Genomic DNA, 45,355 nt, shown 5'->3' with positions numbered 1-45,355 from the left:
GAGGCGGTACTCGTCGGCGCAGAACGCGGCGAGCATCTCGAACTCGGCGGGGGTGACGAGGGAACGGCCGGTGCGGGTGGGGAGTGCGGTGGTGGGCATACGGCGCCTCTCACGGTCGGGGCGAAGGCTCTGGGCTTCGGCCACGAACGGGACGTTAGGCGGCGTGATTGCTTCTCGGTGGGCGGATTGCGCGCGATTGCTCGCCCTGAAAGAGAGCTTGTTTCCGATTGCTCAGGAGGGGTCCAGTGCTGCCCTCGCCCGGCCGATGAGGCGGCGGGCCGACGAGCCGTACACGGCGGATTCGGCGAGCCAGTCCCAGGCCCGCTCGTACAGCCGGAGATCCTCGTCCCCCTTGAGCCACAGCTCCTCGCTGATGGTCTCGACGATGACCAGGCGGCGGTCGAAGATCCAGAACCCGTGGGACGGCAGGGGCCGCATCTGCACGCCGAAAGGGAGGATGCCGAGTTCGACGCGGCGCTGTCCGACCAGGTTGTAGAGCCGGTCGAGTTGCTCGGCCATGACGTCCGCAGGGCAGTGACGGTGGTAGAGGGCGGCTTCGGAGAGGAGGAAGCGAAAGGTTTTCCCCGGGTCGTACAGCGTCTCCTGGCGCCGCATCCGGGCCTCGACCGCGCCCTCGGAGGCCGGGGGAATGCCCTGGAACTCCGCCAAGGTGTCGAACATCCAGCGGGCGTACTCAGGTGTCTGGAACAGGCCTGGGACACAGGTCACTTCAAGGCCGCGGATCATTTTCGTCGTCTCGGACTGGCGCACCGCGACTTCCTGACGGCCACGGAGTCCGCCGGCCAGCTGACGCCGCCAGGAGCGGTGCCGTTGCTTCGACTCCAACCCGGCGAGCAGGCCCTGGAGTTCGGCGTCCACGTCCGGTCGGCCACAGGCATGCGCCCATGCGGTCAGGTCCGCCGGGGACGGCGTCTGCTTGCCGTTCTGCAACCGGGAGACCTTGGAGGGCTGGCACCCGAGCCGGGCGGCCAGCCCTTTGCCGTCGAGACCGGCCTCGGTGCGCAGCTCGCGAAGCCGCACGCCGAGGGATTCTCTGGCGGTCTGGTAATCCGTACTCACATGGCCGAACGTACCTGCCTGGCGAACTCTTCGGTACGGATGGCGTGGTGCCAGGCGGCGTCCCTGGCCTGGCAGGCGACGAGGACTTCGGCCGGGTCCTCGGACACGTACACGCCGAGGGTGACGTCTTCGTCGTCGATCACGAAGCGGACGACGACCTTGGAGTCGAAGAGCCAGAAGTCGTAGTCGGGGAGCCTCAGTTGCTGGGCTTCGGCTCGGGTGAGGTTGCGGATGTCCTCGCCGGAGGCGACGTTCGCGGGTGCGCAGGCAAGGAGGAACTCCTGCCCCTGGGTGGGCGGTTCGTCGACCAGGCGGACTCGTTCGAAGCGCTTGCCTCGGGCCGTCTGGGCACGGACGTTGTCGTGCCAGGGGTTGTCCGTGTCGCGCGAGATGTCCTCACCGGCGAGGAACTCGCTCCACTTGGAGCTCGCGCGGTCGGACGCGTAACCCCGCTGCGTCTCCAGGCGCCAGGCGGTGTGCTCGAAGTCGCTGAACAGGTGGGTGATGGCCTCGAACGGCTGGAGTTCGGGGGCCTCGTGCCGGGGCGCGTACTGCGTCAGCAGTGTGCGCGGGACGCGGACGAACGCCTCGGACTCCTTGACGTCCTTGAGCTGAGCCAAGTGCCCGGGGTCGGTCTCCCGCTCCCCCTGTACGAGGATCTCGTCCGTGCCCTCGATCTCGTACAGGGTGGGGCAGTTACCGAGTCCGCTGGTCGTCCCGATGAACCTGAGCGTCATGTCTTCCTCCTGCCGAAGTCTGCCGGAGATCAGAATGCTCCCTGGGACCAAGGCGAGATGAGGAATTGCGGCAAAGTGCGCGGGCACACAGAGATTCGGCACCGGATTGCGCGCAATCCCCCACGCCCCCTCTCACCCCAACAACCCCACAGCCGGCGCCAACCCCCGCTCCCCCACCGGCATATCGTCCCGAATCAGGTTCTCCGGGATGAACACCCCGGCGATCACGCCGCCGGTCTCGGAGGCGCGGACCTCCACCCGCAACCCCTGCCGTTCGCGCAGCCGGTTCACCACGAACAAGCCGATCTGCTTGGCGTCGAGAAGGTCGACCTTGTCGGACTGGATCTTGCGGTTGGCGTCGGTGAGGGCGTCCTCGTTCATGCCGAAGCCGCTGTCCTCGATCTCGATGAGGATGCCGTCGCGCAGGTGGGCCGCGCGGATGTGGACCTGTGTCGAGGGCGGGGAGAAGGACGTGGCGTTCTCGACGAGTTCCGCCAGGAGGTGGACGACGTCCGCGACGCAGCCGCCGACGAGGGAGACGCGGGGGGTCGCCCAGATCTGGACCCGGTCGGCGTTCTCGATCTCGGAGACGGCCGCACGCAGGACGTCCGTGAGGGCGATGGGGTCGCGCCAGCCCCGGCCGGGGGCGATGCCGGAGAGGATGAGGAGGCTCTCGGAGTGGCGGCGCATACGGGTCGCGAGGTAGTCGACGCGGTACAGGTCGTGCAGGTCGGCCGGGTGCTGCTCGCGGTGTTCCAGCGCCGAGAGGAGGTCGAGCTGGCGGTGGAGGAGGACCTGGCTGCGGCGGGCGAGGCTGACGTAGACGCCGGAGATGCCGCTGAGGAGTTCGGCGCGCTCGGAGGCGGCCTTGAGGGCGGCGCGCTGGACGGCCGTCAACGCCGTACCGACCTGGGCGAGTTCGTCCCCGGCGAGGCGCCGCATGGGGGCCTCGGCGTCGATGTCCACCCCTTGCCCGGCGTGCAGGCGCCGCATCGCCTGCGGCAGCCGCCGCCCGGCCACTTCGAGGGCGGAGTTGCGCAGGTCCAGCAGCTCGACGATCAGCCCCCGCCCGACCAGCACGGACACCAGCAGCGACAGCAGCACGCCGACGAGTCCGAGCACCACGGCGACGCCGGACGCGCCCAGCGTGTCCCACCCGAAGGGGTTCGCCTTGGCGGTCGCGGCGACCCCGGCGTCCGCCTCGGCGCCCGCCAGCCCGCCGAGCACCTGCCCGACCGCCGTGTCCCACCCGGTGAGCGAGGGGACGGCGCCGGTCTTGCGCACCTGGTCCTCGACGGCGCGCACGGTCGCGTACCGGTCCCCGTCGAGCACCCGCCGGTACGCCGCCCGGTGCTCGGCCTTCAGATCGGCGACGGCCGGTTCGAGCAGCTCCCGCTGGTTCGCGACGGCGCCGACGAACGGGGCGTACTCGGCCCGCGTCAGCCGCCCGTCCGCGAGCAGCGCCTGCTCCTGCGCGACGGCCTCCCGCGCCCGCCCCAGCTCCAGCAGGACCCGCGCGTCGGAGGCGTCCGCGCTGTGTACGGCGCCGGCGAGCGCGCCGGTGACGGCGAACCCGTGCCGGACGACCGCCGAGTAGCCGTCGAACGTGGGACGCGTACGCAGGGCGGTGAGCGCCCTGGTGTCCCCCTTGAGCGCGTCGAGCCGCGCGGGGAGCGCCGCGTCGAGGAGCCCGGCGTCGGAGCCGGCGGAGTTGATGCCCTCCAGGACGACGGCGGCGGCCCGGTCGGTGGCGGTCTGCGCCTTCCGGTAGCCGTCGGGGTCCCCGCGCAGCGCGGCCGTCCGTTCGCCCTGCACGGCGGTGACGAACTCCCCGACGGGCGCGAGGAGTTCGGCGTTGACGTCCTTGCCGCGTTCGGCGTCGCCGATGCTGGAGGCGGTCGTCACGGCGGCGAAGCCCCACAGGGCCATCAGCGAGACGACGGGCAGCATCAGGAGGGCGACGATCTTCGCGCGGACGGATCTGGGCCGCAGGCGGTCGGTCGCTCGGGGGATACGCATGGAGACCTCTCAGAGAAGCTCAGGGAAAAGGGGTGCGGCGCCGACCCCCGATACGGCACCGCACCCTGTCTAGGCAGTCGTCAGCTCGACCTCGCGCAGCAGCTCCGCCGCCACCGCCGAATCGTTTCGCCCGGCCCCTGTCGGGGAGAGGGCGACGTACGCGGACGCCAGGAACAGGAACGACCCCAGCACCACGGCCAGCGGGAAGATGAACTGTGTCGCCGTCACCCCCGCCAGCGCCGCGCTGCTCGGCGCGAGCGAGATGTCGACCGCGAACATCGCCGTGTAGTGCATGGAACTCACCGCGAGCCCCATGACGAGCGCGGCGAGAGCCGCCAGCACCGGCCCGCGCACGACCAGCGTCAGCGTGAGCGCGGCGGTCGCGGCGACGACCGCGATGGCGACGGACGCGATGACCAGCGCCGGGTTGTAGCTCACCTCGCCGTGCAGGTTGAGCGCGGCCATGCCGGTGTAGTGCATCGCCGCGACCCCGAGCCCCGTACCGAGGCCGCCGAGGACCACCGAGGTGACGCGGGAGCGCCCGTACCCGGCGGTGAAGACGCCCGCCGCGACCACGCCGACCGACATGAGCAGGCTGAGGACGGTCAGCGGGACGTCGTACCGGATCGGCGTGCCGGAGACCGTGAAGCCCAGCATCGCGACGAAGTGCATCGTCCAGATCCCCGAGCCGATCGCGACGGACGCGAGGACGAGCCAGTTGCGCTTCGACGCGCCCTCGGACTCCAGCGCGCGGACCGTGCAGCGCAGTCCGAGCGCCGAGCCGACGCAGGCCATCACATACGACAGGACGGGCGTGACCCATCCCGCGCTGAAGTGGTCCATGTGCCCCATCGGGACTTCCTCTCGGCCGGGGTGGCCGATCTTGCCATCCGGTTCCGGCCGGTCAGACTGGCGCGAAATGGACCATGAACCACATTGCTGAACATTAAATTACTGGGCTGCGGGCAATATTCCAGGAGACGTTCACACTGGTCAGCGCCTTATGTGCGGGATCTCCCCGAGCCCTTCACGAGCCCATGACTAACAGGTCAGTTCAAGCCACCACGGTCGCGCCGGGCGCGGGTGCGACGGCCGTCCGCACACTGCGGCACGTGCCCGACGCCGCGAGCCGCTCCGCGATACGTGCCGCCCCGGCCGCGTCCCGGGCGAGGTACGCGGTCGTCGGGCCAGACCCCGAGACCAGCGCCGCGAGCGCGCCCGCCGCACGGCCCGCGTCCAGCGTCGCGCTCAGCTCCGGGAAGAGGGAGAGGGCGGCGGGCTGGAGGTCGTTGGACACCGAGGCGGCGAGGGCGTCGGGGTCGCCCTTCGCGAGGGCGTCGAGCAGGGGTTTCGACGCGACCGGCTCGGGTACGACGACGTCCGCCGTCAACCGGTCGAACTCCCGGTACACCGCCGGGGTCGACAGCCCCCGTACGGCCGTCGCGAACACCCAGTGGAAATCGCCGCCGACCTCCAGCGGGGTGAGCCGCTCCCCCCGCCCGACGCCGAGCGCCGCGCCACCGACGAGACCGAAGGGGACGTCGCTCCCCAACTCGGCGCAGATCTCCAGGAGTTCCTCCCGGGACGCCCCCGTACCCCACAGCGCGTCACACGCGACCAGCGCGCCGGCGCCGTCCGCGCTCCCGCCCGCCATCCCGCCGGCCACCGGGATGTCCTTGGCGATGTGGATGTGTACGTCGGGACCGCGCCCGTACCGCTCCCCCAGCGCGATCGCCGCGCGGGCGGCCAGGTTCGTACGGTCCAGGGGGACCTGGCCGGCGTCGGGGCCCTCGCAGGTGATCCGGAGTTCCTCGGCGGGGGTGACGGTGACCTCGTCGTAGAGGCCGACGGCGAGGAAGACGTTGGCGAGGTCGTGGAAGCCGTCGGGGCGGGGCGAGGCCACGGCGAGCTGGACGTTCACCTTGGCGGGGACGCGGACGGTGACACTCACGACGGCTCCTCGGCGACCTTGTTCTCCGCGATCCTCGCGAACTCCTCCACCGTCAGCGACTCCCCCCGCGCCTGCGGCGAGACCCCCGCCGCCACGATCGCCGCCTCCGCGGCAGCCGCCGACCCCGCCCACCCGGCGAGCGCCGCCCGCAGCGTCTTGCGGCGCTGCGCGAACGCCGCGTCCACCACGGCGAACACCTCCTGCCGGGACGCCGAGGTCTTGACGGGTTCGGCCCGGCGGACCAGGGACACCAGCCCGCTGTCCACGTTCGGCGCCGGCCAGAACACGTTGCGGCCGATCGCGCCGGCCCGCTTGACCTCGGCGTACCAGTTCGCCTTCACGGAGGGAACGCCGTACACCTTCGAACCCGGCGCGGCGGCGAGCCGGTCGGCGACCTCCGACTGGACCATCACCAGCGTGCGCTCGATGCCCGGGAACGTCTCCAGCATGTGCAGCAGGACCGGTACGGCGACGTTGTACGGCAGGTTCGCGACCAGCGCGGTCGGGGCGGGGCCCGGCAGCTCGGTCACCTTCATCGCGTCGGAGTGCACCAGCGCGAACCGCTCCGCGCGCGCCGGCATCCGCGCGGCGATCGTCGCGGGCAGCGCGCTCGCGAGGACGTCGTCGATCTCCACGGCCGTCACCCGGTCGGCGGCCTCCAGCAGCGCAAGCGTCAGCGACCCGAGCCCCGGTCCCACCTCCACGACCACATCGTCCGCCCGGACATCTGCGGTCCGGACGATCCGGCGGACGGTGTTCGCGTCGATGACGAAGTTCTGGCCACGCTGCTTGGTGGGCCGCACGCCGAGAACGGCGGCGAGCTCACGGATGTCGGCGGGTCCGAGAAGGGCATCGGGGGTGGGGCTGGTCACGGGACAAGGTTACGGGGGTGGTGGAGTGGTCGGTCACCCGTGCAGCCGTGCCCCGCAGTGTGGCCACGGGCTCGCCCCCCGGCGTACGTACAGCTTCTTCGCCCGGTACGTCTGTTCCGAGGCCGGTGCGTCCTGGGGGCGGCCGGTGCCGCCGAGGCTCTGCCAGGTGCGGGTGTCGAACTGGTAGAGGCCGCCGTACGTGCCCGAGGGGTCGACCGCGTTCGGGCGGCCACCCGACTCGCAGGCCGCGAGGCCGCCCCAGTCGAGGCCGTCCGCGCCCGCCACCGACATCGGCAGGGGCTTCGTACCCACCCGGACGAGCTGGTCGCGGGGCTCCCGGACGACCTCCACGCGGACCCTCTTCGGCTTCTGGCGGACGCCGTTCACCGTCCTCAGCGCGTACGTCACCCGCCGCAGCCCCGGTACGCCCGCCTGTTCCACCACCTCCGTGCCCTTGAACAGCGAGGGGTCCTCGGAGCGGCGCACCTCGAAGTCGACCGGCTCCTCGCGGACCTCGCGGGTGCCGGTGATCCGCAGGACGGTGATCGTCTGACCGTCGCGGGGGAAGCTGCCGGGCGGTACGGAGGTCGTGTCCTGCCCGGACAGCGTGATCCCGGCGGCCTCGACGGCCTCGCGGACGGTCCCGGCGTTCGTGCGGATCGTGCGGGCCCGCCCGTCGGCCATGACGGTGACGGACCGCTCCGTACGGACGTCCAGCGCGAGCCCGGCGCGGCCGATCCGCTGCGAGCGGGACGTGGAGACGTACGCGCCCTCGGCCCGGACACCGAGCTGCCTGAGCGCGCCCGCGACGGTCCGCGCGGTCGTCCACACCTCGCGCCGGGTGCCGTCGAGGGTGAGCCGTACGGGGCGGCCGTAGTGGACGGTGACCTCGTCGCCGCTGGCGAGTTCCTCGCCGGGTGCCGGGACGACGAGGTCGTGCTCCCCGATCCGTACCCCCTCCTCCGCGAGCAGTTCGGTGACGTCGTCGGCGAAGGTGTGCAGCGTGCGGGGCGTGCCGTCCACGGTCAGCTCGACGGCCTTGTCCTGGGCGACGAACGCGCTGGTGCCGCCGGCGAGGAACGCGACGACCAGGGCCTGCGGCAACAGCCTGCGCACCCCCGACTCGCCGGCCCCCTTGCCCCCCTTCCCCCTCCGCCGCTTCGCGGCCCGCCGCCGGGCGCCGCCCTGGCGGGGCACCACCGCTTGCGGAACGCCCGGCTGCGGAGCCGTTGCCTGCGGAGCCGGCGAAAAAGGCCGCTCACCCGGATATTCCCCCTCCACGACAGGCGGCTCGTACTGCGGTGCGTACGTGTACTGCGGACTGCTCACGCCGACACGCTCCAGAAGACGGGGGTCAATCGGGCCCACAGAACCTAGCGGGTCCTACGTGACTCTCCAAAGCGACTCGACTACTCAGGGTGCCGTTCGAATGAGGGGGTACCGCTCCAGCACCGCCCTCGTCAGCCGTACTCGCGCAGAACAGCGACCAGTTGACGCCCCTCGGCGGCCTTGCGGCGCAGCAGTACGGCGGCTGTGGTGTGGAGTTCGTTCCAGGAGTGGGGGCGTCCGACGGCCGACGCGTCGGGGACGGATGCCGTCGCGACGGCCAAGGACTGGGACGACTCTCCGGCTGCGGCGAGGGCATGGGCGAGGCAGGTCCGGTACCAGGTTCTGTCACGCCGGTAGGTGTCGGGCAGGGCGGCGAGGCCGTTGGTGAGGCGATCGACGGCTGTCCGCCAGTCCCGTACGTGCATGGCGGCCATACCGCGTTGCAGGGTGAACCAGGTCTCGCCGTAGAAGTACATCCACGGCGGCTCGTCCTCCGGGCGTTCGGCGGCCCGGCCGATCAGGGCTTGCGCGTCGTCCAGGAGCCGCATGGCGTCGTCCGCGTCGCCGTTGAGGGCGTGGCCGCGGGCGGCCATCTGTGCGGCCATGCCCTGGACGCCGAGGGACGCGCCGGAGACCGACCACTGTGCGGCTTCGGCGAGCCGTACGCACCGCGTTCCCCGTCCGCCGGACCACGCCATGTGAGCCTTCATGCTCAGCGTCGTCGCGGCCATGTCGGCGTCCCCGGCCTCCAACGCCCATTCGTGGCTGCGGTCGTACCAGGCCAGCGCGGCGGCCGACCGGCCCTGGTCTTGTGCCATCCAGGCCAGGAACTGAGCGTGTTCGGCGGCGAGCCGGACCACTCGGTCGGCCAGGGGGCCGCGCGCTCCCGTATAGAGACCGACGACCGTACGAAGCTGCTGGCGCATCACGCCGGCCAGCGGGCGGGAGCCGATCTCGTCCTCGGCCCGGCGGTGCCCGGCCAGCAGCCGGTCGAGCCAGTCGAGGGTGGGCGTGTCCACCCGGTGTCCGTCGTCGACAACGCTGGTGACGCGGGTGAGCAGGTCTTCGTCGGGTGCCATGTCGTCCAGCACCAGCGCGGGAACCGGTGCTGCTGACGGGGGCACCGTGCTCGCGGGTATTCCCAGTCCCACGACAATGCGCCGCCGTACCTCGGTCGAGGTGACATGCCGTCGCCCTCGCTCGATGTCCGACACGTCGGGCTGGGCGAGACCGACCCGTTCCCCGAGCTTCGTCTGACTCAGGCCGGTAAGCCTGCGGTAGTTGCGGAAGACCGCGCCCCAGTCCTCTTCAGCGGCTGCGGTGACGAGTGCCGGATGAGACCACAGATCGGGTTGGGGGTTCCCCATAACTCCCAATATAGGACGGGGCTATAGGACAGTGGGATGGGAATACGCGGTGGCGGGCGCGAAGGTCTTGTTCCGAAGACCCCGGCGGCCTCGCAGGGCCCCGGGGCGTGGCCAACGCTGCTGAGGAGCGTCACCATGCCCGACGGTACAGCCCCGTTCGGGGAGACACAGCGTCCTCCCGGACCCCGGATGACGATGCACGTGTTCACCGTCGACCGGTACGGCCGGGTCACTCGCGACCACGGCATCCGTACGGTGTCCGTCGGGCCGAACCCGGTGCGGGAAACGCTGCCACTGCGGTTCCCCGCGTGTGCCTGTCCGTCTCCTCGGCCTCGCCGGACGCCACGACGTGGGACATGTCCGGGAGTCGGCTCGGTGCCTGGTGGCTCTGGGAGAGCGCTACGACATGCTCGCGACGAGGACGCGGACATGAACCGGCACGCGCTGGCCATCGCCTACCTCAGCGTCCACGCCGTGCCCCGAACGCTCGACAGGAATGACACCACCGGCATGTCGCACATCCGCCGCTCCTAGACTGGCTCGTCCCCACCCGACCGGAAGAAGGAACCCATGCGACCCGCGCGCTTCCAGGACTGGCTGATCGACATCGTCAAGAACACGCCGGGAGTCGGTCGCGTCCAGTCCCTCGCCGACAGCGGTGACAGCAAGCACCCCTTCGGTATCGCGCTGACGCGGGACGGCAAGGAAGAGCTCTGGCAGATCACCGGCCAACTGGCCGACGGCGAGAAGCACGACCACGAGGAACGCCCGGTCGAGGACACCCCGTTCTCCGCGCCGGTTCCGGAGGCCGGCGCTGCGGCGGACGTCTGGCTCATCGGTGTGATCGGCGCGTCCGAGTCCCCGGAGATCGCCCGTGTCGAGCGCTGGCAGGACCGCCCCGAAGGGGCGTCGCAGTTCGGCTTCACGGTGTTCTTCCACGCGGGCTCCCGCGCCTTCGTCCGCCCCCTGTAGACCCTCTGCGACACGCTGAACGACGGCATGTCGGGGAGTGCACAGCACCGTCCACTCGACACAAGGAGTTCGACATGGAATCTGTGCCCTGCACCCGCACCCGCGCAGGTGCGCGTTTCGACCCCGGCCTTGTGGAAGGCAACTGCCCCGTCTGCGGAGCCGGGGTGGGCGCCGAGAAGGGTCAGCCGGTAGCCATGCACCAGAGGGCCGGCACGCGGGAAACGTGCCCCGGCTCGGGCTCCCCTGCACTGTGACGTGCTGACACCGGCCCGCTCCTCTGTCTCACCGGGGCAGAGGAGCGGGCCCTGTCTGTTCAGCGGCTGCCAGCACTTCGCCGCCAGGATCCGCGAGAGCTCACCGCAGGTTCTGACCGGCTCCGCCTGCTCAGGGCGGGCGGAACCGGCTTCACACCCACGTGTCCAGCCACATCCGCGTCCGCCAGTCATCCAGCGGCATCGCCGTCCCCGTGTAGATCGGCCAGAAGTAGATGAAGTTCCAGGCGATGAGCAGCACGAGGACCCCCGCGCCGGTCGCCCCGATGACCCGCCGGTTGTCGGAGGAGCCCGGTGGGCCGGCGAGGGCGCCGATCATCATGGCGACCGCGAGGCACAGGAAGGGGAGGAAGACGTCGGCGTAGAAGAAGAAGATCGTGCGCTCCTGGTACATGAACCAGGGGAGGTAGCCGGCGGCGATGGCGCCCGCGATGGCGCCCGCGCGCCAGTCGCGGCGGAAGAACCAGCGCCACAGGACGTAGAGGACGGCGAAGCAGGCGGCCCACCACAGGAGGGGCGTGCCGAGGGCGAGGACCTCGCGGGGGCACTTCTCGGCGACGCCGGTGGGGCAGCCGGAGACGCCCGGGGACGGGGTCTCGTAGAAGAAGGAGACGGGCCGGCCGAGGACGAGCCAGCTCCACGGGTTGGACTGGTAGGAGTGCGGCGAGGTGAGGTGCGTGTGGAACTTGTACACCTCGTGCTCGTAGTGCCACAGGCTCCGCAGCCAGTCGGGGAAGAGCCAGGTCCAGGAGCCGCCCTTGCCGTCGACGGCGGCCCAGTTGCGGTAGTAGCCGCCGGTACCGTCGGAGGGGGAGAGGATCCAGCCGGTCCAGGAGACGAGGTAGGTCAGGAGGGCTACGGGTACGGTCGCGAGGACGGCGTAACCCGTGTCGTACCTGAGGACTGCCTGGTACGGGGTACGGGCGCCCGCGACCTTGCGCGTCCCCGCGTCCCACAGCAGCGCCATGACGATGAACGCGGCCATGAAGTACAGGCCGTTCCACTTGGTGCCGATGGCGAGGCCGAGCATGAGACCGGCGGCCCAGCGCCAGGGGCGCAGGCCGAAGCGGAAGTGGTCGCCGACGGCGGCGTCGGGGCGGTAGCGGCCGTCCGCGTCCGGCGTCAGGGACGCCGCGAGCTTCTCGCGCGCCTTGTCCCGGTCGATCACCAGGCACCCGAACGCCGCGAGGACGAAGAACATCAGCACGCCGTCGAGCAGCGCCGTACGGCTCATGACGAAGTGCAGGCCGTCCACGGCCATCAGCGCGCCCGCGAGGCAGCCGAGGAACGTCGAGCGCAGCAGCCGTCGGCCGATGCGGCACAGCAGCAGGACGGACAGCGTCCCGAGCAGCGCCGTCATGAAGCGCCAGCCGAAGGGGTTGAAGCCGAACATCAGCTCGCCGAGGCCGATGACGTACTTGCCGACCGGCGGGTGGACGACGTACGCGGCGCCCGTGGGCACCGGCACGTCGCCGTTCGAGTTGAGGATGAGCTGGTTGACGTTCTTGTCCCAGCCGACCTCGAAGCCGCGGTGGACGAGGGCCCACGCGTCCTTCGCGTAGTACGTCTCGTCGAATATCACCGCTTTCGGAGCGCCCAGGTTCCAGAACCGCAGCAGCCCCGCGAGCAGCGTCACCAGCAGCGGCCCGAGCCACGCCGACCAGCGCGTCAGCCAGGCGGAGAGCCGGTGGGAGACGCCGAGCGACTGCCACAGCCGGGGGCTGGGCTCGGCGTACGCGGGGACCAGCCGCTCCCGTACGTCCGCGACCGGCCGCCCCTGGTACCCGAACCGGCGCAGCCGCTGCGGCCACGACATACGGTCGGCCCGCCCGGACTCGTCGGGGGCGGGCCGGTGTTCCGTGGAGTCCGTGGAGGACGCGGTACTGGTCACCGCGCCATCGTAGGGAACAGGTCTGTGTGAGTCCCGTGCATCGGGAACTGCGAGGATGGAAACGTGACACCGACTCCCGCCACCCTCGTCCTTGCCGGAACTCCCATTGGGGACATCACGGACGCGCCTCCCCGGCTCGCGCGGGAGCTCGCCGAGGCCGATGTGATCGCCGCCGAGGACACCCGGCGGCTGCGGCGGCTGACTCAGGCGCTCGGGGTGACGCCCAGGGGGCGGGTCGTCTCGTACTTCGAGGGGAACGAGTCCGCGCGGACGCCGGAGCTGGTGGAGGCGCTGGTGGGGGGCGCGCGGGTGCTGCTCGTCACCGACGCGGGGATGCCGTCCGTGTCCGACCCCGGGTACCGGCTCGTCGCCGCCGCCGTGGAGCGGGACATCCGCGTCACCGCCGTACCGGGGCCGTCCGCCGTGCTGACCGCGCTCGCGCTGTCCGGGCTGCCCGTCGACCGGTTCTGCTTCGAGGGGTTCCTGCCGCGCAAGGCCGGCGAGCGGCTGTCGCGGCTGCGGGACGTGGCCGAGGAACGCCGCACCCTCGTCTACTTCGAGGCCCCGCACCGGCTCGACGACACCCTCGCCGCGATGGCCGAGGTGTTCGGCGCGGAGCGCCGGGCTGCCGTCTGCCGGGAGCTGACCAAGACGTACGAGGAGGTACGGCGCGGAGGGCTCGGGGAGCTGGCGGAGTGGGCCGCGGAGGGGGTGCGCGGGGAGATCACCGTCGTCGTCTCGGGGGCGCCGGAGCGCGGGCCCGAGGAGCTGGACGCCGGGGAGCTCGTGCGGCGCGTGCAGGTGCGGGAGGCCGCCGGGGAACGGCGCAAGGAGGCCATCGCGGCGGTCGCCGTGGAGGCCGGGATCGCCAAGCGGATCGTGTTCGACGCGGTCGTCGCCGCCAAGCACAACTCCTGACGGCCGGCGTCCGTTTTATGCCGCCCTGGGCTTCATGCCTTGGCAAAGCGGTGTCTCCGAAGGCAAAGCCCGTACGCCCCTGCCGACTCCCTTGGTAAGGAAACGCCAAATCGCGCCCAACAAAGAACAGGGCGGCTACCGGGCGGGGGCTCCCGGGCGTCCACTGAGGTGGAGGGACACGACAGGACGTCCCCCGGTCAGCGGACCTGAGGAGCTGGCATGAGCGAGATTTCAGGGCGTACCGGCCTGCGCGACGGAGCGACGGCCGTGGTCAACGAGTCCTACTCCTTCGCCTGCATGCGCTGCGGGCACGGCTGGGAGCAGTCGTACGAGATCGAGCACCACACCGACGCGGACGGCCACGAGTTCGTGATGTACGTCGCGGAGGGCAAGGTCGTACCGTCGCCGCTCTCCCGCCCCACCTGCCAGAACTGCGACGCGCACGTCGTGCGGATCATGCGGGCGGGGCAGGTGTCGTCGGTACGGGAGGCCGCGCGGCGGCCGTACAAGGTGCCGGCGGTACGGGGCGAGGCGGTCGCGGACGGCGCGGTCGCGGACGGGGCGGCGACGGAGCCGCGCGAGCCGCACCACTGGCACCTGTCCGACCTGCTGCACCCGTTCCGCAAGGCGAGCTGACGCGGGGCGACCGGCATCGGCGAGGGGGGCTCGCCGATGCCGGGGTCCCGGAGCGCCGGGGTGCCGGGGTGCCGGAGAAATCGCCGTGATCCGGTGGCGCCCCCTTCCGTAGGATCGGCACATGCCTGCGAACGCCTCCGGCAAGAACGCCGCCCCGCCCCTCCCGGAACCCCTGCGCGTGCCGGTCGCCGACTCCCACACGCACCTCGACATGCAGTCGGGGACGGTGGAGGAGGCGTTGGCCAAGGCGGCGTCCGTCGGGGTGACGACGGTCGTGCAGGTCGGGTGTGACGTACGCGGCTCCCGGTGGGCGGCCGAGACGGCGCAGGCGTACGACGCGGTCCACGCGGCCGTCGCCCTGCACCCCAACGAGGCGCCCCGCATCGTGCACGGCGACCCCGACGGCTGGTCCCGGCAGGGCGCGCGCAAGCCGGGCGGCCGGGCGGCGCTGGACGAGGCCCTCGCCGAGATCGACCGGCTCGCGGCGCTGCCCCACGTGAAGGGCGTCGGCGAGACCGGCCTCGACTACTTCCGTACGGGCCCCGAGGGCAAGGAGTCCCAGGAGGCGTCGTTCCGCGCGCACATCGAGATCGCCAAGCGGCACGGCAAGACCCTGGTGATCCACGACCGCGACGCCCACGAGGACGTCCTGCGCGTCCTGAAGGAGGAGGGCGCCCCCGAGCGCACGGTCTTCCACTGCTACTCCGGCGACGCGGACATGGCCCGCATCTGCGCCCGCGCCGGCTACTTCATGTCCTTCGCGGGCAACGTCACCTTCAAGAACGCCCAGCCCCTCCGGGACGCCGTCGCCGTGTCCCCCCTCGACCTCCTCCTGGTCGAGACGGACGCCCCCTTCCTGACCCCGGCCCCCTACCGTGGCCGCCCCAACGCCCCGTACCTCATCCCCGTCACCGTCCGGGCGATGGCGGAGGTCAGGGGGGTTGACGAGGACACCCTCGCGGAGGCACTGGGGGCGAACACGGCCCGGGCGTTCGGGTACTGAGGGGGCGCGGGAGGAACCGTCGGAGGGCGTTGACGCATGCCGCCGTCGGCGGCATCATGGCCGACTGCGTGGCCTACGCCGAACCTCCCCCGACCGTCCCCAGCGCGGTCTTCCAGCGGAGGCAAAGGGACCAGCGTCTCAGGCCGTTGTCGCAGCCCGATCGTCGTGGGCGAGGTTGCTGGGGAGCTGTCGCTCAGGGCGTGGAAGGCCGTGATGACAGCCCGTAGGAACTTCAAGCGCCGGGTGCGTGCCCGTGCCGCCAGGACCGGTGAGTCCTACACGTCCGCTCTGCGGCACTTCCGTCCGACTCCATCAGGAGACGTCATGTCGGAAGCGGGGAATCCGAGGCGCGTGCGGCTCGCCGTGGCGCAGACCGTCGTACGTGAAGACCCCCGGGACGCCGAGGCACTGCGCGAAAGCGGGCGCGAGGTCCGGGAGTTGATGCGCGAGGCCAGGGCTCGGGGGGCCAGGGTCGTGCACTTCCCGGAGGGCGCGATCTGTTTTCCGGGGAAGTTCGTGATGTCCGAGGCCGGCCCGGACGCGGTCGGCCCGGCGGACTGGGAGCGGTGCCGATGGCCCGTACTCCAGGAGGAGTTGGCCTCGATCGCCGGGCTGGCCCGTGAGCTGCGGCTGTGGACGGTGATCCCATCGGTGCACCGCCTGACCGGCCCGAACCGTCCCCACAGCAGTCTGTACGTCGTCTCCGACGCCGGCGAGGTCGTCACGCGGTACGACGAGCGGCTGCTGTCGAGGACGAAGGTCTCGTACATGTACTCGCCGGGCGTCTCGCCGGTGACCTTCGAGGTGGACGGGGTCCGTTTCGGCTGCCTGCTCGGCATGGAGATCCACTACCCGGAGCTGTTCGCGGAGTACGAGGAACTGGACGTCGACTGCGTGCTGTTCTCGACGAGCGGTACGCCGGGGAACACCGCCGCCCAGGCCCAGGGGCATGCCGCGGCCAACAGCTACTGGGTCGGCTTCGCAGGGCCCGCGCGGTACAGGGCGCCGTCCGGGATCGCCGCTCCCGACGGGGAGTGGCTCGCCCGGTGCCGGATGGACGGTTCGCCGTCGGTGGCGGTCGCGGACCTCGACGACAGCTCCGAGGCCGCCGCGGGCGCGGTGACGTACGGGCGTCCGTGGCGCCGTGAGGCGCGGTCGGGCATCTATGCGGAGCACCGGGTGAGCGACCCGCGCAGCACGGACCGGACGGCGGCGTTCTAACCGGGGACGCGGCCCGGGACGGCATCGGGGCGGTCCGCGCCACCGCGTCTCCATTCGGACAACTTTCCGTATACGCCGGTCACAGGAGCCCCTCCGGCCGCATACAGTGCGAGGCAGAGGGGCTCTTTTGAACGTGTTCAGAAGGGGCCATGGGGGACACGGGGAGGAAGTAGGCATGGCCAAGGGGGTCAAGGTCGCCGTCGTCGGGACGGTGTTCGCCGTGATGGTGGGCGGCGCCGGGTACGGCGCGTACAACCTGCTGTCGGCGGTGGAGGGCGGATCGACGGCGAAGGGGCCGGCGCCGGTGAAGACCGGGCCGCCGAGTTCCGACGAGGTCAAGGACACCGCGAAGGCGTTCTTCGCCGCGTGGGAGAAGGGGGAGGCGAGCGTCGCCGCGGGTCTGACCAACAACGCGGGCGTCGCCGGGCCGCTCTTCACCGCGTACGGGACCGAGGCGCACATCGGCGGTGTGAAGATCACGCCGGGGGCGATCACGGGGGCCACCGTGCCGTACCGGGTCGACGCGACGGTGTCGTACGGCAGCGTGTCCAAGCCGCTCTCGTACCGCAGCAGCCTCACCGTCGTACGCGGTCTCACGACCGGGAAGGCGCTGGTGGACTGGAAGCCGGCGGTGGTGCATCCGGCGTTGACGAGCGGTACGGACACGCTGGTGACGGGGGATTCGGGGGCGCCGGCGATCGAGGCGGTGGACCGGGACGGGAAGGTGCTGACGGCGGAGAAGTACCCGTCGCTGGGGGCGACGCTGGACGCGCTGCGCAAGAAGTACGGGGCGCAGGCGGGCGGCACGCCGGGGGTCGAGCTGGTCGTCAGGCACGCGCAGGCGGAGCTGCCCGACACGACGCTCGTGACGCTCGCCGAGGGCAAGGCTGGCCGGGTGCGGACGACGCTGAGCGCGAGCGTGCAGGCGGCGGCGGAGACGGCGGTGAAGAGGTACCCGGAGTCGTCGGTGGTCGCGGTCCAGCCGAGCACGGGGGACATCCTGGCCATCGCCAACAACACGGCGAACGGGTTCAACTCGGCCGTGTCCGGGGCGCGTCCGCCGGGGTCCACGATGAAGATCGTCACGGCGGCCACGCTCATCGACAACGGGCTGACCACGGCGAACGGTCCCGCGCCCTGTACGGACACGGCGATGTGGGAGGGGCAGACCTTCCACAACATCACGGGCATGAAGCCGGACGAGAGCGCGACCCTGGCGAACAGCTTCGCGCGGTCCTGCAACACCGCCTTCATCAAGTACACCGACGACCTCGCGGACGACGCGCTCACGAAGGAGGCGCAGGAGAAGTTCGGGGTCGGGCGGGGCGACTGGAAGATCGGCATCGCGTCCGTCGACGGCGAGGTCCCGGCGGTCTCCGGCCCCGACAAGGCCGCGAACCTCATCGGCCAGGGCCAGGTGCAGCTCAACCCGCTGAACATGGCGTCCATCACGGCCACCGCGAAGACAGGCACCTTCCGCCAGCCGGTCCTGGTCCCGCTCTCCTTCGACCGGCGCACGCTGGCCACCGCGCAGGGCCTGTCCTCCTCCACCTCGCGGCAACTGCGCACGATGATGCGCCGGACGGCCGTCAGCGGGACCGCCGCCGACGTCATGTCCCCGCTCGCCGGCGGCGACATCGGCGCGAAGACCGGCTCGGCTGAGACCGACGGCAACGCCACGTCGGACAGCTGGTTCACGGCGTACCGGGGCGACGTCGCGGCGGCAGCGATGGTGCAGAGCGGGGGGCACGGGGTGGACGCGGCCGGGCCGATCGTGGTGAGCGTGCTGGAGGCGGGGTGAGGGCGGCGGACGTGACGGGATGCCGCACCGGGGTTCCGGTACGGCATCCCAGGGGGGGCGGTGACTACGTGGCGTTCATGCAGATCGCCCAGACGTCCAGCCCGTTGATCGCGACGGTGTCGGCGTTGCGGAAGTAGACCCGCCAGCCCGTGCCGTCCGTGGTCGGGGCCGACTGGGTCAAGTAGAACCTTGAGGGGTCGCTGGCAGCGGCCCCCCTGATGTCGTAGCCGCCGCCGACCACGCGCTTGCCCGCGGGGCACGAGACGGTCGGGCCCACCGTGGCGCCGGCCGCGACGGCGAATGTCTGAGGGACGATCTGGTAGCCGCTGGTGGCCGGGGTGCCGGGGGCGCCCTGGGGGCCTTGGGCGCCGGTCGCGCCCGTGGCTCCGGCGGGACCCGTGGCACCGGTGTCACCCTTCGGACCCGCGGGCCCAACTGCGCCGGTGTCACCCTTCGGACCCGCGGGGCCGACAGCGCCAGTGTCACCCTTCGGACCCGCAGGACCAGCCGCGCCAGTGTCACCCTTCGGACCCGCAGGACCAGCCGCGCCAGTGTCACCCTTCGGACCCGCGGGGCCGACAGCGCCAGTGTCACCCTTCGGACCCGCAGGACCCGCAGGACCAGCAGGCCCAGTGGCCCCCGTCGCCCCCGTCGCCCCCTTCGGACCCGCAGGCCCGGTCGCCCCCGTAGCTCCCTTCGGACCCGCAGGACCCGTAGCCCCCGTAGCCCCCTTCGGCCCCTGCGCCCCGGTCGCCCCCTTCGGCCCCTGCGGCCCCCGCGGACCAGCCGGCCCCGCCGGGCCCTGCGGGCCCTGCGGGCCCCGGCAGCCCGGCTTGCAGTCGTCGTCCCCGCCACCGCCCCCCGCGACGCGGGAGATCCCGCTCCCCTGCGCGCTCGCGGCGGCCACCGCCGTACCGCACGTACCCAGCACGAGCCCCAACGCGAGGCTCCCGGAGACCACGAGCGTCATCGACCTGCGACGTTCCTGGAACATCGATCACTTTCCTTCCCGAGAGATGACAAAGCAGTGGGAACATCACGTATCCACACGAAAGCCGATGATCGACATGCCGGACGTTGCACCACACGGCCCCGCCCCGCACCCCGGACGCAGTATCAGAAACCCGCCCCCTCAGGACGCGTTCCCGGAAACGCTCACCCCCTCCGCACTCCGCCGCCTACCGTGAACACCTGCCGTACCCCGCAACACCCGCCTCGCCCACCCCTGTTGTCACAACCCCGCTACGGACGGGTGGCTGAGGTCACAAGCGCGTCACCCGGGCAGAAGGGGACCCTAGGCTGGTCGCCGTCGTTGGGGTGAGTGAGGGCTGTGGGGTCCCCGGGGAGCGCGGAGGTCACGTACGTGGGCAAGAGAAGGCGCGTCGAGGAGACGCGCGCAAGCAAGCGGCGGCCGGCCGTGGTCGGCGGCATGGCGGCCGTGGTGCTCGGCGGCGCCGCCTTCGGCGTGTACGCGCTGTACGGCGGCGGCGCGGCGGCCGAGAGCGGTACGGCGGCGTCCTCGGCCGACAGCAAGCCCAGGATCAAGACGGGCCCCCTGACGCCCGCCGAGGTGACCTCCGCGTCGACGGCGTTCCTGACCTCGTGGCAGCAGGGCAAGGTCCCGCAGGCGGCAGCGGCGACGGACGACGCGAAGGCGGCGGCGGCGCTGCTCACGTCGTACGCGAAGGACGCGCGGATCTCGGCCGTCACCCTCACCCCGGGCACGCCGGTCGGCGCGAAGGTGCCGTTCTCCGTGACGGGCATGGTCTCGTTCGACCACGTGAGCAAGCCGCTGGCGTACACGAGCGCGCTGACCGTCGTGCGCAGTACGACGACGGGCGAGCCGGAGGTCGACTGGCACGCGTCGGTCGTCCACCCGGACCTCGCGGACGGCGACTCGCTGGTGACCGGCGAGTCCGGGACACCGCCGGTGAAGGCGCTGGACCGGGACGGCGAGGAGCTGACGGCGAAGGCGTACCCGTCGCTGGCGTCGGTCCTGGACGGGCTGCGCGAGAAGTACGGCAAGAAGGCGGGCGGCAAGGCGGGCGTGGAGCTGCGGGTCGTGCGGGGCGCGGCGTCGAAGAAGCTCGACCTGTCGGACCGGACGGTGCTGGAGCTGAGCAAGGGCACGCCGGGCGAGGTGAAGACGACGATCAGCCCGGCGATGCAGGCCGCCGCCGAGAAGCAGGTCGCCGCGAAGCCGCGCGCGTCCGTCGTCGTCATGAAGGCGTCGACCGGGGAGATCCTCGCCGTCGCGAACAACGGCAAGGGCTTCAACGTCGGCTTCCTCGGCTCGCTCGCGCCGGGTTCGACGATGAAGGTGATCACGTCGTCGCTGCTGATCGAGAAGGGGCTCGCGTCGGCCGACAAGGAGCACCCCTGCCCGAAGTACTTCACGTACGGCGGCTGGAAGTTCCAGAACGACGACGAGTTCGAGATCAAGAAGGGCACGTTCAAGGCGAGCTTCGCGCGGTCCTGCAACACGGCGTTCATCAGCCAGGCGCCCGAGCTGGACAACGACAGCCTCACCAAGCAGGCGCAGCAGGTGTTCGGGCTGTCCATGGACAACTGGTCGGTGGGCGTGCCGACCTTCGACGGCTCGGTGCCGGTGCAGAAGGCCGCGCAGATGGGGGCCTCGCTGATCGGGCAGGGCGGGGTGCGGATGAACCCGCTGAACATGGCGTCGGTGTCCGCGACGGTCAAGTCGGGCAGCTTCCACCAGCCGTACCTGGTCGCGCCGTCCTTCGACGGCCGGAAGCTCGCGACGGCGTCGCGCACGATGTCCGCGTCCACGCTCGGCCAGCTGCGCGAGCTGATGAAGTACACGGCTCAGTACGGGACGGCCGCCGAGGCGATGTCCGGGATGAGCGGGGACTTCGGGGCGAAGACGGGGTCGGCGGAGGTGGACAGCCAGGAGAAGGCGAACGGGTGGTTCACCGCGTACGCCGGGGATCTGGCGGCGGCGGGGGTCGTGCAGGCGGGCGGGCACGGCGGGGACACGGCGGGGCCGATCGTGGCGGCGCTGCTGAAGATGGGGTAGCTGAAGCCGGGGTAGTTGAAGCTGGGGTAGCTCTCTAGGCGTACGTCTTCCGCAGGAACCTCGCCAGCGTCTTCGACTCGAACTGGACGACCGCGACGCCCTGCGCGGAGTGGAACTCGACCACCGCCTGGACCCGGCCGCAGGGCCATACCCGTACCTCTCCGGTACCAGCGGGGGCACGGAGTCCCTGTTCCAGGAGGGTGCGGGCGACGGTCATCCGGTGGGCGCCGGGGAGGTCGACGCGTACGGCGCGGGGATCGTCGTCGGGGTCGTACCTGAGGACTACGGGTACGGCCTCGCGCTCTGCCTCGACCAGGTCCTCGTCGGTGACGATGTGAGCGCGTGCGTACTGTTCGACTACCGACATCGGACGGCCCCTTACCGTGCGTGACCTTCGCGGAAGCTGTGCGACCGCTTCTTTAACCAATGTCGCATATTTTACGTTTTACGGAGTCGGACAGGGTGTGTTCATTGTTGTATTTCGCTCACTGACCGCTCTTGCAAGACGTTCGCAACAGGCCACATCATCGGACGGTGCATGTACCTGACGGATTCATCGACGCCCCGACCTCCGCCGTGACCGGCGCCGTCGCGGCAGGCGCGGTCGCCGTGTCCCTGCGCGGCGCACGCCGGGAGCTGGACGAGAGGACGGCTCCCCTGGCGGGGCTGGTCGCGGCGTTCATCTTCGCGGTGCAGATGCTGAACTTCCCGGTCGCGGCGGGGACGAGCGGCCACCTCCTGGGCGGCGCCCTCGCGGCGATACTCGTCGGCCCCTATACCGGGGTGCTGTGCGTCTCCGTGGTCCTCCTGATGCAGGGCATCCTCTTCGCGGACGGCGGCCTCACCGCGCTCGGCGTCAACATCACGGACATGGCGGTCGTGACGACGGTCGTCGCGTACGCCGTCTTCCGGGGCCTGGTGAGGGTGCTCCCCCGGGGGCGCCGGATGATCACCGCCGCCTCCTTCGTCGCCGCGCTCCTGTCCGTCCCGGCCGCTGCCACCGCCTTCACCCTGCTGTACGCGGTCGGCGGGACGACGGACGTCTCGATCGGCAAGGTCGCGGGCGCGATGATCGGCGTGCACGTGCTGATCGGGATCGGGGAGGCGGCGATCACCGCGCTCACCGTCGGCGCGGTCGTCGCCGTGCGGCCGGACCTCGTGCACGGGGCGCGGGGGCTCCAGGCGCCGTTGAAGCTGCGGGTGGGCGGGGAGCTGGTGGACGCGGTCGCTCCGGCGCCGTCGCCGGTCGGGGCCGTGTCCCGGAAGAAGCTGTGGCTCGGCGGACTGGCGGCCTCCTTGCTGCTGGCGGGGGTGGTGAGCTTCTACGCCTCCGCGAACCCCGACGGGCTGGAGAAGGTCGCCGCCGACAAGGGACTCGACACGCGGGTCGAGGAACACGCCGCCGCCGACTCGCCGTTGGCGGACTACGGGGTCAAGGACGTGCAGAACGCGCGGCTTTCGGGCGGGCTCGCCGGGGTGATCGGGGTGACGGTGACCGTCGTCGCCGGGAGCGGGATCTTCTGGGCGGTGCGCAGGCGGCGCACCGAGGACGTGAACTCCGTTTCGGGTACCGGGAGTTCGTGACATGGGCGCCGGGCATGCCCATCGGCTCTACCTGAAGCGGGACACGCCGGTCCACGCGCTGCCTCCGCACACCAAGCTCGCCGCCGTCTTCGCGTTCGTCGTGGTCGTCGTGTCGACGCCGCGCGAGGCCATGTGGGCGTTCGCGGTGTACGGGGTGCTGCTGGGGGTCGTCGCGTACCGCGCGCGCGTGCCCGCCGGGTTCCTGCTGCGGAGGCTGCTCATCGAGGTGCCGTTCGTCGCGTTCGCCGTGCTGATGCCGTTCGTCGCGGAGGGGGAGCGCGTCGACGTCCTCGGCCTGTCGCTCAGCGTCAGCGGGCTGTGGGGGGCGTGGAACGTCCTGGCCAAGGGGACGTTGGGGGTCGCCGCGTCCGTACTGCTCGCGTCCACCACCGAGTTGCGCGAGCTGCTCCTCGGGTTGCAGCGGCTCCGGCTGCCCCAACTCCTCGTCCAGATCGCCTCGTTCATGATCCGGTACGGGGATCTCATCACCGACGAGCTGCGGCGGATGCGGATCGCGCGGGAGTCGAGGGGGTTCGAGGCGCGCGGAGTCCGGCACTGGGGGGTGCTCGCGAAGTCGGCGGGCGCGTTGTTCATCCGGTCCTACGAGCGGGGTGAGCGGGTGCACCTCGCGATGATCAGCCGGGGGTACGCCGGGTCGATGCCGGTCATCGACGAGGTCGACGCCTCGCGCGCGCAATGGTCGTACGCCCTGGCCCTCCCGGTCGCGGCCCTCGCCGTCTGCCTGCTGGGATGGACCCTATGACCGCATCTCTCGAAGTCTCCGGCCTCGCGTTCGCCTACCCGGACGGCCATCAGGCCCTGTTCGGCGTCGACTTCAGCATCGCGCGCGGCGAACGGGTCGCGCTGCTCGGCCCGAACGGGGCCGGCAAGACGACGCTCGTCCTGCACCTGAACGGCATCCTCACCGGGGGTGCGGGGACCGTGACCGTCGCCGGACTCCCCGTCGGTAAACGGCACATGGCCGAGATCCGCCGGAAGGTCGGCATCGTCTTCCAGGACCCCGACGACCAGCTCTTCATGCCGACGGTCCGCGAGGACGTCGCCTTCGGCCCCGCCGCGGCGGGCCTCAAGGGCGCGGAGCTGGAGGCGGTCGTGGACGCCGCGCTCGACCAGGTGGGAATGCGGGAGTTCAAGGAACGCCCGCCGCACCACCTGTCCTTCGGCCAGCGTCGCCGCGTGGCTGTCGCGACCGTCCTGGCGATGTCCCCGGAGATCCTGGTCCTGGACGAGCCGTCCTCCAACCTGGACCCGGCGTCACGCCGCGAACTCGCGGACATCCTCCGCTCGTTGGACGTCACGGTACTCATGGTCACCCACGACCTCCCCTACGCCCTTGAGCTGTGCCCCCGTTCGCTGATCCTCAGCGAGGGAGTCATCTCGGCGGACGGCCCCACACCGGAGATCCTCTCCGACACCGACCTCATGCGGACCCACCGCCTGGAGCTGCCGTTCGGCTTCGATCCGCGCTCCGCGACAATGGGGACGTGACGAACGAGGAGAACCGGGCCGGGGGCGAGGGAGCGAGGGTGAGCGGCGCGGGGGCGCGGGGGGCTGCGCGCGACGGGGGGACGCCGGGGGGCGCTGGGGGGCGGGGGGCGTCGTGTGGGGAGGGGGACCGGGGGGAGTGGGCTGACACCGGGGTGGGAGAGGTGTCGCACGGGGAGAGGGACCGGGGGGAGCGGGCTCACACCGGGGTGGGAGCGGCATCGCACGAGGAGAGGGACCGGGGGCAGCAGGCTCACACCGGGGTGGGAGCGGCATCGCGCGACCAGGAAGCCCAAGTGCAGCGGGCTGACGCCGAGGCTCGGGGGCCGGGGCTCGGGGAGGAGGCAGTGCTGGGCGGCGCGGGGGTGTGGGGTCGGGCGGGGCTGCCCCGAGGACGGGAACGTGGCGAGAGGGCCACGGGGGCGGGGCCCCGTGAAGGGGGCGCGAGCCCGGAGAGTGACGGGACTTCCCGGGGCTCGGGTGGCTCCGGCGAGTCCGGCGGCGCCGCGAGCACCGGGGCCGTGCGGGAGGTGACGGTGACCGTCACACCGCCCCGAGGCCGAGGAGACGGTGAGGAGCCCCGGGGTGCCCAGAGCGCCGAAGAGGGCCAGGGCTCGGTTCGGCACGGGTCGCTGCGGCTCGACGATCAGCTCTGTTTCGCCCTGTACGCCGCCCAGCGTGCCGTGACGGCCGCGTACCGGCCCCTGCTGGAGGAGCTGGGGCTCACGTACACCCAGTACCTCGTCCTCCTCACCCTCTGGGAGCAGGGCGAGATCACGGTCAAGCACCTGTCGTCCACCCTCCATCTGGACTACGGCACCATGTCGCCCCTCCTCAGGCGCATGGAGGGCGCCGGCCTGATCCGCCGCGAACGGTCGGCGCGGGACGAGCGTTCGGTCCTCGTGTCCTGCACGGAGCAGGGCGAGGAGCTGCGGGGCAGGGCGGCACGCGTACCGGGTGCGCTGCTGTCGGCGACGGGGCTGGACGGGGTGGAAGTCGAGCGTCTGCGGGCGGAGTTGTGGGGGTTGACGGAGAGGGCGGAGGGGGCGGCGGAGAGGGCGAGGTGAAGGGGCGTAGGGGGCTGGGGACTTGGCGTACGCGACCCCGGTGACTGAAGGGACGTACGCGGCTCCGGTGCCTGAAGGGGCGTACGGGGAGAGGCGCTTCGCGTACCCGCCCCCGGTGAAGCCGACTTGGCGTACGAGGTTCAGTCCCCGCCGAGCAGCTCCCCCAGATCCCGGCTGTGCGCCCCCTCCCCCACCACCTCCAACAACGCGTCGTGCAAAGCCCCGTTGGACACCAGCACGGACCGGTCCCCCGCCAGAACATCCGCCCCCCGCAGATCACTGATCCGCCCACCGGCCTCGGTCACGATGACGGGCATGGTGGCGATGTCCTCGTACCCCATGGCGGGCCCGGCGATGACGGCCGCGTCAGCCCGCCCGGTCGCCACAGCGGCCATGCACCCGGTGGACGGCACCAACAGCACGAGCCGATGCAACGCCGCGAGGATCTCCCCGCTCATCGGCATCCCGACCACCCCGACAACCGACCCGAACTCGTCCTCGTAGGCAAGGTCGTTGGAGAACAACGGCACCCGCTGCACGAAGTTGGCGGTCCCGTTGACGGGATCGACGATCCACCGCCGCCCGGACACCCCCGGCGCACCCCCAACTCCTCCCCGAACACCCCGTCTCCAGAAGCCCACCGCCCCAACTCCCCCCGAATCAACTCCTCGACCTCGACGTCGACATCGGTGACCTCACTCCCGTCCCCCTTGCGCCGCCCCCCCACCCCGCACCGAGGAACCGCTCACGAGAAACCCGCCCGGCCTCAGCCGCGAGCCGCACGGCGAAGTCGAGGAGGGAGGGATCGGCCGGAGGAAGCGCACCGTCGATACTCATACGGGCCTTCTGCCCCACCCGCCCCGGAGCCAGGCATACCGCCGCACGGGACGGGGAACGGGAGACACGCGAGGCGCGTGCACGGACCACCAACACCGTCGCATTCTGGGGGGAGTCGAGACGTGTCGCGGACAACTGGGCAGCCACAGCCGGGAGATGACTCGCAGGCACCGAACCGGCCGACTCCGTCGGCCCACCCACCGCGCTGGGCCTGGTGGGTGATCGGCATCGTGGTCCCGGTCGTGGGAACGGTGGCCACGGTCGTCGCGACCTCGGCGAAGGACAAGAACACCCCGACGGCGACTCCACCGGCGTCCAGCGCGCCGCAGTTGACGGAGAGACCCGCCAACGCCACACCGGCACCCGGGACTTCGTCCCTCACGCCCACGCCCACTCCCACCCCGACGCCCGCTCCCACCCCGGAAGCGGTCCCGCTCACCACCCTCACCCCCCTCGAAAACGCGAGCTTCGAGGTGGGCAGCGCCTCCCTGAGCGGCGATGACTACTCCGACTCCCTCGTCTCGACCCGCATGTGTCCGAGCCGGGGCAGCGTCGAGTACGACCTCGGCCGGGACTGGAAGTACCTGAGAGCTACGGCGGGCCTGGACGACAACTCGACGGTGACCACGGCGGAACTGACGGTCACCGCCGACGACCGGACCCTCTTCCATGGCTCGCTGGACCTGGGCAGGACCAGAGCGCTGAACCTGAAAATCGAGAACGCCCTACGCCTGACCGTCTCGTACAAGTTCGACGGCTGCTACGGCGGGGACACGTGGATCGCGCTGGGCAACCCGACCCTGTCCTAGCCCACCACCACTCCTCCCCACCCCCTCCACACCCCCCACCTCGCGTTACCCCCGGTTACCACCCCCGCCCCCACCGCACCTACCTACCGGCCAGTACCTTGTGCACAAGGTAACTGGGCAAACCGGGGGAGGTCCCGCCATGACAGAAGGCGCCGCTGCCGTCGACACGCGTCCGACGAAGATCATGTACGTCGCGGAGGCGACGGCGCACGGCGGTCGGGACGGGTACGTGACCAGCCAGGACGGCCAGATCGAGCTGCGGGTGGCGATGCCGCCGGAGCTGGGCGGGGACGGGAACGGCACGAACCCGGAGCAGTTGTTCGCGGCGGGCTACAGCTCGTGTTTCCACAACGCGCTGATCCTCGTCGGCAACAGGGCGGGGTACGACCTGACGGGCTCGACCGTCGCCGCGAAGGTCGGCATCGGCCCGAACAGGACCAAGGGCTACGGCCTCGCGGTCGCCCTCAGCGTCTCGCTCCCCATCCTGGACGCGGAGATCGCGGCCCAGCTGGTGGACGCCGCGCACCAGGTCTGCCCGTACTCGAACGCGACGCGCGGGAACATCGACGTAACGATTCTCCTGGGCTGACGCGGCCAAGGAATCGCAGGTCGGCCCAGGATGTTGCAGCAGACGTCGAAGGCCAACCCGAGAGGACCACGGTGAACGGCACAGTCGCCGAGGGCTACGAACCCGTGAGAGCCGCGTTCGCGCGGAACTTCGAGACGCTGGGCGACCAGGGCGCGTCGGTCGCCGTGTACCACCACGGTCGTAGAGTCGTACACCTCTGGTACGGCACCCAGGACGTCACCGGCTCCACCCCCTGGGGCGAGGGCACGGCCCAGATTGTCCGCTCGGCGACGAAGGGCGTCGCGGCGGCGGCCGTCCTCCTGCTCCACCAGCGCGGCGCCCTGGACCTGGACGCCCCGGTGGGCGCGTACTGGCCGCAGTACAAGGCGGCGGGCAAGGACGACACCCTGGTCCGCCACCTCCTGTCGCACCAGGCGGGCGTACCCGTCCTGGACCACCCCCTCACGGCGACCCAGGCGGCGGACCCGGACCTCGGCGCGGCGGCGGTCGCGGCGCAGGCCCCGGCCTGGACGCCGGGCACCGCGCACGGCTACCACCCGCACACGTTCAGCTGGACGATCGCCGAGTTGGTCCGCCGCGTCACGGGCCGCCCGATCGCGGAGTTCATCGCGACGGAGATCGCCGGGCGGGCGGGCGCCGACTTCTGGTTGGGCCTCCCGCCGGAGCAGGCGTGGCGGGCGGGCCGGACGGCGATGGTGGAGACGGCGACGGAGGCGGCGGGCACGCTGAAGTCCCGCCCGAAGCCGGCGATCACCGAGGCGTACGCGAACCCGGACTCCCTCACCCGGCGGGCGTTCGGCGCGATCGTGGACGCCGACGAGAACGACCCGGCGTACCGCGCGGCGCGGTTGCCGGGTTCGACGGGGTTCGCGACGGCGGACGGACTGGCCCGGATCTACGCCTCACTGATCGGCGAACTGGACGGCGTACCAAGGCTGTTCACCCCGGAGACGGTCGAACTGGCCCGCGCGCAGGAGTCGTCGGGCCCGGACCGCGTCCTGGTCGTCAACTCCCGTTTCGGGCTTGGGTACATGCTGCACAGCCCGGCGTCCCCGTTCCTCGCCCCGACGTCCTTCGGCCACCCTGGCCGGGGCGGCCCGCTGGCGTTCGCGGACCCGGAGTCGGGCATCGCGTTCGGATACGTCACCAACGGCTTCCGCAGGACGGTGACCGCCGACCCGAGGCCGCAGGCGCTGGTAAGAGCGGTACGTGAGTCACTCGCGGGGTGAGTGAGAGTCCTGTGCCGGGCCCGGTATGTTGGTCGGAACATGTGGAGGGCATGTGAGGACCGGCAGGGGCGGGCATGGGGCCGACGACGACAGAGGAACGCGCAGTCGACGAACTGCCCGTGCCCGAACCCCCTCCGTGGCCGCGCCACGGACCCCTCCTCCTGCTGGCGGCGGCGATCGTCCCCGGCACCCTCATCGTCGTCCTGGGCCGCTGGGGCGACTCCCCGGCGATGGAGGCGTGGCGCACGGTAGCCCTCTCGGTCACCGTGCAGGCGCTGCCGTTCCTGCTGCTGGGTACGGCCCTGTCGGGCGCGATCAACGCGTTCGTCCCGGCGTCGGTGTTCCGCAAGGCCCTCCCGAAGCGTCCGGCGCTGGCCGTACCGGTCGCCGGAATGGCGGGAGTTGTCCTCCCCGGCTGTGAGTGCGCCTCGGTGCCGGTGGCAAACAGCTTGATCGGCAGGGGAGTTGCTCCGGCGGCGGCGTTCGCATTCCTGCTGTCGGCCCCGGCGGTGAACCCGATTGTCCTGACGGCGACGGCAGTTGCGTTCCCGAACGCGCCGATGATGGTCGTCGCCCGCCTGCTCGCCTCCCTCGCGGCGGCCTCCGTGATGGGCTGGCTGTGGCTGCGGTTCGGCCGCGCGGAGTGGCTGAAGCCGACCGTACGGCACACCGGTCACGAGCAAGGGCGCAGCCGCTGGGCGGAGTTCAGGGCGGGCTTCCAGCACGACTTCCTGCATGCGGGCGGGTTCCTGGTGATCGGCGCGATGGCGGCGGCCACCTTCAACGTCGCCGTCCCCCGCACGTGGGTCGACACGTTCGCCAACTCGCCTTGGCTGTCCGTGGTGTTCCTCGCGGTCCTGGCCATCGTCATCGCCGTCTGCTCGGAGGCGGACGCCTTCGTCGCGGCCTCCCTGACCGGCTTCTCCCCCACCGCGCGCCTCACGTTCATGGTCGTCGGCCCGATGGTCGACCTCAAGCTCATCGCGCTCCAGGCCGGCACGTTCGGCCGCGCGTTCGCCTGGCGCTTCTCGGCGGCGACGACGGTCGTGGCGGTGCTGTGCGCGGTCCTGATCGGAGAGACCCTGCTGTGAAACGCGTACTCCAGGCCGCCCTGTTGGCGCTGACCGGCGCCGGGCTCCTCCAAGTCGCCCTGTTCACCGAGGTGTTCCTGCGGTACGTCAAGGAGGGGATGCGTCCGCTGCTGATCCTCTCCGGCGTCGTCCTGCTCCTGCTCGGGCTCGCGGAGGCGTGGTCGGCGTACCGGCACCGCGACTCCCACGGCGCCCATGTCCCGCCGGTGGCCTGGCTGTTGTTCCTCCCGGCGCTGAGCCTGCTGGTGTACGCGCCGCCGGAGCTGGGTTCGTACACGGCGTCCCGGGAGCCGGTCAAGGCGGTCGCCGTGACACCGGACGACGGCTTCGACCCGCTGCCCGCGACCTCGCCGCTGCCCATCACGCTGGGCGACTTCACGTCGCGGGTCCAGCAGGACCGTACGAAGGTGATCGCGAAGCGTCCGGTCACCATGACGGGGTTCGTCACTCCGGCCTCGTCGCCGGACCACTGGTACCTCACCCGGCTGATCCTCAACTGCTGCGCGGCGGACGCGCAGTCGGTGAAGGTGAAGGTGTACGGGGTCGAGCCGCCCAAGGCGGACACGTGGGTGTCGGTGACGGGAACGTGGCACGCGGCGGGGGCACTTGGGACGCCGTCGGCGGAAGTCGCCCTGGACGGGCGGACGGTGCAGAGGATCGACCGGCCGTCGAACGGGTACCGGGACGCGTTGCCGATCGGGTGAAACCAAGGCCGGCATCAACTGCTGTGCAACATCAGCCCGATCCCCACGACGAGCACCCCCGCCGCGACGATCCTCGGCGCCCCGAACCTCTCCTTGAAGAACACCGCCCCGATCGCCGCCCCCACGATGATCGACGACTCCCGCAGCGCGGCGATCGGCGCGAGCTCGGCCCGCGTCTGGGCCCACAGCACCAACCCGTAGGCGGCGAAGGAGAGTACGGCACCGACGGCGCCGACTCCCGCGTACGGCTTGAGCCGGGCGAGAGTCTCGCCGCGCCAGCGCACCCAGGCGTACGCGGGCAGCACGACCCCTTGCACTCCCATCAGCCAGGCGATGTACCCGAGCGAGGACCCGGACGCGCGAACCCCGAGCCCGTCGACGACGGTGTACACGGCGATGGTGACCCCGGTCCCCAACGCGGCCCAGATGGCAGCCCAGTTGGGCCGCCGCCCCCGCAGCCCCCACAGGGCGACCCCGCTGAGTCCCGCACAGGACAAGGCGATTCCGGCGGCCCCCCACCCGTCCGGCACCTCGTGCGCGAACAACGCGGCCAGCAGCGTCACGATCAGCGGCGCGCTCCCTCGCGCGATGGGGTACGCCTGCCCGAAGTCGCCGATCCTGAACGACCGCATGAGCAGGGCGAAGTAGGCGATGTGAATGGCGGCGGAGGCAAGCAGATAAGGCCAGGCACCCCCATCGGGAAACCCCACGAACGGCGCCGCGAGCAGCCCGACTACCGCTCCCCCACCGGAGATCAGCGCGAGCCCCACGAGCTTGTCGGGGATCTTGTGCGCGAGCGCGTTCCAGCAGGCATGGGTCACTGCGGCGAGCAGCACGGCACCGGTGACGAGGGGAGTCACGGCGTCAACTCCCGTACATCGACGAGGGTTGCCTGAGCATGCCGCACCAACTCCTTGGGAGCCATGGGAAACACGGCATGCGGATTCCCGGCGGCGGCCCACACCTCGTCGTGCGCGAGCAACCCACGATCCGCGAGCACGCGCGTACGGGTCCGATGCCCGAAGGGCGGCACCCCTCCGATGGCGTACCCGGTCACCTCGCGCACGACCTTGGCATCGGCCCGCGCGACCTTCGCGACGCCCAACACCTCACTCACGGCGGCGACATCGACCCGGGAAGCCCCATCCATGAGCACCAACACAGGCACCCCATCAGCGGCAAAGATCAACGACTTGCAGATCTGCCCCAGCGCACACCCCACGGCCTCCGCCGCCTCGACCGCCGTCCGCGCCCCCTCCGGGTACGTCCGCACCTGCCCCAACACCTCGTCGAGTCCCATCTCTTGGAGGGCCTGAGCGAAAAGGGGGTGCGCGTCTGTCGTCGTCATGAAACCGCACGGTAGCGGTAGGCGCAGGAGACAGGCGACGGGGTTTGAGGCTGAGTGCCGGTGCGGACGACACCCCCGCGTTCCCCCCCGAAGCACGGAACAGGCGATCCCGCTCGGGGAAGCGCCCGAGGCCATGGCCTCGGCGTGCGCGGCCCCCTGGCCCTGGGCAGCGCCGCCAGGAACGCGGATCTCCCCGTGCCTCTCCCCAACCCCACCGGGGCCTCGCTCGCGACCAGGTGGGGGTGGACGGAGGGCCCGTGCCCGGCGAAGACGGTGTGGGCGGAGGTGGACCTGTAGAACCGCAGAAGCCTCACCCGATCATCACGGCCGTCCACATCGCCACTCCGACGGGCACGGGAAGAGCGAGCAGCCCCAGCACCAACAGCCGTCCAGGGAGGGCGAGTCGGCGAAGCGGAGGCGTGACCGCGAGGCCCGTCGGAACGGCGCGGGCCGGACGCCAGGGCCCGTAGAGCCTCGCGTGGGTCTCCGGGCGCACGGCAACTCCTTTGGTTCGGACCGGTGTTCAGGCCGATCCTCGCCGCCCTCGGCCCCGTACGCATGAGCCCCCGTACTCAGACCGACCGAGCCACCCGGAACCCCACGTCGTCCACGGCGTACGTCGGATGGCTTCGGCGCCGTACCGACGCCCGGCAGCTCCAGTGTTCGTCGAACCACCCGCCGCCCCGCAGCACGCGGTACGTCCCGTACACCTCGGGGTCGTAGAGGTCCCAGCACCACTCCCAGACGTTCCCCAACAGGTCATGGAAACCCCAGGAGTTGGGCTGGCGGGTGCCCACTTCCCGTATCCGCTCACCGGAGTTGGCGCGGTGCCAGGCGATGTCGTCCAGCACGCCGTAGCGGGGACCCGACGTACCGGCGCGGCAGGCGAACTCCCATTCCGCTTCGGTGGGGAGACGGTAACCGGTGGAGGAGGCGAGGAGTTCGACGTCGCCGTCCTCGCGGAAGCGGTAGGCGGGGCGTGAACCCTCCGCCAGGGAAAGGGTGTTGCAGTACCGGACGGCGTCGAGCCAGGAAACGTCCACCACAGGGAGGTCGGGGGCGACGAGCGCCGCACCGGTCACCGCCGCGTAGTCCGCCTGGGTCACCGGGCACGCCGACAAGGCGTAGGAGTCCACCTTGACCGTCCAACTCCGCGCCGTACGCCGGTCGTTGAGTACGACTTCGCCCGCGCCGACCGTGATCATCTGTAACCGCATGGACAGATGATCGCAGCGACGCGGGCGGAGTTGGTGCCGGTGAGGGCTCCCCGTCCCCACGGACCCTCACCGGCGGCTCAGGGGTTCACGCTCGGACGAGCTCCTTGTCGTCCCGCCGGTCGGCGTCGGTGCGCAGGCCCTCGCCCTCGACGTCGACGTTGGGAAGCGCGCGGTCGAGCCACTTCGGCAGCCACCAGGCCCGCTTGCCGAGCAGCGCGAGGACGGCCGGCACGATCGCCATGCGGACGACGAACGCGTCGAAGAAGACGGCGATCGCGAGCCCGAACCCGATCATCTTGATCATGGACTCGGAGGAGCCGATGAACCCGGCGAAGACGGCCATCATGATGACGGCGGCGGCGGAGACGACGCGGGCCCCGTGCTTGAACCCGGTGACGACGGCCTGCGAGGGCGCCTCGCCGTGGACGTACGCCTCGCGCATCCGGGTCACGAGGAACACCTCGTAGTCCATGGCGAGTCCGAAGACCACGCCGACCATGAAGATCGGCATCATCGACATGACGGGCCCGGTCTCCTCGACGCCCAACAGCCCTGCCAGCCAACCCCATTGGAAGACGGCGACGACCGCGCCGAGCGCCGCCATGACGGACAGGAGGAAGCCGAGGGCGGCCTTGAGGGGCACGAGGACCGAGCGGAAGACGACGATCAGCAGGAGGAACGCGAGCCCGACGACGAGGACCAGGTACGGGATCAGCGCGTCGTTCAGCTTCTGCGAGACGTCGATGTTCATCGCCGTGACTCCGGTCACCAGTACGGTCGCCCCGGTGTCGGCCTTGATCTCCGTCCCCTTGTCACGGATCGCGTGGACGAGGTCCTCGGTCTGCACGGACGACGGCTTGGAGTCGGGGATCACGGTGATCGTCGCGGTGTCGCCCGCCTTGTTGGGCGCGGCCGGTGTGACGGTCGCGACGTCCTTCAACTTCTTGATCTCGTCGCCGACTTGGGTGAACGCACCGTCGGCGTCCTGGCTGCCCTTCGCGTCGACGACGATCATCAGCGGCCCGTTGAACCCGGGCCCGAACCCGTCGGAGAGCGTGTCGTAGGCGCGGCGCTGTGTGGTGGACGTCGGCTGCGATCCGTCGTCGGGCAGCCCGAGTTCGAGCGAGGCGGCGGGCACGGCGACGGCGCCGAGGCCGACAACTCCCAGGACGAGTACGGCGATCGGCCGCCGGACGACGAAACTGGCCCAGCGCGTCCCCATGTTGGGCTTCCCGGCCTTCTCCGGCTTGTTCCCGCCGAGCATCCTGCTCTTCGACCCGGCGGGCAGAATCCGCTTCCCGGCGTACCCGAGGAGCGCGGGGATCATCGTCAGCGCGATGAGGACGGCGATGGCGACCGTACCGGCGGCGGCGATGCCCATCTTCGTCAGCATCGGGATGTTGACGACGGCGAGGCCCGCGAGCGCGATGACGACGGTGAGTCCGGCGAAGACGACCGCCGAGCCCGCCGTACCCGTCGCCCGGCCCGCGGCCTCCTCGCGGTCGCGGCCCTCGGCGAGTTCGGCGCGGTAGCGGGAGACGATGAACAGCGCGTAGTCGATGCCGACGGCGAGGCCGATCATCAGCGCGAGGGTGGACGTCGTCGAGCCGAGGTCAAGTGTGCTGGCCAGGGCGGTGATCGAGGCGACGCCGATGCCGACGCCGATGATCGCGGTGAGCAGCGGGAGCCCGGCGGCGATGAGCGAGCCGAAGGTGATGACGAGGACGACGGCCGCGATGCCGATGCCGATGATCTCGGTGGCGCCGGTGTGCGGGGTGGCCTGGAGGGCGTCGCCGCCGATCTCGACGGTCAGGCCCGCGCTCTTCGCGTGGTCGCCGGCCTCTTCGAGGGCGTCGCGCGAGGAGTCCTTCAACTCCATGCCGGAGACTTTGTACTTGACCGACGCGTAGGCGACCGTGCCGTCCTTGCTGACGGCCTTGCCGGTGTACGGGTCGGCGACGGAGACGACCTCGGAGCCGGACTTCAGCTCGGCGACGGTCTTCTCCACGGTCGCCTTGTTCGCGGCGTCGTTCATCGACTGCCCGGCGGGCGCCTTGAAGACGACGCGTGCGGTGGCGCCGTCGGCGCTCATCCCGGGGAAGCGCTGTTCCAGCAGGTCGAAGGCTTTCTGGGCCTCGGTGCCGGGGATCGAGAAGGAGGTGGTGCCCGCAGCGGGGGCACTGGCGGCGCCGACGCCCGCGAGCGTCAGCAGGGCTATCCAGATCAGGGCGACGAAGTGCCGTCGCCGGAAGGCGAGCCGGCCCAGCTTGTAGAGGAACGTGGCCACGGAGGCGTACTCCCGGTCAGTCGTGGGGTTTTCATGGGCAGGGGTGACCGACGGCATGGCGGGGAGCGCGCTGTGGGAGGCGCGAGGGCAGCGTCGATCGGCCCGACGACGTGAGCGGTGACGTCAGTTGGGGTGTGGGCGTACTGCGGGGAAGGTCAACTCCGGGGCAGGAGACCGGAGTCGGTGTTCAGGTCAGGCCTTCGGGTCAGGCCTTCGGGTCGACGCCGAGTGCGGGGAGCACCACGGCGTCCAGGTACGAGATGAGGAAGTCCTGGGTGGGTGGCTGGTCGTCGAGCAGCATGCGGGTGGCGAATCCGCCGACCATCATGTGCACCATGAACTCCAGTGCGGGACAGTCGGGTTGGACCTCGCCTCGGTCCACGGCGCGCTGGATCAGCTTCTTGAAATCGGAGAGTTCGGGGTCGACCAGCTGTGCCTTGAACGCCTCGCGCAGATCCTCGTTGTTGTGCATCGCCATGGCGATGCCGCGCATCAGCGCCGAGTTCTGCGCGTGGACGCAGTCGTCCTCCAGCAGGATCACCGCGTGCAGGTCGCCCCGCAGGGTGCCGGTGTCGATGTCGTCCGGAGGGGCCGGCTTGCTGTACCGGATGGCCTTGACGACGAGTTCGGCCTTGCCGCCCCACTGGCGGTAGAGCGTGGCCTTGCTGGAGCGGGTGCGGGCGGCGATGGCGTCCATGGTGAGGGCGTCGTAGCCGACCTCGCGGAGCAGGTCGAGGACGGCGTCGTACAGCTCCGCCTCGCGTTCGGGAGTGATCCGACTGCGACGCGCCGTTGCGACCTCAGTCATGACGCCCCTCCGTGCTCTCCGCGTTTCTTCCTACGTCCATGAAGATACCCTGCCAACCAAGCGAAACGAAACGGTTTCGTACGTGTCCTGGGTCACGTGTGTGAGAAACGTGTAAGAGAACGCCTGGAACGCTTGCGCCCCGGCGCCTGAGTTGCTGGCTCCCCGGCGCCGGAAAAGCATGGGAACCGTGAGCTACCTGCGCCTTCCGCACCTCAGCGGTGACCTGCTGTGCTTCGTTGCCGAGGACGACCTCTGGCTGGCCCCCCTCGACGGGCCCGGCCGCGCCTGGCGCCTGACCGTGGACCGCACGAAGACCGGCCACCCGCGCTTCTCCCCGGACGGCTCGGTCATCGCCTGCACGACCTGGCGCAGCCTCGTCCCCGAGATCCACGTAGTACCCGTGTACGGCGGAAGGACCAGACAGCTCACCTACTGGGGCAGCGCCGACACCCGCGTCTGCGGCTGGACCCCCGAGGGCCACATCCTCGCCGTCGCCTCCCACAGCCAGCCCTTCTCCTACTTCACGTGGGCCTACGACGTACCTCTCAGTGGTGACCCCGGCGGCCCCCTCCCCTGGGGTCCGGTGAGCGACCTCCAGGTCGCCGACCTCGACGGGGAACGGAAAACCCTCCTGCTCACCGGTACGCCGCCGCACGAACCGGCCGCCTGGAAGCGGTACCGGGGCGGCGCGACGGGCCGCCTGTGGCTCCACGGCCGCCGTCTCCTCCCGGAGGTGGAGGGCCACCTCTCCACCCCCCTGTTCGTCGCCGGGCGCATCGCGTTCCTCTCCGACCACGAGGGCGTCGGCAACCTCTACTCCTGCGCGTACGACGGCTCCGACCTGCGCCGGCACACCGACCACGACGCGTTCTACGCCCGCAACGCCTCGACCGACGGCACCCGGGTGGTCTACCAGTGCGCGGGCGACCTGTGGCTCGTCGAGGACCTCGGCCCCGGCGCGCAGCCGCGCCGCCTCGACGTACGGCTCGAAGGGCCTCGCGCGGGACGGCGGCCGTACCAGATCCCCGCCGCGCAGCACGTGGACGGCGTATCGGTGGACGAGACCGGGCGGGCCAGTGCTGTGGTGGTACGCGGCAGCCTGTACTGGCTGACGCACCGGGACGGTCCGGCGCGGACCATCGCCGATACCCCAGGGGTACGGGTACGGCTCCCGGAGATGCTGGGGTCGGGGGGCCGGATCGCGTACGTCACCGATGCCGAGGGGGAGGACGCGGTCGAGATCGCGTACCTCCCGAGAGCCAGTGGGGAACGTCCCCCTCGGAGGCTGGCGTCCGGGGAACTGGGGCGGGTCCTGGAGCTGGTCTCCGACCCGGAGGGGAAGCGGCTGGCGATCGCTTCACACGACGGGCGGGTCCTGCTGCTGGATACCTCTGAGGTTGTAGCCGGGGACGACTCAGGGGGTAGCGGGGGCGGCTCCGGGGGTGGGGGCGGCTCGGGGGGTGGGGGCATCGTCGAGCTGATCCGGTCCGTGAACGGTCCCGTGCGGGATCTCGCGTTCTCCCCGGACGGCGCCTGGCTCGCCTGGTCGCACCCCGGGATCGGGCGCTCGCTGCGGCAGATCAAGCTGGCCCGGATGAAGGACCGGCTGATCGTGGACGTCACCAACGGCCGCTTCGCCGACGAGAATCCGGTCTTCACCCGCGACGGCCGCTACCTCGCGTTCCTGTCCTGGCGCGGCTTCGACCCGGTCTACGACGTCCACACCGGCGACCTCTCCTTCCCGCTGGGCTGCCGCCCCTACCTGGTCCCCCTCTCCTCGGCCACCCCCTCCCCCTTCGCGCTGAACCCCGACGGGCGCCCGGCGGCGGGCGGGCTCGACCCCGTGGAAACGGAGGACGGCGGCGCGGTGACCGTCGAGGTGGAGGGGCTGGAGAGCAGGGTCACGCCGTTCCCCGTCCCCGCCTCGAAGTACTCCGCGCTGTACCCGGTCGCCGGCGGCGGGGTCGTCTGGCTGCGGTGGCCGATCTCCGGCGCACTCGGTGAGACCTTCGCCAATCCGGACGACACCAGCGAGCGCCCGACCCTCGAACACTTCACCATCACCAAGGCCAAGAAGTCCGAACTCGTCGACCACCTCGACTGGTTCGCGCTCAGCGGCGACGGCACCCGCCTGGTCGTCGTCGACGAGGGCGAGCTACGGGCCGTCCCGTCGACGGAGCCCGGGGACGGCGACTCGACCGTCTGGATCGACCTGCGCCGCATCCTCCACGAAGTCGACCCCGGCGCCGAGTGGCGGCAGTCGTACGAGGAGGCCGGCCGCCTGATCCGCGCCTACTTCTGGGACCCCGGCATGTGCGGCATCGACTGGAACTCGGTCCTGGACCAGTACCGCCCCCTGGTCCAACGCGTCGCCTCCCCCGACGAGTTCGCGGATCTCCTGCGCGAGGTCGTCGGCGAGTTGGGCACCTCCCACGCATACGTCGCCGCCGCACGCCGCAACGAAGGGCCACCGCACTATCAGCGGCGCCAGGGCCTCCTGGGCGCCAACTTCGTGCGCAGAGACGGCAGTTGGGTGCTGTCCCGGATCCTCCCCGGCGACTCGTCCGACTCCAGGGCGCGTTCTCCCCTCGCCGGTACGGGAATTCGCGAGGGTGCGGTGCTGACGCACGTGGACGGACGGGTCGTCGACCCGGTGACCGGGCCCTTCCCGCTGCTCGCGGGGGCGGGGGGTACGACGGTGGAGCTGACGTTCGTGGAGGGCGAGCGGCCTCCGCGCCGGGTGGCTGTCGTGCCGCTGGTCGACGAGCGGCCCTTGCGCTACCAGGACTGGGTGGCCAAACGGCGTGACGTCGTACGGGAGTTGAGCGGCGGTCGGTGCGGGTACCTGCACATCCCGGACATGGGCGGCTCGGGGTGGGCGCAGTTCAACCGGGACCTGCGGATGGAGGTGTCGCGGCCGGCGCTCATCGTCGACGTCCGGGGCAACGCGGGCGGCCACATCAGCGAGTTGGTCGTCGAGAAGCTGTCCCGCACGATCCTCGGGTGGGACCTCACGCGCAACGCCCAGCCGGTGTCGTACGCGTCAAATGCCCCTCGGGGTCCGGTGGTCGCCCTCGCCGACGAGGCGACCTCCTCCGACGGCGACATGATCACCGCCGCGTTCAAGCTGCTCAAGATCGGGCCGGTGGTGGGGCAGCGGACGTGGGGCGGCGTGGTGGGGATGACCGGGCGGCACGAGCTGGGCGACGGCACGGTCATCACCGTGCCGATGAACGCGGCCTGGTTCGACGCGTTCGGGTGGTCGGTGGAGAACCGGGGTGTCGACCCCGACATGGAGGCGCTGCGCACGCCGCTGGACTGGGCCGAGGGACGGCACGCGCAGCTGGACGACGCGGTGGGGCTGGCGCTGGAGCTGCTGGACCGGGGGGAGGTGGCGAGCCCGCCGGACCATCGGGGGGTACCGGACCGGTCCCGGCCGAAGCTGCCGCCTCGGGAGGGGTAGAGGTGGCTCTGGGGAGGTAGCGGGGTAGTACCTCCCCTCTCCCTCACTCCCCGTGCGCCAGCACCCGCTCCAGCGTCCGGCGTCCCGCCCTCCCCCACGTCGGCTGGCCGCCCGGCAGCCCCTGCTCCCAGGCCCGGCCGACGCTGAGCAGGCCGAACGCCGAGAGGACGGCCCAGCCTTGGGCGCGGTGGACGAGTGCCTCGTCGGTGACGCCGTAGGCGCGCAGGAAAGGGTCCGCCGCGCCCTCGGGGAGCAGCTTCCACGCGGCGGCGATGTCGGCGGCCGGGTCGCCGGCGCCCAAGTCGCCGAAGTCGATGATCCCGGAGAGGACGCCGTCCGTGACGACGGCGTTGGCCGGGTGGAGGTCCACGTGCACCCAGACCGGCGGGCCGTCCCAACTCGGCGCGGCGACGGCCCTGTTCCACACCTCGCGGATGCGGGGGACGTCGACGATGTCCGCCAGGCTGTCGAGCCCGGCCTCGAACCCGGCCTTGAGCGGGGCGAGTTCGCCGCAGCGGCTCGGGTTGAGGGGCGCGTCCTGCGGGGCCGGCTGGTGCAGCGCGCGGAGGAACCCGGCGAGGGCTTCCGTCGAGCGCGGGCTGTCGGTCATCTCGACGCCGTCGGCGGGCTGTCCCGGGACCCAGTCCACGACCGCCCACGGCCGGGGGAACAGCTCACTCGGCTCGCTGAACCTGCGGGGCGTCGGAATGGGCAGCGGCAGCCGCTCGGCCAGCCCCGGAAGCCAGCGGAACTCCTGGGCGAGGAGCGTGGGGGCGCGGTCCGTCATCGGCAGCCGTACCGCCAACTCCTCCCCGACCCGCCAGAGTTGGTTGTCCCAGCCGGACGCGACGGGACGGATCGGAAGGTCGGCGAGGTCGGGCTGCTGGTCGCGGAGAAGACTGCGGACGAAGGCTTCGTCGGTGTCGGTGCGCTGCATGGTCCGCAGCGTACGTGCTCCCCGTAGTACCTCAGAGGGATCGCTCCGCTCTGGCTGCCTCGTCCGCCGTCCCGCCCGCCCCGACCAGCCCCGTACTCATACCGGACAACCTAGGTGCTACCCGGCGCATCTCCCGCCCGCCGACCGAGCCGATCACCCCGGGGAGGTACCCGCGTACACCCTGCATCCCGCGCAGCCACCACTGGCCGTAGACGTGGCTCGACCGGCGCTCTATCCCGTCGGCCATGCGCTCGACGGCGGGCCCGAGGGGGTACGTCTTGTTGGCGGGCCACGGCAGGCGCTGGCGCAGCTCGCGCATGACGTCGTCCTGGTCGGCGCCGCGCACCATGTCCGTGTCGGTCCAGGAGAGGTAGCCGACGCCGACGCGCACCCCCCGGTAGCCGACCTCGGCGCGCAGGCTGTGCGCGTACGCCTCGACGCCGGACTTGGACGCGCAGTACGCGCTCATCATCGGCGCCGGGGTGAGCGCGGCGAGGGAGGCGATCTGGAGGAGGTAGCCGCGGCTCTCGATGAGGACCGGCAGGAACGCGCGGGCGGTGACGGCCGAGCCGATGAGGTTCACCTCGATGACGCGCCGCCACGCGTCGGGGTCGGAGTCGAGGAAGGTGCCCCCGGCGGCGACCCCGGCGTTGGCGACGACGATGTCGACCTTCCCGAACCGCTCCTTCACCTCGCCTGCGACCCGGTTCATGGCGTCCTGGTCGGTGACGTCGGCGTACCAGTAGCCGCTCTCGCCGTGCAGCCGTTCGGAGACCTCCTTGAGCGCCTCGGGTTCGAGGCCGACCAGCGCGACGGTCGCGCCGCGCGCGGAGAGCTTCCGCGCGAGCAATTCCCCGACGCCGCGCGCGGCCCCGGTGATCACGGCGACCTGTCCGTCGAGGCTCACCCTGCTCATGCGCCCTCCTTCAACTGGCTGTACGTGGTGGTCAGTTCGCGTATCCGCGCGGTCACGAGGTCCGGCGCCTCGACGGGGGTCATGTGGCCGATGCCGTACAGCTCGGTGAGGCCGAGGCAGTTGGGGAGCGCGGCGGCGAGGGCCCGGGCGTGGACGGGCGGGGTGAGGCGGTCGGCGGTGCCGGTGACGACGGCGGTGGGGACGGCCAACTGGGCGACCTGGTCACCGAGTTCGAGTGATTCGAGGACCCGCGCCCAGGCGTACCGCACCTTCCGGGGGCACGCGTGGACGATCCGCGCGCACTTCTCGACCGCCTCGGGGGCCGAACCGGGGCCCATCGTCGCGTACTTGAGGATCTTCTTGCCGACGGGGGTGACCGGGCCGAGCGGCGCCTTCGAGCCGAGGATCTTCCCGGTGAGCCAGGTCCGTACCCGCCCGGCCTTGAGGGGGACGACCGTCGACTCGTCGACCAGCCGCGAACTCCCCGTACTGCACAGGAGACTTGCGGCGACGTGTGCCCTGAACGCCGGGCGCGTCGCGGCGGCCATCACCGTCATGCCGCCCATCGAGTGACCGGCGACCACGGCCTTCTCGCCCGGCGCGAGGGTGGCGAGCAGCACCGCTTCGAGGTCGTCGGCCAGGGCCGTCGTACTGACCGCCGGGCTCGCGGGGGTGTTGCCGTGGCCTCTCAAGTCGTAGGCGATGACGCGGTGATCGCGGGAGAGGTCGTCGATCTGCGCCTGCCAGAAGGCGGTTGAGCAAGTCCAGCCGTGCACGAGGACGACGGCGGGCGCGGCGGCGGGGCCGTGGATCTCGACGTGCAGGGGTGCGCCGTCCCGGGAGGTGGCCGTGAGGGTCCTCATGCGGTCACCTCGACAGCGTCGTAACTGCCGTTGCCTGTAGCGGAGTTGGGTTCGTTCGGTTTCCTGGGCCGCCTGAGCACCTCGTACTCGGCCAGGTCGACGCGGCGGGTCGCGCGGCGGAACTCGCTCGTCGTACCGGGCCACACGGTCGTGTTGCGGCCCTGCGCGTCCAGGTACCAGCTCACACAGCCGCCGGTGTTCCAGACGGTCCGCTCCATGCGGTCCTGCACGCGCCGGTTCCAGCGGTGCACGGCGCTGGGGCGGGCGTCGAGCGCCACTTCCCCGCCCAGGACGTCGAGTTGGCGCAGATAGTCGGCCATGTAGGCGAGCTGCGACTCGATCATCAGGATCATCGAGGAGTTGCCGAGGCCGGTGTTGGGCCCGATGACCGTCATCCAGTTCGGGAACCCGGCGACCGCCGCGCCGCGCAGCGCCTCCATGCCGCCGCGCCCCCAACTCTCCGCGAGCGTACGGCCGTCGGCGCCCACGACGCGGTCGGCGATCGGCATGTCGGTGACGTGGAAGCCGGTGCCGAAGACGATCGCGTCGGCCTGCGCCGTACTGCCGTCGGCGGCGATCAGCGTGTTGCCGCGGATCTCGGCGAGGCCGCTCGCGACGACGTCCACGTTGGGCTGCGCGAGCGCCGGGTAGTAGGCGCTGGACAGCAGGATGCGCTTGCAGCCGATGCGGTAGTCGGGGGTCAACTTGGCCCGCAGCGCCGGGTCCTTGATGGCCCTGGCGATGTTGCGCTTGGCCAACTGCTCGACGAAACCTAGTTCGTTGGGGTGCTTCGTGAACGCCTGGACCTGCAACTCCCGGATGCCCCACAGGAGTCCGCGCCGCGCCTGGGTCGTGAAGGGGAGTTTTCGGTGCAGGGCGCGTTCGGCGCCGGTGATCGCCCGGTCGACGCGCGGCATGACCCACGCCGGGGTCCGCTGGAACAACGTCAGCCCGGAGACGAGGGGTTGGATCGCCGGGACGATCTGGATCGCGGAGGCGCCCGTGCCGATCACTGCGACGCGCTTGCCGCGCAGGTCGTAGCCGTGGTTCCAGCGCGCGGAGTGGAACACCTCGCCCGGGAACGACTCCAGTCCGGGGACGTCCGGCGTCTTCGGGTCGGAGAGCGGGCCGGTCGCCGAGACGACCATGTCGGCGGAGAGTTCACCGGACGCGGTCTCGATGTCCCAGCACAGGCGCTCCGCGTTCCACACCATCCGCTTGACCTCGGAGTCGAAGCGCAGGTGCGGCCGGATCCCGAAGACGTCCGCGACCTTCTCCAGGTAGGCGCGGATGTGGCCCTGGCCCGAAAAGGTGCGCGGCCACTCGGGGTTGGGCGCGAAGGAGAAGGAGTACAGGTGCGAGGGGACGTCGCAGGCGCACCCCGGATAGGTGTTGTCCCGCCAGGTGCCGCCCACGCTGTCCGCGCGCTCCAGGACCACGAAGTCGGTGATCCCTTCGCGCCGCAACCGCACCGCGGCCCCGAGCCCCCCGAACCCGGACCCGACGACCGCCACCCGCACATGCTCGCGTCCGGCCATGAGGACGCCCTCCTTCGCGCGACCGCGCCAGTAATCACTGGCACAATCGGACTGTAGAGCAGCCCGCTACCGATGGGTAGGGGTCGGACGGAGGAAAGTTACCGACGGTACGACATAGGGTCTGGGCGTGGCGGACAGGCAGGACGAGAACTCGGCGAAGCGTGAATACCGCATGGAGGAGCTGGCGTCCCTGGCCGGCATCACCGTGCGGACCCTGCGTTTCTACCGCGAACGCAAGCTCCTCGCGCCGCCCCGCCGCGAGGGCCGTATCGCCTGGTACGACGACCACCACCTCGCGCGCCTGCGCACGATCGCCGCGCTCCTCGAACGCGGCCACACCCTCACCGGCATCGCCGAACTCGCCGAGGCCCTCGACCACGGCCGCGACATCACCGACGTCCTCGGCATCGCCCCCACGGAAGAGGAACCGGTCCGCCTCACCCCCGAGGAACTCGCGGCCCGCTTCGAGGGCCAGACCACCCCCGAGAACCTCGCCGCCGCCCTCTCCCTCGGCTACCTCGGCACCGACGGCGACGAGATCGTCCACATCAGCCGCCGCCTCCTCGACGTCTCCTCCACCCTCGTCCACGAAGGCATCCCCCTCGCGGACATCCTCGCCGCGGCCCACGAGGTCCGCACCCACACGGACGCCCTGGCCGACCTCTTCACCACCACCCTCCTCCAACACCTCCCCCCCGACCACCTCCCCCGCCTACGCCCCCTGGCCAAGGCAATCTTCGACGCGGAACTCTCCCTGTCTTTGGACCGGCGGTTGCGCGGGGGGGAGTGAGGACGCCGGGGGGCGGGGGGAGGGGCGAGGCTCCGGGGGGCGGGGGCGGAGCCGGGGGTACGAGGCGCGGGGCCCGGGGGCGCGGGGCCCGGGGGCGCGAGGCGCGAGGCGGAATCAGGGAACCAAGGGCACGAGGCGCGGGGGCTCGGGGCGCGAGGGCGGAGCAGGGAGCCGGGGGAGCAAGGTGAAGGGCCGGGCACCGGGGGCGCAGGGCGGAGTATGGACGCGAGGGGGCGCGAGGTGAGGGATGAGGCACCGGGGCGCGGAGGCGGAACCGGGGAGCCGAGGGCACGAGGCGCGAGGGCGGGGAGAAACGCGGGGGCCCGGGGCGGAATCAGGGAACCAAGGACACGGGGCGCCGGGGCGCGAGGGCAGAGCCAGGAAGCCGAGGGCACAAGGCGAAGGGCGAGGCGCCGGGAGCGCGGGGGCGAAGCCAGGGAGCCGGGAGAGGCGTACGGGGGGGGCGAAGGCCGGGAACGGGGGGTGGTGCATGACGACGTAGGAGTAGACCGTGCCCTCGCCGGACGCCTCCCGCGTGTCCCAGTCCGGGGAGCCGCAGTCCAAGCAGCCGGGGAGCCACGGGAAGCGCAGGGCCGTGCAGGCGGTGCAGCGCTGGAGGAGGAGGCGGTGGTGCCGGACGCCGTCCCAGAAAGGGGAGTTGTC

39 protein-coding genes and 1 pseudogene are annotated in these 45,355 nt (G+C 71.4%); 18 read left to right on the top strand and 22 right to left on the bottom strand.

Annotation, left to right across the window (positions count from 1 at the left end):
* Positions 1-231: 231 nt before the first annotated feature.
* The 8 genes from PV682_RS40655 to PV682_RS40620 all read right to left on the bottom strand — a co-directional run bounded on the left by PV682_RS40655 (position 232) and on the right by PV682_RS40620 (position 9,355).
* Positions 232-1,080 carry a helix-turn-helix domain-containing protein gene (locus tag PV682_RS40655; protein ID WP_319737507.1) on the bottom strand — a complete coding sequence of 283 codons (849 nt, stop codon included), beginning with the start codon at positions 1,078-1,080 and terminating at the stop codon, positions 232-234.
* Entirely contained in the window at positions 1,077-1,817 is a 741-nt protein-coding gene (locus tag PV682_RS40650) for a DUF6879 family protein (RefSeq protein ID WP_319737506.1), read from the bottom strand. Before PV682_RS40650 ends, PV682_RS40655 begins: the two co-directional genes overlap by 4 nt.
* 132 nt (positions 1,818-1,949) lie before the next feature.
* Positions 1,950-3,836 (bottom strand): sensor histidine kinase, encoded by a 1,887-nt coding sequence (locus PV682_RS40645; protein ID WP_319737505.1) that lies wholly within the window; start codon positions 3,834-3,836, stop codon positions 1,950-1,952.
* Positions 3,837-3,905: 69 nt separating this feature from the next.
* Complete coding sequence (locus PV682_RS40640; RefSeq protein WP_319737504.1) at positions 3,906-4,688, bottom strand: MHYT domain-containing protein; 783 nt, start codon at positions 4,686-4,688, stop codon at positions 3,906-3,908.
* Between the two features lie 202 nt (positions 4,689-4,890).
* A complete protein-coding gene (locus tag PV682_RS40635; protein WP_319737503.1) occupies positions 4,891-5,787 on the bottom strand; it encodes a 4-(cytidine 5'-diphospho)-2-C-methyl-D-erythritol kinase in 897 nt (298 codons plus the stop codon).
* Positions 5,784-6,659: a 16S rRNA (adenine(1518)-N(6)/adenine(1519)-N(6))-dimethyltransferase RsmA gene (gene rsmA, locus PV682_RS40630; protein ID WP_319737502.1), complete on the bottom strand. Its 876-nt coding sequence runs from the start codon at positions 6,657-6,659 to the stop codon at positions 5,784-5,786. Before rsmA ends, PV682_RS40635 begins: the two co-directional genes overlap by 4 nt.
* A 33-nt stretch (positions 6,660-6,692) precedes the next feature.
* On the bottom strand, positions 6,693-8,027 hold the full coding sequence (locus PV682_RS40625; RefSeq protein ID WP_407705823.1) for a ubiquitin-like domain-containing protein: 1,335 nt from the start codon (positions 8,025-8,027) through the stop codon (positions 6,693-6,695).
* Between the two features lie 92 nt (positions 8,028-8,119).
* Positions 8,120-9,355, bottom strand: a complete 1,236-nt coding sequence (locus PV682_RS40620; RefSeq protein WP_319737500.1) for a helix-turn-helix domain-containing protein — start codon at positions 9,353-9,355, stop codon at positions 8,120-8,122.
* 570 nt (positions 9,356-9,925) lie between these two features.
* Here PV682_RS40620 and PV682_RS40615 point away from each other — a divergent pair.
* Positions 9,926-10,327, top strand: coding sequence for a hypothetical protein (locus tag PV682_RS40615; RefSeq protein WP_319737498.1), 402 nt, complete (start codon positions 9,926-9,928; stop codon positions 10,325-10,327).
* Between the two features lie 405 nt (positions 10,328-10,732).
* Here the strand turns inward: PV682_RS40615 and PV682_RS40610 are convergent, their stop codons facing one another.
* Positions 10,733-12,490 carry a dolichyl-phosphate-mannose--protein mannosyltransferase gene (locus PV682_RS40610; RefSeq protein ID WP_319737496.1) on the bottom strand — a complete coding sequence of 586 codons (1,758 nt, stop codon included), beginning with the start codon at positions 12,488-12,490 and terminating at the stop codon, positions 10,733-10,735.
* A gap of 63 nt (positions 12,491-12,553) precedes the next feature.
* On the opposite strand from PV682_RS40610, the gene rsmI reads away from it, so the two are divergent.
* The 6 genes from rsmI to PV682_RS40580 all read left to right on the top strand — a co-directional run bounded on the left by rsmI (position 12,554) and on the right by PV682_RS40580 (position 21,109).
* Positions 12,554-13,408, top strand: a complete 855-nt coding sequence (rsmI, locus tag PV682_RS40605) for a 16S rRNA (cytidine(1402)-2'-O)-methyltransferase (RefSeq protein ID WP_055718245.1) — start codon at positions 12,554-12,556, stop codon at positions 13,406-13,408.
* Positions 13,409-13,627: 219 nt separating this feature from the next.
* Positions 13,628-14,044 carry a hypothetical protein gene (locus PV682_RS40600; protein WP_319737492.1) on the top strand — a complete coding sequence of 139 codons (417 nt, stop codon included), beginning with the start codon at positions 13,628-13,630 and terminating at the stop codon, positions 14,042-14,044.
* Positions 14,045-14,165: 121 nt separating this feature from the next.
* Positions 14,166-15,047, top strand: coding sequence for a TatD family hydrolase (locus tag PV682_RS40595; RefSeq protein ID WP_319737491.1), 882 nt, complete (start codon positions 14,166-14,168; stop codon positions 15,045-15,047).
* Positions 15,048-15,371: 324 nt separating this feature from the next.
* On the top strand, positions 15,372-16,268 hold the full coding sequence (locus tag PV682_RS40590; RefSeq protein WP_319737489.1) for a carbon-nitrogen hydrolase family protein: 897 nt from the start codon (positions 15,372-15,374) through the stop codon (positions 16,266-16,268).
* A 175-nt stretch (positions 16,269-16,443) separates the two neighbouring features.
* Positions 16,444-18,069: a penicillin-binding transpeptidase domain-containing protein gene (locus PV682_RS40585; protein WP_319737487.1), complete on the top strand. Its 1,626-nt coding sequence runs from the start codon at positions 16,444-16,446 to the stop codon at positions 18,067-18,069.
* 1,363 nt (positions 18,070-19,432) lie between these two features.
* Positions 19,433-21,109, top strand: coding sequence for a penicillin-binding transpeptidase domain-containing protein (locus PV682_RS40580; RefSeq protein ID WP_319737485.1), 1,677 nt, complete (start codon positions 19,433-19,435; stop codon positions 21,107-21,109).
* A 34-nt stretch (positions 21,110-21,143) separates the two neighbouring features.
* On the opposite strand, the gene PV682_RS40575 is transcribed toward PV682_RS40580, so the two are convergent.
* Positions 21,144-21,476, bottom strand: coding sequence for an SsgA family sporulation/cell division regulator (locus tag PV682_RS40575; protein WP_319737482.1), 333 nt, complete (start codon positions 21,474-21,476; stop codon positions 21,144-21,146).
* A 167-nt stretch (positions 21,477-21,643) separates the two neighbouring features.
* Between PV682_RS40575 and PV682_RS40570 the strand changes: the two genes are divergently transcribed.
* The 4 genes from PV682_RS40570 to PV682_RS40555 all read left to right on the top strand — a co-directional run bounded on the left by PV682_RS40570 (position 21,644) and on the right by PV682_RS40555 (position 25,266).
* The gene (locus PV682_RS40570; protein WP_319737479.1) at positions 21,644-22,693 is read left to right on the top strand and encodes an energy-coupling factor ABC transporter permease; all 1,050 of its coding nucleotides are present in this window, start codon (positions 21,644-21,646) and stop codon (positions 22,691-22,693) included.
* Position 22,694: 1 nt separating this feature from the next.
* Positions 22,695-23,456 carry a cobalt ECF transporter T component CbiQ gene (gene cbiQ / locus PV682_RS40565; protein WP_319737477.1) on the top strand — a complete coding sequence of 254 codons (762 nt, stop codon included), beginning with the start codon at positions 22,695-22,697 and terminating at the stop codon, positions 23,454-23,456.
* Positions 23,444-24,202: an energy-coupling factor ABC transporter ATP-binding protein gene (locus tag PV682_RS40560; protein WP_319737474.1), complete on the top strand. Its 759-nt coding sequence runs from the start codon at positions 23,444-23,446 to the stop codon at positions 24,200-24,202. Before cbiQ ends, PV682_RS40560 begins: the two co-directional genes overlap by 13 nt.
* A gap of 629 nt (positions 24,203-24,831) precedes the next feature.
* The gene (locus tag PV682_RS40555; protein ID WP_319737510.1) at positions 24,832-25,266 is read left to right on the top strand and encodes a MarR family winged helix-turn-helix transcriptional regulator; all 435 of its coding nucleotides are present in this window, start codon (positions 24,832-24,834) and stop codon (positions 25,264-25,266) included.
* A 140-nt stretch (positions 25,267-25,406) separates the two neighbouring features.
* Here PV682_RS40555 and PV682_RS40550 read toward each other — a convergent pair whose 3' ends face one another.
* The gene (locus PV682_RS40550) at positions 25,407-25,856 is read right to left on the bottom strand and encodes an inositol monophosphatase family protein (RefSeq protein ID WP_319737472.1); all 450 of its coding nucleotides are present in this window, start codon (positions 25,854-25,856) and stop codon (positions 25,407-25,409) included.
* Between the two features lie 465 nt (positions 25,857-26,321).
* Between PV682_RS40550 and PV682_RS40545 the strand changes: the two genes are divergently transcribed.
* The 5 genes from PV682_RS40545 (at position 26,322) to PV682_RS40525 (ending at position 30,525) form a co-directional block, all read left to right on the top strand.
* Positions 26,322-26,912, top strand: a complete 591-nt coding sequence (locus PV682_RS40545; RefSeq protein WP_319737471.1) for an NPCBM/NEW2 domain-containing protein — start codon at positions 26,322-26,324, stop codon at positions 26,910-26,912.
* 139 nt (positions 26,913-27,051) lie between these two features.
* On the top strand, positions 27,052-27,501 hold the full coding sequence (locus PV682_RS40540; protein WP_010354950.1) for an organic hydroperoxide resistance protein: 450 nt from the start codon (positions 27,052-27,054) through the stop codon (positions 27,499-27,501).
* Between the two features lie 71 nt (positions 27,502-27,572).
* Positions 27,573-28,730, top strand: coding sequence for a serine hydrolase domain-containing protein (locus PV682_RS40535; RefSeq protein WP_319737470.1), 1,158 nt, complete (start codon positions 27,573-27,575; stop codon positions 28,728-28,730).
* 74 nt (positions 28,731-28,804) lie between these two features.
* On the top strand, positions 28,805-29,821 hold the full coding sequence (locus PV682_RS40530) for a permease (protein ID WP_319737468.1): 1,017 nt from the start codon (positions 28,805-28,807) through the stop codon (positions 29,819-29,821).
* Positions 29,818-30,525 (top strand): TIGR03943 family putative permease subunit, encoded by a 708-nt coding sequence (locus tag PV682_RS40525; protein ID WP_319737467.1) that lies wholly within the window; start codon positions 29,818-29,820, stop codon positions 30,523-30,525. The genes PV682_RS40530 and PV682_RS40525 overlap by 4 nt, the downstream gene beginning before the upstream one ends.
* Before the next feature lie 14 nt (positions 30,526-30,539).
* On the opposite strand, the gene PV682_RS40520 is transcribed toward PV682_RS40525, so the two are convergent.
* From PV682_RS40520 to PV682_RS40495, 6 genes are all read right to left on the bottom strand, one after another.
* Positions 30,540-31,385, bottom strand: coding sequence for a DMT family transporter (locus PV682_RS40520; RefSeq protein ID WP_319737465.1), 846 nt, complete (start codon positions 31,383-31,385; stop codon positions 30,540-30,542).
* A complete protein-coding gene (locus PV682_RS40515; protein ID WP_319737464.1) occupies positions 31,382-31,873 on the bottom strand; it encodes a YbaK/EbsC family protein in 492 nt (163 codons plus the stop codon). The genes PV682_RS40520 and PV682_RS40515 overlap by 4 nt, the downstream gene beginning before the upstream one ends.
* A 310-nt stretch (positions 31,874-32,183) precedes the next feature.
* Entirely contained in the window at positions 32,184-32,369 is a 186-nt protein-coding gene (locus PV682_RS40510) for a hypothetical protein (RefSeq protein WP_319737462.1), read from the bottom strand.
* Between the two features lie 76 nt (positions 32,370-32,445).
* Positions 32,446-33,090, bottom strand: a complete 645-nt coding sequence (locus PV682_RS40505; protein WP_319737461.1) for a formylglycine-generating enzyme family protein — start codon at positions 33,088-33,090, stop codon at positions 32,446-32,448.
* A gap of 85 nt (positions 33,091-33,175) precedes the next feature.
* Positions 33,176-35,377: an MMPL family transporter gene (locus PV682_RS40500; protein ID WP_319737460.1), complete on the bottom strand. Its 2,202-nt coding sequence runs from the start codon at positions 35,375-35,377 to the stop codon at positions 33,176-33,178.
* Positions 35,378-35,582: 205 nt separating this feature from the next.
* Entirely contained in the window at positions 35,583-36,185 is a 603-nt protein-coding gene (locus tag PV682_RS40495; RefSeq protein WP_319737458.1) for a TetR/AcrR family transcriptional regulator, read from the bottom strand.
* Between the two features lie 187 nt (positions 36,186-36,372).
* Here PV682_RS40495 and PV682_RS40490 point away from each other — a divergent pair, with 187 nt between their 5' ends.
* The gene (locus PV682_RS40490; RefSeq protein ID WP_319737457.1) at positions 36,373-39,648 is read left to right on the top strand and encodes a S41 family peptidase; all 3,276 of its coding nucleotides are present in this window, start codon (positions 36,373-36,375) and stop codon (positions 39,646-39,648) included.
* 43 nt (positions 39,649-39,691) lie between these two features.
* Here PV682_RS40490 and PV682_RS40485 read toward each other — a convergent pair whose 3' ends face one another.
* Genes PV682_RS40485 through PV682_RS40470 form a run of 4 tightly spaced genes read right to left on the bottom strand, consistent with a single transcriptional unit; the run spans position 39,692 to position 43,902 of the window.
* The gene (locus tag PV682_RS40485) at positions 39,692-40,585 is read right to left on the bottom strand and encodes an aminoglycoside phosphotransferase family protein (protein ID WP_319737456.1); all 894 of its coding nucleotides are present in this window, start codon (positions 40,583-40,585) and stop codon (positions 39,692-39,694) included.
* A 31-nt stretch (positions 40,586-40,616) separates the two neighbouring features.
* Positions 40,617-41,501: an SDR family oxidoreductase gene (locus tag PV682_RS40480; RefSeq protein ID WP_319737455.1), complete on the bottom strand. Its 885-nt coding sequence runs from the start codon at positions 41,499-41,501 to the stop codon at positions 40,617-40,619.
* Positions 41,498-42,364 carry an alpha/beta fold hydrolase gene (locus tag PV682_RS40475; protein ID WP_319737454.1) on the bottom strand — a complete coding sequence of 289 codons (867 nt, stop codon included), beginning with the start codon at positions 42,362-42,364 and terminating at the stop codon, positions 41,498-41,500. The genes PV682_RS40480 and PV682_RS40475 overlap by 4 nt, the downstream gene beginning before the upstream one ends.
* A complete protein-coding gene (locus PV682_RS40470) occupies positions 42,361-43,902 on the bottom strand; it encodes a flavin-containing monooxygenase (protein ID WP_319737453.1) in 1,542 nt (513 codons plus the stop codon). Before PV682_RS40470 ends, PV682_RS40475 begins: the two co-directional genes overlap by 4 nt.
* Before the next feature lie 172 nt (positions 43,903-44,074).
* On the opposite strand from PV682_RS40470, the gene PV682_RS40465 reads away from it, so the two are divergent.
* A complete protein-coding gene (locus tag PV682_RS40465; protein WP_319737509.1) occupies positions 44,075-44,692 on the top strand; it encodes a MerR family transcriptional regulator in 618 nt (205 codons plus the stop codon).
* A gap of 456 nt (positions 44,693-45,148) precedes the next feature.
* On the opposite strand, the pseudogene PV682_RS40460 reads toward PV682_RS40465, so the two are convergent.
* Positions 45,149-45,355, bottom strand: a pseudogene (locus PV682_RS40460) (Zn-ribbon domain-containing OB-fold protein); the annotation flags it as partial.

The organism is Streptomyces niveiscabiei (assembly GCF_033794345.1).
Lineage (GTDB): Bacteria > Actinomycetota > Actinomycetes > Streptomycetales > Streptomycetaceae > Streptomyces > Streptomyces niveiscabiei.
The sequence above is the reverse complement of the archived record's forward strand: the minus strand, read 5'-3'. Positions and strand labels throughout refer to the sequence as shown.

Bases quoted from the DNA above. Each gene is read 5' to 3' on its own strand.
- PV682_RS40485 (WP_319737456.1), bottom strand. From the start codon at position 40,585: ATGCAGCGCACCGACACCGACGAAGCCTTCGTCCGCAGTCTTCTCCGC.
- PV682_RS40475 (WP_319737454.1), bottom strand. From the start codon at position 42,364: ATGAGGACCCTCACGGCCACCTCCCGGGACGGCGCACCCCTGCACGTC.
- PV682_RS40480 (WP_319737455.1), bottom strand. From the start codon at position 41,501: ATGAGCAGGGTGAGCCTCGACGGACAGGTCGCCGTGATCACCGGGGCC.
- PV682_RS40505 (WP_319737461.1), bottom strand. From the start codon at position 33,090: ATGCGGTTACAGATGATCACGGTCGGCGCGGGCGAAGTCGTACTCAAC.
- PV682_RS40650 (WP_319737506.1), bottom strand. From the start codon at position 1,817: ATGACGCTCAGGTTCATCGGGACGACCAGCGGACTCGGTAACTGCCCC.
- PV682_RS40600 (WP_319737492.1), top strand. From the start codon at position 13,628: ATGAGCGAGATTTCAGGGCGTACCGGCCTGCGCGACGGAGCGACGGCC.
- PV682_RS40495 (WP_319737458.1), bottom strand. From the start codon at position 36,185: ATGACTGAGGTCGCAACGGCGCGTCGCAGTCGGATCACTCCCGAACGC.
- PV682_RS40620 (WP_319737500.1), bottom strand. From the start codon at position 9,355: ATGGGGAACCCCCAACCCGATCTGTGGTCTCATCCGGCACTCGTCACC.
- PV682_RS40645 (WP_319737505.1), bottom strand. From the start codon at position 3,836: ATGCGTATCCCCCGAGCGACCGACCGCCTGCGGCCCAGATCCGTCCGC.
- PV682_RS40575 (WP_319737482.1), bottom strand. From the start codon at position 21,476: ATGTCGGTAGTCGAACAGTACGCACGCGCTCACATCGTCACCGACGAG.
- PV682_RS40560 (WP_319737474.1), top strand. From the start codon at position 23,444: ATGGACCCTATGACCGCATCTCTCGAAGTCTCCGGCCTCGCGTTCGCC.
- PV682_RS40465 (WP_319737509.1), top strand. From the start codon at position 44,075: ATGGAGGAGCTGGCGTCCCTGGCCGGCATCACCGTGCGGACCCTGCGT.
- PV682_RS40470 (WP_319737453.1), bottom strand. From the start codon at position 43,902: ATGGCCGGACGCGAGCATGTGCGGGTGGCGGTCGTCGGGTCCGGGTTC.
- PV682_RS40585 (WP_319737487.1), top strand. From the start codon at position 16,444: ATGGCCAAGGGGGTCAAGGTCGCCGTCGTCGGGACGGTGTTCGCCGTG.
- PV682_RS40540 (WP_010354950.1), top strand. From the start codon at position 27,052: ATGACAGAAGGCGCCGCTGCCGTCGACACGCGTCCGACGAAGATCATG.
- cbiQ (WP_319737477.1), top strand. From the start codon at position 22,695: ATGGGCGCCGGGCATGCCCATCGGCTCTACCTGAAGCGGGACACGCCG.
- PV682_RS40640 (WP_319737504.1), bottom strand. From the start codon at position 4,688: ATGGGGCACATGGACCACTTCAGCGCGGGATGGGTCACGCCCGTCCTG.
- PV682_RS40515 (WP_319737464.1), bottom strand. From the start codon at position 31,873: ATGACGACGACAGACGCGCACCCCCTTTTCGCTCAGGCCCTCCAAGAG.
- PV682_RS40590 (WP_319737489.1), top strand. From the start codon at position 15,372: ATGTCGGAAGCGGGGAATCCGAGGCGCGTGCGGCTCGCCGTGGCGCAG.
- PV682_RS40615 (WP_319737498.1), top strand. From the start codon at position 9,926: ATGCGACCCGCGCGCTTCCAGGACTGGCTGATCGACATCGTCAAGAAC.
- PV682_RS40595 (WP_319737491.1), top strand. From the start codon at position 14,166: ATGCCTGCGAACGCCTCCGGCAAGAACGCCGCCCCGCCCCTCCCGGAA.
- PV682_RS40530 (WP_319737468.1), top strand. From the start codon at position 28,805: ATGGGGCCGACGACGACAGAGGAACGCGCAGTCGACGAACTGCCCGTG.